Origin of the sequence: Aromatoleum diolicum, from assembly GCF_012910955.1 — a bacterium.
GTDB classification, from domain to species: Bacteria; Pseudomonadota; Gammaproteobacteria; order Burkholderiales; family Rhodocyclaceae; genus Aromatoleum; species Aromatoleum diolicum.
In genome coordinates, this window is the sequence record NZ_WTVQ01000008.1 from 54,630 (window position 1) to 112,300 (window position 57,671).

The 57,671-nt window shown below is 65.7% G+C and carries 49 protein-coding genes (2 of these 49 cut by a window edge); 27 read left to right on the forward strand and 22 right to left on the reverse strand.

Annotated features, from left to right (window positions below):
* Together GPA25_RS06720 and GPA25_RS06725 are read left to right on the forward strand one after the other, a co-directional pair.
* Positions 1–351, forward strand: partial view of a DUF3025 domain-containing protein gene (locus GPA25_RS06720; protein WP_169259598.1) — the final stretch only. It extends 462 nt beyond the left edge of the window; the window shows 351 of its 813 coding nt (coding positions 463–813); the start codon falls outside the window, past its left edge; its stop codon occupies positions 349–351.
* A 490-nt stretch (positions 352–841) separates the two neighbouring features.
* The gene (locus GPA25_RS06725) at positions 842–1,537 is read left to right on the forward strand and encodes a polyhydroxyalkanoate granule-associated phasin (protein ID WP_169259599.1); all 696 of its coding nucleotides are present in this window, start codon (positions 842–844) and stop codon (positions 1,535–1,537) included.
* A gap of 38 nt (positions 1,538–1,575) precedes the next feature.
* Here the strand turns inward: GPA25_RS06725 and GPA25_RS06730 are convergent, their stop codons facing one another.
* Positions 1,576–2,697, reverse strand: a complete 1,122-nt coding sequence (locus GPA25_RS06730; protein WP_169259600.1) for an AI-2E family transporter — start codon at positions 2,695–2,697, stop codon at positions 1,576–1,578.
* Between the two features lie 53 nt (positions 2,698–2,750).
* Positions 2,751–4,280, reverse strand: coding sequence for a sigma-54-dependent transcriptional regulator (locus GPA25_RS06735; RefSeq protein WP_169259601.1), 1,530 nt, complete (start codon positions 4,278–4,280; stop codon positions 2,751–2,753).
* A 282-nt stretch (positions 4,281–4,562) separates the two neighbouring features.
* Here GPA25_RS06735 and GPA25_RS06740 point away from each other — a divergent pair, with 282 nt between their 5' ends.
* Together GPA25_RS06740 and GPA25_RS06745 are read left to right on the forward strand one after the other, a co-directional pair.
* On the forward strand, positions 4,563–5,816 hold the full coding sequence (locus GPA25_RS06740; protein WP_169259602.1) for a D-amino acid dehydrogenase: 1,254 nt from the start codon (positions 4,563–4,565) through the stop codon (positions 5,814–5,816).
* A gap of 42 nt (positions 5,817–5,858) precedes the next feature.
* A complete protein-coding gene (locus GPA25_RS06745; protein WP_169259603.1) occupies positions 5,859–7,244 on the forward strand; it encodes an alanine/glycine:cation symporter family protein in 1,386 nt (461 codons plus the stop codon).
* A 55-nt stretch (positions 7,245–7,299) separates the two neighbouring features.
* On the opposite strand, the gene GPA25_RS06750 is transcribed toward GPA25_RS06745, so the two are convergent.
* From GPA25_RS06750 to gcvA, 7 genes are all read right to left on the reverse strand, one after another.
* Positions 7,300–10,053, reverse strand: coding sequence for a toll/interleukin-1 receptor domain-containing protein (locus GPA25_RS06750; protein ID WP_169259604.1), 2,754 nt, complete (start codon positions 10,051–10,053; stop codon positions 7,300–7,302).
* Between the two features lie 138 nt (positions 10,054–10,191).
* Positions 10,192–11,007, reverse strand: a complete 816-nt coding sequence (locus GPA25_RS06755; RefSeq protein ID WP_169259605.1) for a tetratricopeptide repeat protein — start codon at positions 11,005–11,007, stop codon at positions 10,192–10,194.
* A 126-nt stretch (positions 11,008–11,133) separates the two neighbouring features.
* Positions 11,134–11,847, reverse strand: a complete 714-nt coding sequence (gene hutC / locus GPA25_RS06760) for a histidine utilization transcriptional repressor HutC (protein ID WP_169259606.1) — start codon at positions 11,845–11,847, stop codon at positions 11,134–11,136.
* A 66-nt stretch (positions 11,848–11,913) separates the two neighbouring features.
* On the reverse strand, positions 11,914–13,476 hold the full coding sequence (gene hutH / locus GPA25_RS06765; protein WP_169259685.1) for a histidine ammonia-lyase: 1,563 nt from the start codon (positions 13,474–13,476) through the stop codon (positions 11,914–11,916).
* 10 nt (positions 13,477–13,486) lie between these two features.
* A complete protein-coding gene (gene hutU / locus GPA25_RS06770) occupies positions 13,487–15,190 on the reverse strand; it encodes a urocanate hydratase (RefSeq protein ID WP_169259607.1) in 1,704 nt (567 codons plus the stop codon).
* Between the two features lie 39 nt (positions 15,191–15,229).
* The gene (hutI, locus tag GPA25_RS23960) at positions 15,230–17,404 is read right to left on the reverse strand and encodes an imidazolonepropionase (RefSeq protein ID WP_246265434.1); all 2,175 of its coding nucleotides are present in this window, start codon (positions 17,402–17,404) and stop codon (positions 15,230–15,232) included.
* Between the two features lie 420 nt (positions 17,405–17,824).
* Positions 17,825–18,754 (reverse strand): transcriptional regulator GcvA, encoded by a 930-nt coding sequence (gene gcvA, locus GPA25_RS06785; protein ID WP_169259608.1) that lies wholly within the window; start codon positions 18,752–18,754, stop codon positions 17,825–17,827.
* Between the two features lie 196 nt (positions 18,755–18,950).
* Here gcvA and GPA25_RS06790 point away from each other — a divergent pair, with 196 nt between their 5' ends.
* A complete protein-coding gene (locus GPA25_RS06790; protein ID WP_169259609.1) occupies positions 18,951–19,139 on the forward strand; it encodes a hypothetical protein in 189 nt (62 codons plus the stop codon).
* A 40-nt stretch (positions 19,140–19,179) separates the two neighbouring features.
* Entirely contained in the window at positions 19,180–20,490 is a 1,311-nt protein-coding gene (locus tag GPA25_RS06795; protein ID WP_169259610.1) for a DUF3422 family protein, read from the forward strand.
* A 94-nt stretch (positions 20,491–20,584) separates the two neighbouring features.
* On the opposite strand, the gene GPA25_RS06800 is transcribed toward GPA25_RS06795, so the two are convergent.
* The gene (locus tag GPA25_RS06800; RefSeq protein WP_169259611.1) at positions 20,585–21,643 is read right to left on the reverse strand and encodes an AraC family transcriptional regulator; all 1,059 of its coding nucleotides are present in this window, start codon (positions 21,641–21,643) and stop codon (positions 20,585–20,587) included.
* Positions 21,644–21,806: 163 nt separating this feature from the next.
* Between GPA25_RS06800 and GPA25_RS06805 the strand changes: the two genes are divergently transcribed.
* The 6 genes from GPA25_RS06805 (at position 21,807) to GPA25_RS06830 (ending at position 31,135) form a co-directional block, all read left to right on the forward strand.
* Positions 21,807–22,979, forward strand: coding sequence for an isovaleryl-CoA dehydrogenase (locus tag GPA25_RS06805; RefSeq protein WP_169259612.1), 1,173 nt, complete (start codon positions 21,807–21,809; stop codon positions 22,977–22,979).
* Positions 22,979–24,586 carry a carboxyl transferase domain-containing protein gene (locus tag GPA25_RS06810; RefSeq protein WP_169259613.1) on the forward strand — a complete coding sequence of 536 codons (1,608 nt, stop codon included), beginning with the start codon at positions 22,979–22,981 and terminating at the stop codon, positions 24,584–24,586. The genes GPA25_RS06805 and GPA25_RS06810 overlap by 1 nt, the downstream gene beginning before the upstream one ends.
* Before the next feature lie 13 nt (positions 24,587–24,599).
* Positions 24,600–26,603 (forward strand): acetyl/propionyl/methylcrotonyl-CoA carboxylase subunit alpha, encoded by a 2,004-nt coding sequence (locus GPA25_RS06815; protein ID WP_169259614.1) that lies wholly within the window; start codon positions 24,600–24,602, stop codon positions 26,601–26,603.
* A gap of 141 nt (positions 26,604–26,744) precedes the next feature.
* Positions 26,745–28,433 (forward strand): AMP-binding protein, encoded by a 1,689-nt coding sequence (locus GPA25_RS06820; protein ID WP_169259615.1) that lies wholly within the window; start codon positions 26,745–26,747, stop codon positions 28,431–28,433.
* A 19-nt stretch (positions 28,434–28,452) separates the two neighbouring features.
* A complete protein-coding gene (locus tag GPA25_RS06825) occupies positions 28,453–29,127 on the forward strand; it encodes a glutathione S-transferase family protein (protein ID WP_169259616.1) in 675 nt (224 codons plus the stop codon).
* A 19-nt stretch (positions 29,128–29,146) separates the two neighbouring features.
* Positions 29,147–31,135, forward strand: a complete 1,989-nt coding sequence (locus GPA25_RS06830) for an acetoacetate--CoA ligase (protein WP_169259617.1) — start codon at positions 29,147–29,149, stop codon at positions 31,133–31,135.
* Between the two features lie 47 nt (positions 31,136–31,182).
* Here GPA25_RS06830 and guaD read toward each other — a convergent pair whose 3' ends face one another.
* Together guaD and GPA25_RS06840 are read right to left on the reverse strand one after the other, a co-directional pair.
* A complete protein-coding gene (gene guaD, locus GPA25_RS06835; protein ID WP_343034858.1) occupies positions 31,183–32,475 on the reverse strand; it encodes a guanine deaminase in 1,293 nt (430 codons plus the stop codon).
* Between the two features lie 11 nt (positions 32,476–32,486).
* Positions 32,487–33,038, reverse strand: a complete 552-nt coding sequence (locus GPA25_RS06840; protein ID WP_169259618.1) for an NUDIX hydrolase — start codon at positions 33,036–33,038, stop codon at positions 32,487–32,489.
* A gap of 204 nt (positions 33,039–33,242) precedes the next feature.
* On the opposite strand from GPA25_RS06840, the gene GPA25_RS06845 reads away from it, so the two are divergent.
* From GPA25_RS06845 to GPA25_RS06905, 13 genes are all read left to right on the forward strand, one after another.
* A complete protein-coding gene (locus tag GPA25_RS06845; RefSeq protein ID WP_169259619.1) occupies positions 33,243–35,255 on the forward strand; it encodes a GGDEF domain-containing response regulator in 2,013 nt (670 codons plus the stop codon).
* A gap of 192 nt (positions 35,256–35,447) precedes the next feature.
* Positions 35,448–35,768: a flagellar transcriptional regulator FlhD gene (gene flhD, locus GPA25_RS06850; protein WP_169259620.1), complete on the forward strand. Its 321-nt coding sequence runs from the start codon at positions 35,448–35,450 to the stop codon at positions 35,766–35,768.
* A gap of 59 nt (positions 35,769–35,827) precedes the next feature.
* Complete coding sequence (gene flhC / locus GPA25_RS06855; protein ID WP_169259621.1) at positions 35,828–36,373, forward strand: flagellar transcriptional regulator FlhC; 546 nt, start codon at positions 35,828–35,830, stop codon at positions 36,371–36,373.
* Positions 36,374–36,524: 151 nt separating this feature from the next.
* Positions 36,525–37,379, forward strand: coding sequence for a flagellar motor stator protein MotA (gene motA, locus GPA25_RS06860; RefSeq protein ID WP_169259622.1), 855 nt, complete (start codon positions 36,525–36,527; stop codon positions 37,377–37,379).
* Positions 37,380–37,449: 70 nt separating this feature from the next.
* Positions 37,450–38,484: a flagellar motor protein MotB gene (gene motB / locus GPA25_RS06865; protein WP_169259623.1), complete on the forward strand. Its 1,035-nt coding sequence runs from the start codon at positions 37,450–37,452 to the stop codon at positions 38,482–38,484.
* Positions 38,485–38,667: 183 nt separating this feature from the next.
* Positions 38,668–39,531 (forward strand): CheR family methyltransferase, encoded by an 864-nt coding sequence (locus tag GPA25_RS06870; RefSeq protein ID WP_246265436.1) that lies wholly within the window; start codon positions 38,668–38,670, stop codon positions 39,529–39,531.
* Positions 39,515–40,153 carry a chemotaxis protein CheB gene (locus GPA25_RS06875; protein WP_211162985.1) on the forward strand — a complete coding sequence of 213 codons (639 nt, stop codon included), beginning with the start codon at positions 39,515–39,517 and terminating at the stop codon, positions 40,151–40,153. The genes GPA25_RS06870 and GPA25_RS06875 overlap by 17 nt, the downstream gene beginning before the upstream one ends.
* A gap of 175 nt (positions 40,154–40,328) precedes the next feature.
* Positions 40,329–41,297 (forward strand): chemotaxis protein, encoded by a 969-nt coding sequence (locus GPA25_RS06880; protein ID WP_169259625.1) that lies wholly within the window; start codon positions 40,329–40,331, stop codon positions 41,295–41,297.
* Between the two features lie 12 nt (positions 41,298–41,309).
* Entirely contained in the window at positions 41,310–42,260 is a 951-nt protein-coding gene (locus GPA25_RS06885; protein ID WP_169259626.1) for a chemotaxis protein, read from the forward strand.
* A gap of 39 nt (positions 42,261–42,299) precedes the next feature.
* A complete protein-coding gene (cheY, locus tag GPA25_RS06890; RefSeq protein WP_169259627.1) occupies positions 42,300–42,701 on the forward strand; it encodes a chemotaxis response regulator CheY in 402 nt (133 codons plus the stop codon).
* 37 nt (positions 42,702–42,738) lie between these two features.
* On the forward strand, positions 42,739–43,596 hold the full coding sequence (cheZ, locus tag GPA25_RS06895; protein ID WP_169259689.1) for a protein phosphatase CheZ: 858 nt from the start codon (positions 42,739–42,741) through the stop codon (positions 43,594–43,596).
* A 98-nt stretch (positions 43,597–43,694) separates the two neighbouring features.
* Positions 43,695–45,611 (forward strand): chemotaxis protein CheA, encoded by a 1,917-nt coding sequence (locus tag GPA25_RS06900; RefSeq protein WP_211162986.1) that lies wholly within the window; start codon positions 43,695–43,697, stop codon positions 45,609–45,611.
* 128 nt (positions 45,612–45,739) lie between these two features.
* Positions 45,740–46,051 (forward strand): DUF3135 domain-containing protein, encoded by a 312-nt coding sequence (locus tag GPA25_RS06905; RefSeq protein ID WP_169259628.1) that lies wholly within the window; start codon positions 45,740–45,742, stop codon positions 46,049–46,051.
* A 14-nt stretch (positions 46,052–46,065) separates the two neighbouring features.
* On the opposite strand, the gene tal is transcribed toward GPA25_RS06905, so the two are convergent.
* The 8 genes from tal to cysT form a co-directional block, all read right to left on the reverse strand.
* On the reverse strand, positions 46,066–47,142 hold the full coding sequence (gene tal / locus GPA25_RS06910) for a transaldolase (protein WP_169259629.1): 1,077 nt from the start codon (positions 47,140–47,142) through the stop codon (positions 46,066–46,068).
* A 76-nt stretch (positions 47,143–47,218) separates the two neighbouring features.
* Positions 47,219–48,055, reverse strand: a complete 837-nt coding sequence (locus GPA25_RS06915) for a pseudouridine synthase (protein WP_169259630.1) — start codon at positions 48,053–48,055, stop codon at positions 47,219–47,221.
* A 20-nt stretch (positions 48,056–48,075) separates the two neighbouring features.
* Complete coding sequence (chrA, locus tag GPA25_RS06920) at positions 48,076–49,455, reverse strand: chromate efflux transporter (protein ID WP_169259631.1); 1,380 nt, start codon at positions 49,453–49,455, stop codon at positions 48,076–48,078.
* On the reverse strand, positions 49,452–50,429 hold the full coding sequence (cysK, locus tag GPA25_RS06925) for a cysteine synthase A (RefSeq protein WP_169259632.1): 978 nt from the start codon (positions 50,427–50,429) through the stop codon (positions 49,452–49,454). The genes chrA and cysK overlap by 4 nt, the downstream gene beginning before the upstream one ends.
* 91 nt (positions 50,430–50,520) lie before the next feature.
* A complete protein-coding gene (locus tag GPA25_RS06930; RefSeq protein WP_169259633.1) occupies positions 50,521–51,465 on the reverse strand; it encodes a CysB family HTH-type transcriptional regulator in 945 nt (314 codons plus the stop codon).
* Positions 51,462–52,550 carry a sulfate/molybdate ABC transporter ATP-binding protein gene (locus GPA25_RS06935; RefSeq protein ID WP_169259634.1) on the reverse strand — a complete coding sequence of 363 codons (1,089 nt, stop codon included), beginning with the start codon at positions 52,548–52,550 and terminating at the stop codon, positions 51,462–51,464. Before GPA25_RS06935 ends, GPA25_RS06930 begins: the two co-directional genes overlap by 4 nt.
* A complete protein-coding gene (gene cysW, locus GPA25_RS06940; RefSeq protein WP_169259635.1) occupies positions 52,547–53,476 on the reverse strand; it encodes a sulfate ABC transporter permease subunit CysW in 930 nt (309 codons plus the stop codon). Before cysW ends, GPA25_RS06935 begins: the two co-directional genes overlap by 4 nt.
* Positions 53,476–54,312, reverse strand: coding sequence for a sulfate ABC transporter permease subunit CysT (gene cysT / locus GPA25_RS06945; protein ID WP_169259636.1), 837 nt, complete (start codon positions 54,310–54,312; stop codon positions 53,476–53,478). Before cysT ends, cysW begins: the two co-directional genes overlap by 1 nt.
* Before the next feature lie 314 nt (positions 54,313–54,626).
* Here cysT and GPA25_RS06950 point away from each other — a divergent pair, with 314 nt between their 5' ends.
* Positions 54,627–55,460: an EAL domain-containing protein gene (locus GPA25_RS06950; RefSeq protein WP_169259637.1), complete on the forward strand. Its 834-nt coding sequence runs from the start codon at positions 54,627–54,629 to the stop codon at positions 55,458–55,460.
* Positions 55,461–55,749: 289 nt separating this feature from the next.
* On the forward strand, positions 55,750–56,463 hold the full coding sequence (locus GPA25_RS06955) for a pirin family protein (protein ID WP_169259638.1): 714 nt from the start codon (positions 55,750–55,752) through the stop codon (positions 56,461–56,463).
* Positions 56,464–56,572: 109 nt separating this feature from the next.
* On the opposite strand, the gene GPA25_RS06960 is transcribed toward GPA25_RS06955, so the two are convergent.
* Together GPA25_RS06960 and GPA25_RS06965 are read right to left on the reverse strand one after the other, a co-directional pair.
* Positions 56,573–57,217: an RluA family pseudouridine synthase gene (locus tag GPA25_RS06960; RefSeq protein WP_169259639.1), complete on the reverse strand. Its 645-nt coding sequence runs from the start codon at positions 57,215–57,217 to the stop codon at positions 56,573–56,575.
* 226 nt (positions 57,218–57,443) lie between these two features.
* Positions 57,444–57,671, reverse strand: partial view of an RBBP9/YdeN family alpha/beta hydrolase gene (locus tag GPA25_RS06965; protein WP_169259640.1) — the end only. 459 nt of this gene lie beyond the right edge of the window; 228 of the gene's 687 nt are visible here — the last part of the coding sequence; its start codon lies off the right edge, out of view; the stop codon is at positions 57,444–57,446.

Consider the following 57,671-nt stretch of genomic DNA (forward strand, 5'->3'; position numbering starts at 1 on the left):
CACGAATGGGAGGAAGCCTTCTGGCGGCACCGCAAGCGCCTCATCGACACCACGCGATTCCTCGTCTTCGGGCACGGCACCTGGGACCAGTTGCGCCAGCCTTTCGTCGGCCTGTGCGCCAAGGCGATCTACCGTGTCGTCGATCCCGCGTGGCTGGCGCTGCCGGACGCGAGCCGGCAGGTGGAAACCGACGCCTGGCTTGCAGCCTATTTGTCCGATCCCGCGCTGGCGCCGCGCAAGCTTTCGCCGCTGCCGCTGCTGGGGATTCCGGGGCTTGTGGCGGATAGCGAGGCGGCGAGCTATTACCGCGATACGCGGCAGTTTCGGCCGCGGCGGCTGAGCGTGGGGTAGCGGGGCCGGCTGCCGAAAAGCGCGACGTCGCACACGCGGTCGCGCAGGAACTTGCGACGCGATCGTCGGTGCCGCCACGCGTAACGGTGCAGAAAACCCGGGTCATGGGCGGTCGCAGCGGAGCGAAGACCGGGGCACACCCGCCATCTTGCGGCGCGAATGTGCATGTCGCGCGCGTCCCCGGCCTCCTTGCGTGCCGGTGGCGAGCTGCGCACGGATCCCGCCGCCGTGTGTGCGACGACGCACCGACCGCCGCGGTTTGATGCCCCATCCTCTAATCGCGTCTGCACAGCGACTCGAGGCGGATGCGACGAGCTGGTGGTGTCGGCAACCAGACCGGATTGTTTCGAGCCGCCGCCGGAATAAGAAGGAACCCATCATGACAACCCCGGTTCTGTACGCCATCCCAAGTACGGGCGAATTCGCCAATAGTGCAGTCCGCAGCACCCGGCCAGAGCTTGCGGCGGTCCACGGACGCGGTCTGAAGTCGGTGCCGGGCGAGCAACTCGGGGGCGCGGTGCCCCATGGCGGCTTCGTCAGCTCGCAGGCGGGCATCGCCCCGGCGACGGTGCGTAGCGGCAAGGTGCGGGGTTCGGCTTCAAACGATGCGACCGAGTCGGCGGATGCCGCACGACCCGCCGCACCTTACATGACGCAGGCCCGCACGCAGACGCGCGGCGCAATGCGTAATCCGTTCGCCAATCCGTTCCTGATCTGGACGGAACTGGCCATGAAAACCGGCGAGATGATGCTGGCTTCGGCGCAGGTCATCGGCCATCGCACCGAACGTATCGCTGCCGCCGGCACCATGCCGAACGCCCACGACCTGCACGAATTCAACCTGATGGGGCAGGAAAAGATCGACGCCGCTGTCGAATCGTCCCGGGCCATGACGATGCAGATGATGAAGTTGAATCAGCAGCTGTGGGCGCGAACGGTCAGGCAGATGCAGGCCGGCGTGGTGGCGATGATGTCGCTCGCGGCGAGTCGCAGCGTCGCCGAGTCGATTGCGCGGCAGGCGACGCTGGTCCGCACCATGACCCGGTCGGCCGACACGGCTTCGCAGCTTTCCAGGGCCGTCGCCCGGGTCGCCCGAAGCGGGCTCAACCCGATACACGCGCGGGCAACCGCGAATGCCGAACGGCTCGCCAGGCGCGAGGGCGTAGCGGGAACGAACTCAGACTGAGTGGGCTGCTCCTGAGACGTTGGCCGTATGCGTGCCCGTCACAGGTTCCGTTCATCGGTTGGAGCCGGCGCGGCCGCGGCGTTGACCGCTTCTGACTCCGCTGCCTCGAGACGCGCTTCTTCGATCCATTCGCGCCACACCGCCATCAGGACCGCCAGGATGACCGGCCCGATGAACAGGCCGACCAGTCCGAACGCGGCCAGCCCGCCCAGCACGCCGAACATCACCAGCAGGAAGGGGATGCGGGTCGCATTGCTGATGACGAGCGGGCGCACCAGGTTATCCACCCAGCTCACCACCAGCGAACCCCACAACAGCAGGCCGATGCCGCCGATCATGTCGCCGCTCGCCAGCAGCCAGACGCCGATCGATCCCCAGACGAAGGGTGCGCCGAACGGGATCATCGCGATCAGGGCCGTGACCGCGCCGAGCAGCACCGGTGCCTGCAGATCCGCCCACCAGTAACCCAGCCCGGCAACGAAGCCCTGCGCCAGCGCGGTGCCGATCAGCCCCCACACCACTGCCTTGGTCATGCCCCCCACCGCGGCGAGATAGTCGTCGACGCGCGCGCCGAGGAATCGATGCAGGACACGGTGGACCTGGTGCAACACCTGCTCGCCGTCACGGTAGAGGAAGAACACGGTGATCAGGGCAAAGCCAAGTTTCGCGGCGTTGCGCCCGACGTCTCCCACCAGTGCGACGAGTTGATCCGACCCTTGACGGACCCACTCGGTCACCTGCGCCCGGAAGGTCTCGGGGTCGCCGGCAATCAGATTGAGCTGATCCTGCAGCCAGCCACCGACCCACGGCAGCGTGCGAATGAACTCCGGCAGCGCCGGCGGCCCCTGGCCAATGCGCGCGGTGACGGCCGCGAAGGCGGTGGCGATCTCGCCGCGAAACAGGATTGCCAGCCACAGCGCCGGCAGGATGAACGCCGCGCTGAGGAGCAGCGTCATGACCAGCGCGCTCAGCGTGGATTGCCGCCTGAGGCGTTTTCGCAGGGGCCGGTACAAGGGCCAGGTGGCAAAGGCGATGATGATCGCCCACGCCACCGGCACGATGAAGAGATGCAGCACGGCATAGCTCAGCACCAGCAGCCCGCCCAGCAGGAAGCCGAGAATGACACGACGCACGACTTTCTCGGCGACTTGATCGATCATGGTCCGCTCCGCTGTGGCTCCGTATCGGGGATGGTGGGCTATTTTCCGGCGCCTTAACAGATCCCGTAGCGACGCAGGCGGGCGGCAATTGCCGAGTGCGAGGCGCCGAGCCGCTTGGCCAGTCGCCGGCTGGACGGAAAGTCGCCATACAGGCGCTGCAACAGGTTCTTCTCGAAGTCGGCGACCGCCTGTTCAAGCGTCGTGATTTCCCCCGTCATGCCTTGCCCGGCGGGGTTTGACGCTTGCGCAAGTTCCAGGTCGTCGGCGCCGATCACCAGCCGTTCCGACATCGTCACCGCGCGGAAAATCACGTTCTGAAGCTGTCTTACGTTGCCAGGCCAGGGACTCGCGAGCAACGCGGCGCACGCGGCCGACGACAGCCGCATCAGGGGACGCGCCGCCTGTGCGCAGGCCCGCGCGAGGAAGAACTGGGCCAGCGGCAGGATGTCGCCCGGTCGCTCGCGCAGCGGAGGCACATGCAGCGTCAGGACATTCAGACGAAACAGCAGGTCCTGGCGAAAATGTCCGCTGGCCACCATATCCTCGAGCGCGCGATGGGTGGCGCTGATGATGCGCACATTCACTTTGACTTCACGGTCGCCGCCCACCCGTCGGAAGCTGCCGTCGTTGAGGAAGCGCAGCAGCTTGGCCTGCAGGTAGGGCGACATCTCGCCGATCTCGTCGAGAAACACCGTGCCCCCGTCCGCCAGTTCGAGCAGGCCGGGTTTGCCGCCGCGCAGGGCGCCGGTGAAGGCGCCCGGCGAATAGCCGAACAGCTCGCTTTCGGCAAGGTTCTCGGGCAGTGCGGCGCAGTTCAGCGCAAAGAAGGGCTCGGCGCTGCGAGTGCTGCCGGCATGGCAGGCGTGGGCGAGCAGTTCCTTGCCCGTGCCGGTTTCGCCGGTAATCAGCAGCGGGGCATCGACGAGCGCCATGCGCGCCGCGCGCTGCTTGAGCAGATCGATTTCCGGTGAATTGCCGAGGATCGCTTCGAAACCGCCCGCGTCGTAATTCTGCAGCGCGCTCAGGCGTTCGCCCATGCGCGTCGGGGCGTGCAGGGTCATCACGGCACCCGCCACGCGCCCGCTCGTTTCGTGCAGGGGCAAGGTTTCCAGCATATAGGGTTCGCCGTTGATCTCGATTTCGCGCACCGGCAGGTGATAACCCCCATCGACCAGCGCGTCCAGCAGTCCCGGATCGCCGATCAGTTGCTGCATCGAACTTGCACGCAGATCGCCTTCCGACATTCCGCTTGCCGTGACGGCGGCGCCGTTGGCGATGATCACGCGACCACTGGCATCGACGGCAAATACCGGATCGGCCTGCGAGGCCAGCAGGGCGTCCAGATACAAGCGCCGTTGCGCGCCGGGGAGCATGGCGACGACGTCGACGGTGCGCACACCGGCGATCTGTAACAACTGGCTGCGCAACTTGATGAGTCCGGCTTGATCCAGCGCCGGTGCCTCGATGTGGATGTACGGCGGATCGACCTCGACGGCCGTGACGTTGAGCGAGCGCCGCGCGAGTTCCGCCAGGATTTCATGGGCAATGCCAACCCGGTCGTCAAAGTCGATGGCAATGCGCATGCCGCCTCCTGTATCGATATCTGAACAGTGTGTTTAAAATGATACACTAAATACAAGTTATTGATCGGATGGGAAATTTCATGAATAGCGGGGTGCTGGCCGGCGGTTTGCGTATTGATTTACGTACACACACGAACCCGCTGAAGATCCTTGCTTTCGCGTAAATATCTGTTTTAATGGAAGTTTATTTGTTGGCACAGGCGTTGCTACACACCCTTGAATCCAGTCGGGTCACGTCGCTTCCGCGGCGCAGGACCACGCACAAAATCAAGGAGAAATGGCATGCATGTTCTCGTACTCGGCAGTGGTGTCATCGGGACCACCATCGCCTATTACCTCGCCCGAGCCGGGCACCAGGTCAGCGTGGTCGATCGGCAGCCGGGGCCGGCACTGGAGACCAGCTACGCCAATGCCGGTGAAGTCTCCCCCGGCTACTCGGCGCCGTGGGCGGGCCCCGGCGTGCCGCTGAAGGCGATCAAGTGGATGCTGATGCATCACAGCCCGCTGGTCATCAAGCCGATGCTCGACCCCGCGATGTGGCGCTGGGGCATGTCGATGCTGCGCAACTGCACGGAGGCGCGCTACCGCGTCAACAAGAGCCGCATGGTGCGGCTCGCCGAGTACAGCCGCGACTGTCTCAAGGAACTGCGCGCCGATACCGGCATCCGCTACGACGAGCGCAGCCACGGTACGCTGCAGCTGTTCCGCACGCAGAAACAGCTCGACGGCGTCGGCAAGGACGTCGAGATCCTCAAGCAGTACGGCGTGCCGTTCCAGGTGCTGGAAGGAAACGCCTACCTCAAGTACGAGCCGGCGCTGGCGCTGGTCAAGGACAAGTTCGTCGGCGCGCTGCGCCTGCCGGGCGACGAAACCGGCGACTGCTTCAAGTTCACCCGGAACCTCGCCACGATGGCCGAATCCCTCGGCGCGACATTTCGCTTCGGCGTAAATATTCGCGGCATCGAGCGCACAGGGGATCGCATCACCGGCGTGCGCACCGACGCCGGCGTGCTCACCGCGGACAAGTACATCCTCGCGCTGGGCAGCTATTCGTCGCAGTTGCTCAAGCCGATCGGCATCGACATCCCGGTCTATCCGGTCAAGGGCTACTCGATCACGGTGCCAATCGGCGATGCCGCGATGGCGCCCGAATCGACGATCATGGACGAGACCCACAAGGTCGCCGTGACGCGCCTGGGTGACCGCATCCGGGTCGGCGGCACGGCGCAGCTGTCGGGCTTCGACCTGCATCTGGACGCGCCCCGTCGCCGCACTCTGGAGTTCGTGGTGGGCGACCTTTTCCCCAAAGGCGGCGACATCGCCCAGGCCGAATTCTGGACCGGCCTGCGGCCGATGACGCCCGACGGCACGCCGATCATCGGCAAGACGCGCTACCCCAACCTGTACCTCAGCACCGGTCATGGAACGCTCGGCTGGACCATGGCCGCCGGCACCGGCCGGGTCATGGCCGACCTGGTCAGCGGCCGCAGTCCCGACATCAGCATCGACGACCTCGGCGTCGCCCGCTACGCCTGACCCCCGCATAGTCCCTCGCAACGCACCTAACGGAGACAACCCATGGAAACACTTACGCAGCTTGTCACGGCGATCAACGACCTCGTGTGGGGGCCGCCGATGCTGATCGCGATTCTTGGTACCGGCCTGTTCCTGCAGTTGCGCCTCAAGTTCATGCCGGTGACCAAGATCATCGCCGGCTTCGTCATGGTCTGGCGCGGACGCAAGGCGGCACCCGGCGCGCCCGGCGAAATTACGCCCTACGCCGCGCTCATGACAGCCCTGGCGGCAACGGTCGGGACCGGCAATATCGCCGGTGTCGCCACCGCCATCGCTGTCGGCGGGCCCGGTGCGATGTTCTGGATGTGGATGACCGCGCTGGTCGGCATGGCCACCAAATATGCCGAAGTGCTGCTTGCGGTGCATTACCGCGAAACCGATGACCGCGGCGAGCACGTCGGCGGGCCGATGTACGCGATCAAGAACGGTCTCGGCCGCCACTGGCGCTGGCTTGGCGCGGCATTCGCGCTGTTCGGCGGCCTCGCCGGCTTCGGTATCGGCAACATGGTCCAGTCGAACAGCATCGCTGGCGCGCTGGAAGCCGGTTTCGGCATCGAACCGTGGGTGTCCGGTGTCGTGATGGCGGTATTCACCGGCGGCGTGCTGCTCGGCGGGGTCAAGCGCATCGGCGCGGTGGCGGAAAAACTGGTGCCGTTCATGTGCATCGGTTATGTCGTCGCGTCCCTGACGGTGCTTGGCATCTATGCCGATCAGATTCCCGCGGCCTTTTCGCTGATCCTTTCGAGCGCCTTCAGCCCTGCGGCGGCAACGGGCGGTTTCGCCGGTGCTGCGGTGATGATGGCGATGCGCTACGGCGTGGCGCGCGGCATCTTCTCGAACGAAGCCGGCCTCGGCACCGCAGGAATTGCCCAGGCCGCCGGCCAGACCAGGAATCCGGTCGAGTCCGGCCTGGTGGGCATGATGGGTACCTTCATCGACACCATCATCGTGTGCACCATGACCGGCCTGGTGCTGATCGTGACCGGCGTCTGGAGCAGCGGCCTCAAGGGCGCGGCACTGAGTTCGAGCGCCTTCGTCACCGCATTCCCGGGTTTTGGCGGCCAGTTCCTGGCCATCGCGCTGGCGATCTTCGCCTTCACCACCATCCTCGGCTGGGCGTACTACGGCGAGAAGTGCTGGGAGTACCTGTTCGGCACGTCGGTCGAAAAACCCTACCGCGTGCTGTGGACGCTGTTTGTGCTGGTCGGCGCCGTGACGCAACTCGACTTCGTGTGGCTGGTCGCCGACACGCTGAATGCCTTCATGGCGATCCCGAACCTGATCTCCTTGCTGCTTCTGTCACCGATCGTGGCAAAACTGACGCAGGACTACTTTGCCGAGCGTCGTATTCCAGTCGGCCGGGCGGTGGTCGGCGAGGTGTCGCGCTAAGGCCGCGGTTCAACTGCAGCGACCCCGGTTACTCGCGCCGCAGGGGCCGCTACAGTCACTGCGGAGCGTCGGCCGCGAGTGCGCGGTTGCAGGCATCGCGGGGGCTTGCTGCGCCGAGGTAGTGCGCCCATTCAGCGGCGGTCAGTGCGCGGGGATGGCGCCCGCAGGCCTGCGCGATCAGTTCGCCGGGATCGAGCGCGAACACCTGCACGCTGCCGCTTTCATCCACGCTGGCGACATGCTTGCCGGTGGCGCTGGCGGCGCTGAGCAGGATCTTTGCCGGATGGTCGAGCCGCGCAAGCGGGCGCCCGTCGCGCTTGTCCGTGACGACGAGATGCGAGTCCTCGGCAACGAGTTGCAGCGCGCGAGTGGCGTCTTCGCATTCGGTCCGGTCGTCCGGGTCGATGCGCAGCGGCCCCCCGCTCGCAGCGATGTCGTGACGCCGTCCGGCCGCGCGGAGGAAGCGGCCATCGTCGCTGACGAAGCAGGCAGAGGCCAGTGGCCTCAGGTATCGCCCGAGATCGATCGACAGAATTTCCGCGGGGTTCGCGAGGTGCCAGCGCACCAGCGTATGGCGCTCGCCACCCCGTGTCACGTCGGTGCCGACGAGGACTGCGAGGCCGAAGCGGCCGTCGCGCGATACCTTGATCGCCGCCGGCCTGCCGGCGAGCGGCGGGGACGTCCAGCGTTCGTCGTTGCCGAGCTTCCACACCTGCATCCGATCGGCGGCCGCGACGGCGAGATAGCTTGCATCGCTGCTGAGCGCGAGGGCCTCGGGCACCGTGTTCTGGGCGATCTCGATGGCTGGGTCGTTGGAGCCGATCGCCTGGACGATCACCTTGTTGTCGGTGGCGACGGCCAGGCGCCGGCCGTCGGCGCTGACGGCCCAGCGCCGGGACGGCGGCATCGTGGCGGCGACCCTTGGCATACCGGCGCGCAGGGCCCAGGTGTGGAGGCGTATCGCGTCGTCGGTCGACACCAGGAGATCGATCTGGTCCTCGCGCATGCCGAGCCACAGCGGCACGGCGCCCGCGGCGAGCTCGGTGCTCGCCAGCGCGGCTGCGGCCGCGGGCATGGAGAGCACGCGGTGGCGCGACAGGCCCAGGCGATCCGTCTCGGTCAGCAGTAGCACCGGGTCGGATGAGGCAAATGCCGCGGCCTCGGCTTCGAGCGGCATGCGGGCGCGACTCAGGTCGTTCGCGGTGTCCCACAGCAGCACGTCCTTGCCGCCCGAGACGACGATGAAGCCGGCACCGTCGCGCAGCGCGAGCAGGTCGCCGTCGGGAGCGTGCGACGTGCGCAGCTGACGGCCCGCGTTCACGTCCCACAGTTCGACGTCGCCGACGTAGGAACTGCGCGTCGCAGCGTGCGCGCCGTCGCGGCTGAAGACGAGATGCCAGGGTGGCTTGTTCCATGCCAGCACCTGGACCGGCGCATCGCGCGCCTCGGCCGGCATCCGCCACAGCGCCTGCGTCGTCGCGAAGTGCCGGCCATCGGGGCTGAAACCCCGGAATTCCTCGCCTTCGCGGCGCATCAGCTCGGACTGACGTACGCGGCTCCACAGCCGGAAGGTGGATTTTTCCGGCCCGCCCAACTGCGCACGGTCGGTCATCGCGATCAGGGCGCCGTCGTCGCTGATCGCCGGGGTGAGGTGGCCCGCCTTGGAGTCGACGGTCAGGCTGTCGATGCGCTGCAGGGGGCGCGCCGACCAGACTTCGAGCGTGGTGCGGTGCGTGTCATCGGATTCCTGCACGACGCACCAGTCGCCATCGGAGCTCGCCGCGGTTACGAGGCGGACGCGCGCCGGGGCATCCCCTGCAGGGGCCTTGACGTCATCGGTGCTGCAACTGCGCAGCGTGCCGTCGCGCAGTGACCACACCGCGATCTGCCCCGCCGTGGCTTCGGTGGTGACGTGCTCGCCGGTGGGCGACAGGCGCAGCGTCCGCGAGGCGCTGCGGTCGAACTCGCCGTGCGAGCGCGGCAGCAGGGCGAGTGCGCGGCGCAGCGACAGATCCACTTCGAGTGATCGCTCGCCGATCGACGACAGGATGCGCAGTGCCTGCGCGGCGAGCAACACGCTGGTGTCGACCGCGCCGCCGCGTTCGCGCAGCAGGTCGGCCTGCGCGGCGAGGCGCCCGGCCTGCGCGATCGCGTTCTGGCGGTTCGCCTCGTCGCGCTGGCGCGCGGCGTAGATCGCCGCAGCGATCGACACGCTGGTCAGCACCACGAGGCCGGTGATGACGCTGCGCACGATCCACCGCCAGCCGACATTCGAGCGCACGTGCGTCGGCGCCAGCGCGAGGCGCTCGACCAGTGCCTCGCTGGCGATTCCGTTCTCGACCGCTTCTTCCACTTCGTCGAGCCAGATCTTTTCCTCATGTCCGAGCCACGCCTGGGTCAGCGTGGCCAGCGACGGATCCCGCAGGGCGCCGCCGACGCTGATCGGAATCACCGGCCGGTCTGGATGCCTGGCGCGGAATTCGGCCACTTCTTCGCGCACCCAGCGGGGTGAGGCGAGGGTGCCGCGATTGGCGACCACCACCAGCACCTGCGACCGATGCAGCGCCGCACGCAAGGTGTTGGTAAGCGGTGCGCCCGGCGGCGCTTCGTCCTCGCTGAAAAACACCGTGAAGTCGCGTTCGCGCAGGCGCCGCGCCAGGTCCGACGCATAGCTCTGGGTGCCGCGGGGCAGGGGGCCGAGCGCGAAGGAGATGAACAGGTCGTAGCCGAAGAGCCGCGCGGCCTGGCTGCGCCGTGGCGCTTTCGCCGCTGGTGTTGGCGCTGCCGTGTCCGCTCGGTCCGGTTTCATGCGCTGGATTCCCCCCGTGCGCGATGTCCCCCACTGTGCTGAGTCGCTGCCTTGAAGGACAATCAGCTATCGCAGTCTAGGCAAACCTGCGAACTTTGCTGGCGGGATCCGGCTCCCCGTCGCTTGAGTCGGGGCCGCTCAGCGGGAACCGTCTTCCGCAGCGAGCGCAGCTTGTGCCGGGGGGTAGTTCTGCGCGGCGGCGCGTTTGAGCCAGCTTACGCTCTGGTCGATGTCCTGGGGCTGGCCCTTGCCCGTCCGGTACATGACGGCGATGGCGTACTGGGCTTCGGCATCGCCGTCCTCGGCAGAACGCATGAAGAGTCGCGCCGCTTCGTCCAGATTGCGCTCGACGCCGCGGCCGGCCTCGTACATCCACGCGAGCCGTGTCCGTGCGGTGACGTTGCCGGTGTCGGCGGCTCGCCGATAAAGGGTGGCCGCCTCCGCGTGCTTGCCGGTGCTGCTGAGATTCTCGGCCTGCTCGAACTCGGTCAGCGGACGATCCGGCTGAGCAAGCGATGCCAGGCGCGCGGCGGCTTCCTTGTCGCCGCTCTGGGCCGCGAGGCTCAGGTAATGGCGCGCCTTGTCGATGTCCTTCGGGACGGCGCCGTCCTGGCTGTAGAGCATGCCGAGCCGATACTGGGCCTTGAAGCCGCCGGCATTGGCGGCCGCAACATATAGGCCTTGGGCCTTCTTCATGTCCTTATCTTCGCCGAGACCATCTTCCGCGAGGATGCCCAGATTGAACAAGGCGTCGGCGTTGCCGAGGCCCGCGAGGATTTCCCAGATGTGGCGCGCCGCGGCGTAGTTGGCCATCTTGAACTCGGCATAGGCCTTGTAGTTGCCCATGCCGGGATTCTTGATCCAGTCGCCCGCGCTGCTGTCCTGCGCGTGGGTGCTGCCGAGCATTGCCCCCAAGGCGACGGTGGCAACGAGCTTCGGTCCGATCTTCAGCATTTATCCGTGCTCCTCCGTGATGGCGAACACTGTGACACATGAAAACCGTGTTTGATTCACAACGCAGGTGTCTTGGCACGAGGGCTCGCAAGCTGCCGACCCGGATGGAGCCGAAGCTGCCGTCGCCTAGCGCAGATTCCGCATCGACGAGCGCAGCTTGTAGCGGTCGCCAGGGTGGATCAGTCTGGCGTAGCTGATGAGGTGCTCGTCCGACCAGGTCCGGCGGATCATCAGCAGGCAGGGAGTTGTCGTGGCGGTGTCGAGCCAGGTGGCAGTCCGCGGGTCGACGAGGACCGCTTCGACGACGTGTTCGACGTCGGAAATCGGGCAGGCCGCGACGAGGACTTCGTTCGGCGTGTGGCGGGAGAAGTCGGTGTCGAGGTAGTCCGGCACCCACTTCGGATTGACGAAGCGCTCTTCGAGCTGGATCGGCACGTCGTTTTCACGGTGTACGAGGAGGGTGTGGAACACCCGTGTGCCGAGACGCACGCCGAGGTTCAGTGCGACTTCGTCGTCGGCCTCGATCGCTTCGCAGCGGATCACGTCGTTGCGGTAGGCGTTGCCGCGGCTGCGGACTTCGGCGGCGATGTTCAGCACTTCATGCAGCGAGGATTCGGCCTTGCGGTCGGTGACGAAGGTTCCGAGGCCCGGCTGGCGGATCAGGTAGCCGCTCTGGACCAGATCGCGGATCGCCTTGTTGGCGGTCATGCGGCTGACGCCGAAATCGCGCGCGAGCTGCTCTTCCGCCGGGATCTGGTGGTGGGCCGGGTAGGCACCGCTGCGAATGTGTTCGAGCAGGTGTTCCTCGATCTGCCGGTAGCGGGGTGGGGTGCTGGCCAAGGGTCTTCCTTTGCGGGTCGCTGCAATGCCGTGATGATACAGACCAGCGCCGGTGAAGCTTTGCCGTCAGGCCTGCGAAGGCAGCAGGCCGGGAGGCATCAGCGCCGACAGCGTGCGCTGTTGCAGCAGCGTGGTCGCGGCGGCGATGTCCGGGGCGAAGAAGCGATCGACGTCGTAGAACGGCACCTTCGCACGCAGGGCGCTACGGGCTTCCTCGAGCCTGGGCGAACTCTTGTGGCCGTCGCGGAAGTCGAGGCCCTGGCAGGCGGCGAGCCATTCGACCGCGAGGATGCCGCGCACGTTGTCGGCCATCGCCCACAGGCGGCGGCCGGCGTTGGGCGCCATCGACACGTGGTCTTCCTGGTTCGCCGAGGTCGGCAGGCTGTCGACGCTCGCAGGGTGCGCGAGCGCCTTGTTGTCGCTGGCGAGCGCCGCGGCGGCGACCTGCGCGATCATGAAGCCGGAATTGACGCCGCTGTTGGCGACCAGGAAGGCCGGCAGCTGCGACATGTTCTTGTCCATCATCAGCGAGATGCGCCGCTCGGCCAGCGCGCCGATTTCGGCGATCGCCAGCGCGAGGTTGTCGGCGGCCATTGCCACCGGTTCGGCGTGGAAGTTGCCGCCCGAGAGGATGTCGTCCTCGGCGGCGAACACCAGCGGATTGTCCGACACGGCGTTCGATTCGACGGCGAGCACCTCGGCGGCCTGCCGAATTTGCGTGAGGCAGGCGCCCATGACCTGCGGCTGGCAGCGCAGCGAGTACGGGTCCTGCACCTTGCCGCAGGCGACATGCGACTGGGCGATCTCGCTGGTGTCCTCCAACAGGTGGCGGTAGGCCGCGGCCGCGTCGATCTGCCCGCGCTGCCCGCGCGTGGCATGGATGCGGGCGTCGAAGGGCACGCGCGAGCCGAGCGCGGCCTCGATGGTGAGGCTGCCGCACACGGTCGCCGCGGCGAACAGGTCTTCGGCATCGAAGAGCCCGCGCAGCGCGTAGGCGGTGGAGACCTGGGTGCCGTTCAGGAGTGCCAAGCCTTCCTTGGCGGCGAGGGTCAGCGCTTCGAGGCCCGCGACCTTGAGCGCGTCGCGCGCCGGCAACCATTCGCCGCGGTAGCGTGCGCGCCCTTCGCCGAGCAGCGTGAGCGACATGTGGGCGAGCGGCGCGAGGTCGCCGGAGGCGCCCACCGAGCCCTTGGCCGGGATCTCCGGGTACACGCCGGCGTTCACCAGTGCGATCAGCGCGTCGATCACCTCGCGGCGGATGCCCGAGAAGCCGCGGGCGAGGCTGTTCACCTTCAGCAGCAGGATCAGGCGCACGGTCGCGTCGTCCAAAGCTTCGCCGACGCCGCAGGCGTGCGACAGCACCAGCGAGCGCTGCAGGCGTTCGAGGTCCGCATGGGCGATATGGGTCTGTGCGAGCAGCCCGAAGCCGGTGTTGATGCCGTAGGCGACGCGATCCTCGTCGATGACGCGGCGCACGCAGGCGACGCTGCGCGCGATCGCTTCCGATGCAGATTCGGGCAGCGTCACGCGCACCGGGTGCTGCCAGGCCAGACGGAGCTGGGCGAGGGTGAGTTCACCGGGGACGAGCCTCAGCTTGGTGCTTGGGTCGATGCTCGGCTCGAAGGTCATTTCGGTCACCTCAGGCTCCTTTCTTCGCGTTCGGCATCGGCAGGAGCATTGGCAGATCAAGGCCGTTTTCCTGCGCGCAGCGCTGCGCAATCTCGTAGCCGGCGTCGGCATGGCGCATGACGCCGGTGCCCGGGTCGTTGCGCAGCACGCGGCCGAGGCGGGCGCGTGCTTCGGGCGTGCCGTCGGCGACGATCACGACGCCCGCATGTTGAGAGTAGCCCATGCCGACGCCGCCACCGTGGTGCAGCGACACCCAGGTCGCGCCGCCCGCGGTGTTGAGCAGCGCGTTGAGCAGCGGCCAGTCCGACACTGCATCCGAGCCGTCCAGCATGCTTTCGGTCTCGCGGTTGGGGCTCGCGACCGAGCCGGAGTCGAGGTGATCACGGCCGATCACGATCGGCGCTTTCAGCTCGCCCTTCGCGACCATCTCGTTGAAGGCCTGGCCGAGGCGCGCGCGGTCTTTCAGGCCGACCCAGCAGATGCGGGCCGGCAGACCCTGGAAGCTGATGCGCTCGCGCGCCATGTCCAGCCAATGGTGGAGATGCGGATTGTCGGGGATGAGTTCCTTGACCTTGGCATCGGTCTTGTAGATGTCCTCCGGATCGCCGGACAGCGCGACCCAGCGGAACGGGCCGACGCCCTGGCAGAACAGCGGGCGGATGTAGGCGGGTACGAAACCGGGGAAATCGAACGCGTTGGCGACGCCTTCTTCGAGCGCCATCTGGCGGATGTTGTTGCCATAGTCGAAAGTCGGTACGCCCATCTGCTGGAACGCGAGCATCGCGCGCACATGCTCCGCCATCGAGCGCTTCGCGGCGGCGACGACGGCCTCGGGCTCGGTCTTGCCGCGGGCGACGTAGTCGTCCCAGGTCCAGCCGATCGGCAGGTAGCCGTGCAGCGGGTCGTGCGCACTGGTCTGGTCGGTGACCATGTCCGGGCGCACGCCGCGGCGCAAGAGCTCGGGCAGGATCTCGGCGGCATTGGCGCACAGGCCGATCGACACCGCCGCACCGTGCTTGGTGTGGCGTGCGATGCGCGCCAGCGCGTCATCGAGATCCGTCGCCTGTTCGTCGAGGTAGCGGGTGCGCAGGCGGAAGTCGAGGCGCGACTGCTGGCATTCGATGTTGAGCGAGCACGCGCCGGCCAGCGTCGCCGCTAGCGGCTGCGCGCCGCCCATGCCGCCGAGGCCCGCGGTGAGAATCCAGCGGCCCTTGAGGTCACCGCCGTAATGCTGGCGCCCGGCCTCGACAAAGGTTTCGTAGGTGCCCTGCACGATGCCCTGCGAGCCGATGTAGATCCACGAGCCGGCGGTCATCTGGCCGTACATCATCAGGCCCTTGCGGTCGAGTTCGTTGAAGTGCTCCCAGTTCGCCCACGCGGGTACGAGGTTGGAGTTCGCGAGCAGCACGCGCGGGGCGTCGCGGTGGGTCTCGAACACGCCGACCGGCTTGCCGGACTGGATCAGTAGGGTCTGGTTGTCCTCGAGGCGGCGCAGCACCTCGACGATCTTGTCGAAGCAGGCCCAGTCGCGTGCCGCGCGGCCGATGCCGCCATAAACCACGAGGTCCGCGGGGTTCTCGGCGACGTTCGCGTCGAGGTTGTTCATCAGCATGCGCAGCGGGGCTTCGGTGAGCCAGCTCTTGCAGCTGCGTTCGGTGCCGATCGGCGCCGCGATCTTACGGCTCGGGTCATGGCGGGGGTCGGGGGGGCTCATCGTGTTCTCCTCCAGTCCATATATGTGACGACCTTGGACTCAGCCGTTCAGGGTCAACTGATGGATCAGGCGCGCGGCGACGCGGGCGGTCCAGTTGTCGATGTCGAATTCCGGGTTCAGCTCGGCGAGGTCCGCGAGCCTGAGCTTGCCGCTGTCGCGCACGCGCTCGACGAGCGGTTCGAGCAGCGCCAGTGGTACGCCGCGGGCGGCGGGGGCGCTCACGCCGGGGCCTTCGCTGGCGGGCAGCACGTCGAGGTCGATGGTGAGATGGACGTGGTCGCAGGCGGCGACGAAGGCATTGAGCATTTCGCCGATGTGATCGAGGCGCGCGGGCGTGATCTCGCGGTCCTCGCACACCAGCACGTCGAGTTCGGCGGCGCGACGGAACAGCGCCCGCGTGTTCGACGCGCGGCTCACGCCCAGGCAGGCGTAGCGGAAAGGCCAGCCGCGCGTGGCGCAGTCCTCGGCGATCTGCGCGAAGGGCGTGCCGGACGAATGCACGTGCGCCGGGTCGCGCAGGTCGAAGTGGGCGTCGAAATTGACGATGCCGATGCGTGGTGCTTGCGCGCCGTGGTTCGCGAGATGGGCGGCGAGGCCCCGCCAGCTGCCATAGGCGACTTCGTGGCCGCCGCCGAGCACGACCGGCAAGTGGCCCGCGGCGAGGAGGCCGGCAACTTCGGTCGCGAGCCTTGCCTGCGCGCCTTCGAGGTCGCCGTCGTCGCAGACGACGTCGCCGGCGTCGTAAGCCGGGCGCTCACGGTGCCAGGCGAGGCTCGCGAGCGCCTTGCGGATCGCGGCTGGCGCGGCGGCGGCTCCGGGGCGGCCCTGGTTGCGCCGCACCCCTTCGTCACAGGCGAAGCCGATGAGGGCGACGCCGGGGCCTTCGGCCACGTCGAGGGGGCGAATGGCCTGGTGCCAGCGCAGGCTGTCGGGTTCCGGATCGATGCGCCCGGTCCACACTTCCATCGTGCTGCGGTCTGCGCCATCGATACGCTCCTGAGTGACGTGTCCGTCGAAGACGCGCTGGCGTAGCCGTCCGGCCTGCACGGCATAGGCGAGCTCGGTCGGGCGCGCGACGTCCCACACGCACAGGTCTGCGCGCAGCCCTTCGGCGATGCGGCCGGTGTCGGCCAGCCCCAGCGCACGTGCGCCATGTGCCGTCATGCCGGCGAGGGCCTCGCGCGGGGTCAGGCGGAACAGCGTGCACGCGAGGTTCAGCATCAGCGTCGGCATGAACATGGGTGAGCTGCCGGGGTTCGCATCGCTGGCGATCGCGATCGGCACGCCGTAGCGGCGCAGCGCCTCGACCGGCGGCAATTGCGTCTCGCGCAGCGTCAGGTACGCGCCGGGCAGCAGCGTCGCGACCGTGCCGGCAGCGGCCATCGCACGCACGCCGGCGTCATCCAGGTATTCGATGTGATCGGCCGACAGCGCGCCGTGGCGCGCCGCGAGCGCCGCGCCGCCGAGGTTCGAGAGCTGTTCGGCGTGCGCCTTGACGCGCAGACCGTGGCGCGCCGCCGCGTCGAACACGCGCTCGCACTGCGCGGGGCTGAAGGCGATGCCTTCGCAGAACACGTCCACCGCGTCAGCCAGGCCTTCGGCCGCGGCGGCCGGGATCATCTCGTCGCAGACGAGGCGAACGTAGCCGTCACTGTCGTCCCTGTATTCCGGTGGCAGTGCGTGCGCGCCGAGTAGCGTGGTGACGACGCGCACGGGCAGGCCGCCGTGTTGCGGTTGGCCGAGGCGGCGCGCGGCGCGCAGCATCCTCAGTTCATCGGCAACCGTGAGGCCGTAGCCGGACTTGATCTCGACCGTGGTCACACCGTCGGCGACCAGGGCGGCGAGCCGGGGCAGGGTGGCGGCGAGGAGTTCGTTCTCGGATGCGGCGCGGGTGGCGCGCACGGTGCTGAGGATGCCGCCGCCCGCCTGCGCGATTTCGGCGTAGCTCGCGCCTTCCAGACGCTGTGCGAATTCGTCGGCGCGGTTGCCTCCGAACACGAGGTGGGTGTGGCAGTCGACCAGCCCCGGCGTCATCACGCCGCCGCGCCCCATGTCGGTCGCGCCGGCCACATCGGCCGCCTGCAAGGTGCCCGTCGGGCACAGCCTCGCGATGCGGCCGTCCTCGACCAGCACCGCCATCGGGGCAGGCAAATCCTGCTGTCCGTCGAAGATCGTGACGTCCCGCCAGAGCAGGCGGGGGCGATTGCCGGGCATTGCCGAGTCTCCATCTCTTGTGATGTTGTATATACAATAGAAGCGAGGGCGATGGGCGTCAAGGGGTTTCGATGGCGGTGTGTGGAAAACCCAGGTGGGCGTCGTCGCGAATGGGCCCCGCTTGCCGGATTAATCCTCTGTTGTATCGTGTTGCGTGAGGATTTGCGCGTCCCTTGTGGCGCCTGGGGAATGGCCGTTGGGCGGCGGTGTCCCCTTGTTTTTGGAATTGCCATGCTCGCGGAAGCGGCGTGTCCGGCTTTACTGTATATACAATTAAACCCGGCCTGCATTCGCGCTCCGCTCGTCCGCTAAAGCGCCCGCGGCACCCCGACAAGGCAAGCGAGGCGGACGTCGTCACGTCGGGAAAACGGATGGTCTTGCCCGGAAGCGGGTTGTATCCCTGATCCGGCAGCCGGGATCCTATGCCGCGCGCGCGGCGTCGCCGAGGTCCTGCGAATCGCGGTAGGCAGCCGCCTCGGCCAGCAACCACCCGGTAAAGCGCTGCAGCGCGGGATTCGTGCTCGGCGGGTCGGGGTAAACAAGGTGGTAGCCCATCTCCGAGCGCAGCGCGATGTCGAAGGGGGCGACGAGTTCGCCCGAGGCGAGTTCGCTGAGCGCGAGAAAGCGCGGTACGAGGGCGACGCCCAGTCCCGCGCAGGCCGCTTCGACGAGCATCGAAAAGAGATCGAAGCGCGGACCGCCCATGACGTCCACGTCCTTGATGCCGGCAACCTCGAACCAGCGCTGCCACGCGGCGTGGCGGTTGGTCTGGTGCAGCAGCGGCAGTCGCGCAAGCTCGCGCGGTTCGCGGCAGGGGTGCTGGCGCAGCAACTGCGGACTGCACACCGGGACCATCTCCTCGCCAAACAGCGGATGCGAGATCGCACCGGGCCACACTGACGAACCGAAATGGATCGCCGCATCGAATGGCGTTTCGGTGAACACGAAAGGATCGGAGCGTGTCGTCAGGTTCACGGTGATCCCCGGATTCGCCGCGTGGAACTGCGCCAGGCGCGGAATCAGCCAGCGCGATCCGAAAGTCGGAATCACCGCGAGTTCCAGCACGTTGCGTTCGCCGCGATGCGACATCAGCGAAATCGTATTGCGTTCCAGGCGGTCCAGATCTTCGGACACGCGCTTCGCGTAGACGGCGCCGGCCTCGGTCAGCGAGATGCGTTTCTTGATCCGGTTGAAGAGCGGCACGCCCAGATAATCCTCGAGCGAGGCGATCTGCTTGCACACCGCGCTCTGCGTCAGCGACAGGGCGTCCGCCGCGCGCGTGAAATTCAGATGGCGGGCGGCAGCCTCGAATGCAACGAGTGCCTCGATGCTGGGAATGCGCCGGCGCATGGGTACTTCCTCCGAGTCATGATCTTCGTAGTTTATTTCGTTTGAGCCCGTGTTGCGCCTGCGGAACAATCCGCTCCAACGAATCGGCAATAAAACGATAAATGACGCGTTCGACGCGCAGGGAAGGCGGAGCACCGCTCCGGCAAAGCCGATTGTTTTCCTTCTTTTTCAAATCGGTCCAATCGGAGACAGCAGAATGATTCCCCAGCAGCAAACAGCGATCAAAGAATTCGAATTCCTTGGCGGCAAGATCGGCGGAAAAATCGTCGGCGAGGTGGCGAGCCGTCTGAAGCGTCGTGTCGACCCGCGTTGCGAGGATTACGACACGCAGGTCGAGGCGGAGCGGCGCGATCTCGCCGCAGTCGTCGTGCTCGGCTACAACTGAGCGTTGCGGGCGCAATCCGCGCCCGCAACGCCTTCCCACGATGAATCTCTCAGGCAGTCTGAATCACCCGCTGCGGCTCACGCTCGCCAGCGAAATCCACTCGCGCCCCTTCATGGTGATCGCCGCGCCGGCGCGCATCTCGCACCTCGCGATCCACTGCGACGAGGACAGCGATTGGCACGACCGCACGCTGCAGTCGCTGTGCGCGCGCTTCGGCGTCGCCGGCCCGAAAGCGGGTGCGCAGCATTTTTTCCACGATTTCGGGCACTTCCGCATCAAGTGGGAGCGTCACACCGAATTCTCGACCTTCACCTTCGTCGAGCCGGGACGGCCAGGAACAGACTTCACGCAGACCGCGATGCGTCACGTGCCCGCGGACTGGCTCGAATTGCTCGGCCCCTCGGTAATCGTCGCCTCGCACATCCACGCGGAACAGGGCGACTCGCTCGACATCGCCGACGAGCGCCTGCGCGCGATGTTCCCGGTGCCGCCGCTGGTCGGCAGCCGGGTGCTGTCGGGCGGCGAGATCTGGACCGACTTCCAGGTCGGGCCGGACGGCTTCTCGCGCTTCCTGATCCGCGACACCGGCCTGCGCGAAGCGCAGATGGGGCGGCTGGTGCAGCGCATCTGCGAAATCGAGACCTATTTGATGATGGCGCTGCTGGCGCTGCCGCTGGCGCGCGAAAGCACCGCGCGCCTCGACCGCATCGAAGAGGACCTGAGCGGACTCGGGGCGCAGATGAGTGCGCTGGAAATCGACGGCGACGCCGAGCAGCTCCTGCGTGAAATCTCGCGTCTCGACGCGCAGATGCGCGCAATGTCGCTCAACACCGGCTACCGCTTCGGCGCCGCGCAGGCCTACTACCGCATCGTCCAGGCGCGCATTGGCGAGCTGCGGGAGCAGCGCATCGAAGGCGTACCGACGATTGGCGAGTTCATGGAACGTCGTCTCGCGCCGGCGATGGACACCTGCGTCTCGGTCGCGACGCGCCAGGAATCCCTCGTGAACAAGGTCAGCCGCTCCAACGACATGCTGCGCACGCGCGTCAATCTCGCGCAGGAGCGGCAGAACCAGAGCGTGCTCGAAAGCCTCAGCCGCAGTGCACGCCTGCAATTGAAATTGCAGCAGGCGGTCGAGGGCCTGTCGGTGGTCGCGATCTCGTACTACGGTATCGGCCTCGCGGCCTACGCGCTGAAGGCGCTGAAGGGCGGGGGCGTCGATGTGCCGGTGGACCTGGCAATTGGCCTCGCGCTGCCGCTGGTGTGCGTCGCCACGTGGTACGGCACGCGGCGCCTGCATGGTCGCCTGCACAAGCTCGGCGAGCACCGCAGCATCGCGGTGCCGCAGTAAGGGAAAAAAGGCGCGGCTCCTGGCGCCAGGAATGGCGTCGCCACAGGTGCGCAGCGCTTGACATTCCGCACGTGTGCCGTCGACGGGGCAGGCCTCAGTCGCCGGCCGGCGCTCCGCCGACGATTCGCTCGCGGAAGCCGCTCGGCGACTCCCCGGTCCACTGCCGGAACGCGCGCGCAAAACTCTTCTCGTTGCGAAACCCGACCGCCAGCGCGATCTGCTTGACCGGCCGGTTGGTGCGGTTGAGCAGCTCGACCGCGCGCTCGCGCCGCGCTTCGTCCTTCAATTGCTGCAGCGACGCCCCTTCCTCGTCCAGTTGACGGTGCAGCGTGCGCGGCGACAGGTGCAGTCGCTCGGCGAGCGTGTCAGCGGTCGCGCCTTCGTCGATGCGCTCGCGCAGAAGGTGGCGCACGCGCTGCACCAGCAGGCGGTCGCGGCGGTACTGCAGCACCGTCAGCGGCAGCGCGCGCCGCAGCATCTGGCGCAGTGCGGCTTCGTCGCGCCGCAGCGGCAGGCGCAGGTACTGCGCGTCGAAAGTGATTCCCGCCTGTTCGGCATCGAAATGCACCGGCCCCTGGAACAGCAGCGGATAGACGCTGCGATGCGGCGGCGGCGGGAAGGGGAAGCGCGCTGCGAGCAGCGTGATGCGCGAATCGATCGCCCAGCAGGCGTAGCCGAGCAGATAGCGCAGGAGCGTGACGAGGCAGAACTCGTGCATCTCCCCGAGGTAGCGGCGCACCTCGATGCGGATGTTCGCGACCGCCTCGTCCGCGTCGAGGCGCAGCACGATGTCGTCGGTCAGCAGGCGGTGATGGCGGCACCAGCGCTTCAGCGCGACGCCGAGATCCGGTGAGCTCAGCGACGCGCGGCATAGCATGCCGTAGCTGCCCCACGGCAGGCGGCGCGAAAACCAGCCAAGCGCCTCGTCATCGAGCTCCTGCATGGCGATGCCGGACATGATTTCCATCTGCGCCGCGGTCACGCGCGCATCCGGGTTCTCCAGCGCTGCCTGCGGAATCTGCGCCTGGCGCAATGCGTTGGCAGGATTGATCCCGTAGCGACGGTAGGCCGCGACGATCGCACGAATGAAAGCGATTGGCGTCGCGGCGGGGCCGCGCGTGGGGTCGGCGACGGAAGGGAGCGGGGCAGCCATCGGCGCATGATAAAAGCCTTGGCAGGATTTGCAACCATCTTGGCGCCCGATGCGTCCCCCGCGGGCCTACCCTTATATGGTTACGACGTTCCGCGGCTACAGGTCTAAGCTTTAGCGGCGGACGTCCCGAATACCAATACGATCGAAGAACGAGGAGACCCAGATGAATATTCCGAGCTTGAACTTCAACCACGGCGAAACGCTCGATGCGCTGCGCGATGCGGTGCGCGACTTTGCGCAGAACGAGATCGCTCCGCGCGCGGCCGAGATCGACCGCGTCAACGAGTTCCCTGCCGACCTGTGGAAGAAGTTCGGCGACATGGGCCTGCTCGGCATGACCGTTGAAGAAGAGTACGGCGGCACCGGCATGGGTTACCTCGCACACATCATCGCGCTCGAGGAAATCTCGCGCGCGTCGGCCTCGGTCGGCCTGTCCTACGGCGCGCACTCGAACCTGTGCGTGAACCAGATCCGCCGCAACGGCAACGCCGCGCAAAAGCAGAAATACCTGCCCAAGCTGATCTCCGGCGAGCACGTCGGCGCGCTGGCGATGAGCGAGCCGAACGCCGGCTCCGACGTCGTGTCGATGAAGCTGCGCGCCGACAAGAAGGGCGACCGCTACGTGCTCAATGGCGCCAAGATGTGGATCACCAACGGTGGCGATGCCGATACGCTGGTCGTGTACGCCAAGACCGATGTCGACGCCGGGCCGAGAGGTGTCACCGCCTTCCTCATCGAGAAGGGCATGAAGGGCTTCTCGCACGGCACGCACCTCGACAAGCTGGGCATGCGCGGCTCGAACACCTACCCGCTGTTTTTCGACGACTGCGAAGTCCCGGAAGAGAACGTGCTCGGCGAGGTCGGCGGTGGCGTCAGGGTGCTGATGAGTGGCCTCGACTACGAGCGCACGGTGCTGTGCGGAGGCCCGCTGGGCATCATGGCGGCGTGCATGGACGTGGTGGTCCCTTACCTGCATGATCGCAAGCAGTTCGGCCAGAGCATCGGCGAATTCCAGCTGATGCAGGGCAAGGTCGCCGACATGTATTCGATCTGGAGCGCGAGCCGCGCCTATGTGTATGCGGTGGGCCAGGCCTGCGACCGTACGGACCACTCGCGCACGCTACGCAAGGACGCCGCCGGCGCGATCCTGTATTCGGCCGAGAAGGCGACGTGGATGGCGGGCGAGGCGATCCAGGCGCTGGGCGGTGTCGGCTACACCAACGAATACGCCACCGGCCGCCTGTGGCGCGACGCGAAGCTGTACGAGATCGGCGCCGGCACCAGCGAAATCCGCCGCATGCTGATCGGTCGCGAACTCTTCGCGGAGACGATGTGATGAGCGTCATCAAATCCTCGATCAACACGCGCAGTCCCGAGTTCCAGTCCAACGCGGCGGCGCTGCGCGGCCTGGTGGCGGATCTGCGTGAAAAGGCGGCGGAAGTCGCGCTGGGTGGCGGCACCTCGGCGTGCGAGAAGCACACCGCGCGCGGCAAGCTGCTGCCGCGCGACCGGGTCAATCATCTGCTCGACCCCGGCACGCCCTTCCTCGAAGTCGGCCAGCTCGCCGCCTATGGCATGTACGACGGCGACGCCCCCTCGGCCGGCGTCATCACCGGCATCGGCCGCGTCAAGGGCATCGAATGCATGATCGTCGCCAATGACGCGACGGTGAAGGGCGGCAGCTATTTCCCGATGACGGTGAAGAAGCACCTGCGCGCGCAGGAAATCGCGCAGATGAACAATCTGCCGTGTGTCTATCTCGTGGATTCCGGCGGCGCCAACCTGCCTACGCAGGACGAGGTCTTCCCCGATCGCGAACACTTCGGCCGCATCTTCTTCAACCAGGCCAACATGAGCGCGCAGGGCATCCCGCAGATCGCGGTCGTGATGGGCTCGTGCACCGCCGGCGGCGCCTATGTGCCGGCGATGAGCGACGAAGCGGTGATCGTCAAGAACCAGGGCACGATCTTCCTCGGCGGCCCCCCGCTGGTGAAAGCGGCGACCGGCGAGGTCGTCACCGCCGAAGACCTCGGCGGCGGCGACGTGCATACGCGCGTCTCGGGCGTGGCGGACCACCTTGCCGAGAACGACGCCCATGCCCTGTACATCGCGCGGCGCATCGTTTCCAATCTGAACCGCGTCAAGCCGGTCGGCATGCAGCTCGGCGTCGGCGAGGAACCGCTGTACGACCCCGAGGAACTCTACGGCATCATCCCCAACGACAGCCGCAAGCCCTACGACGTGCGCGAAGTCATCGCCCGCGTCGTCGATGGCTCGCGCTTCGACGAGTTCAAGCCGCGCTACGGCACCACGCTCGTCACCGGCTTCGCCCAGCTCTACGGCTACCCGGTCGGCATCGTCGCGAACAACGGCATCCTGTTCGGCGAATCCGCACAGAAGGGCGCGCATTTCGTCGAACTGTGCGCCCAGCGCGGCATCCCGCTGATTTTCCTGCAGAACATCACCGGCTTCATGGTCGGGCGCAAGTACGAAAACGGCGGCATCGCCAAGGACGGCGCGAAGATGGTCACCGCGGTCGCCACCGCGCAGGTGCCGAAGCTCACGATGATCATCGGCGGCAGTTTCGGCGCCGGCAACTACGGCATGTGCGGCCGTGCCTACAGCCCGCGCTTCCTGTGGATGTGGCCCAACAGCCGCATCTCGGTGATGGGCGGCGAGCAGGCCGCGAGCGTGCTCGCGACGGTGCGCCGCGACGGCATCGAAGCGAAGGGCGGCAACTGGAGCAAGGACGACGAAGAAGCCTTCCGTGCGCCGATCCGCGAACAATACGAAGTGCAGGGCCACCCCTACTACGCCACCGCGCGCCTGTGGGACGACGGTGTCATCGATCCGGCGCAGAGCCGCCGCGTGCTCGGCCTGTCGCTGTCGGCGACGCTCAACGCGCCGATTCCGCAGACGAAGTTCGGCCTGTTCCGGATGTAAGGGGGGAGACAGCATGTTTGAAAAAATACTGATCGCAAACCGCGGGGAAATCGCCTGCCGTGTCATCAAGACCGCCCGCCGCATGGGCATCCGCACCGTCGCCGTCTATTCCGAGGCCGATGCCAACGCCCGCCACGTGCGCCTCGCCGACGAGGCCGTGCTGATCGGCCCGGCGGCCGTCAAGGAAAGCTACCTCGTCATCGATCGCATCATCGCCGCGGCGAAGCAGACCGGCGCGCAGGCGATTCACCCCGGCTACGGCTTCCTGTCGGAGAACGAGGATTTCTGCCACGCCTGCGAACGTGAAGGCATCGTCTTCATCGGACCGCCGGTGTCGGCGATCCGCGCGATGGGCTCGAAGTCCGAAGCCAAGAAACTGATGGAGCTGGCCCGCGTGCCGCTGACGCCGGGCTACCACGGTGACAACCAGGAGCCCGACTACCTGCACCAGCAGGCCGACGCGATCGGCTACCCGGTGCTGATCAAGGCCGCGGCCGGTGGCGGTGGCAAGGGCATGCGCCTCGTGGAGAAGTCCGACGACTTCATCGCCGCGCTCGCCTCGTGCAAGCGCGAGGCGGCGTCCTCCTTCGGCGACGAGCACGTGCTGGTCGAGAAGTACATCATCCGCCCGCGCCACATCGAGATCCAGGTCTTTGGCGATACCCACGGCAACTGCGTCTACCTCTTCGAACGCGACTGCTCGGTGCAGCGCCGCCACCAGAAGGTGCTGGAAGAAGCGCCCGCGCCCGGCATGACGCCCGAGCGCCGCGCGGCGATGGGCAAGGCCGCGGTCGAGGCGGCCAAGGCGGTCGGTTATGTCGGTGCCGGCACCGTCGAGTTCATCGCCAACCAGGACGGCTCCTTCTACTTCATGGAGATGAACACGCGCCTGCAGGTCGAGCATCCGGTCACCGAGATGATCACCGGCCTCGACCTCGTCGAATGGCAGTTGCGCGTCGCCTCCGGCGAGCCGTTGCCGCTCGCGCAGGAACAGCTCGCGATCCGCGGCCATGCGCTCGAAGCGCGCATCTACGCCGAAGACCCGGCCAAGGGTTTCCTGCCCTCTACCGGCAAGCTGGTGCACCTCGCGCCGCCCGCCGAAGGCCTGCATGTGCGTGTCGACACCGGCGTCGAGGAGGGCGACGAGATCAGCCCGTTCTACGACCCGATGATCGCCAAGCTGATCGTCTGGGACGAGAGTCGCGAGCAGGCCCTCGCGCGCATGCTGCAGGCGCTCGCCGACTACCGCGTCGTCGGCGTCGCCAACAACATCGAGTTCCTGTCGCGCCTGACGAACTGCCCCGCCTTCTCCAGTGCCGATCTCGACACCGGCCTGATCGAGCGCGAAAAGGCTTACCTCTTCCCCGAAGGCGAACAGCCGCCGGCGGAGGTCTTCCTCGTCGCCGCGCTCGGCGAGCTGCTGCGAGAGGCGGCGCGTGCCGAGAGCGAAGCGCGCCGCGGCACCGACCCCGGCTCGCCGTGGCACGCGCGCGACGGCTGGCGCCTCAACGCGACTGCCTGTCGCGAGCTGATCTTCCGCCTCGGCGACACGCAAAAAAGCGTGCAGGTCGCCTACCGCGGCGACCGTTACACGCTTGACGTCGACGGTCGCTCGGCCGAGGCGCGCGGCGAACTCTACGAGCGCGGCCGGATGCGCGTCGAGTTCGATGGCACGCGCATGGACGCGACCGTGATTACCGCCGGTGAGAAGCGCCACGTGTTCCTGCACGGCCGCACCTGGCAACTCGCCAATGTCGACCCGCTGCACCACGCGGGTGAGGGCGGCGGCGCCGAAGGCGGTTTGCTCGCGCCAATGCCGGGCAAGGTCATCGCACTGATCGCCGAAGCCGGCGCAAAGGTCGCGAAGGGCGCGCCACTGCTGATCCTCGAAGCGATGAAGATGGAACACACCATCACCGCGCCCGCGGCCGGCACGGTCAAGGCCTTCCGCTTCGCGGTCGGCGACCAGGTCGGCGACGGCGCGGAACTGGTCGAGTTCGAGCCCGAGAAGGGCTGAGGGGGCTCATCGCAGCCCGCAGCGGTGACCAGCGCGACGTCTGCGCGGGCGCCGTTGCGCCTTGTCACGCCCGTCATCCGCAGTCGGGGCGGGCGTGCGAAAAACAAGATCCAGACAGATACGAGAATGGAGAGAGACATCATGACCCAGTCGAGCTACGTCCACGGCGCATCCGACAAGCCGCTGATCGGCCAGACCATCGGGCGCTTCTTCGACGAGGCCTGTGCGCGCCACGCGGCACGCGAAGCCCTCGTCGTGCGCCACCAGAACCTGCGTCTGAGCTATGCGGCGCTGAAGCAGCGCGTCGATGCCCTGGCGTGCAGCCTGATGCGCCTGGGCCTCAAGCGCGGCGAGCGCGTCGGCATCTGGTCGCAGAACAACGTCGAATGGGCGCTGACCCAGTTCGCCACTGCCAAGGCCGGCCTCGTGCTGGTGAACATCAACCCCGCCTACCGCCGCTCGGAGCTCGAATACGCGCTGAACAAGGTCGGCTGCCGCGCGCTGATCATGTCGCCGGCCTTCAAGACCAGCAATTACCTCGAAATGCTCGGCGATCTCGCGCCGGAACTGGCGCAGACCGAAGCCGGCAAGCTGCAGGCCGCAAAGCTCCCGTCGCTTGAGATCGTCGTCCGCATGGGCGCCGAGCGGACGCACGGGATGCTGAGCTTCGACGACCTGCTGCACGCGCCCTCCCGCGACGAACTCGATGCGCTCGAGGCGCTCGGTGATGAGCTGCAGTTCGACGACCCGATCAACATCCAGTTCACCTCCGGCACCACCGGCCAGCCCAAGGGCGCGACGCTGTCGCACCACAACATCCTCAACAACGGCTTCTTCGTCGGCGAGGCAATCCGCCTCGTCGAAGGCGACCGCGTGTGCGTCCCGGTGCCGCTGTACCACTGCTTCGGCATGGTCATGGGCAATCTTGGCTGTCTCACGCACGGCGCGACGATGGTCTATCCGGCCGAAGCCTTCGAACCGCTCGCGGTGCTCGAAACGCTGGCCGAGGAACGCTGCACGGCGACCTACGGCGTGCCGACGATGTTCATCGCGATGCTCGACCACCCGCGCTTCGCGGAATTCGACCTGTCGCGCCTGCGCACCGGCATCATGGCGGGCAGCCCGTGCCCGATCGAGGTCATGAAGCGCGTCATCGACAAGATGAACATGCGCGAAGTCACGATCGCCTACGGCATGACCGAAACCTCGCCGGTGAGCTTCCAGAGCGGCACCGACGACCCGATCGACCGCCGCGTATCAACCGTCGGCCGCGTCCAGCCGCACCTGGAAGTGAAGATCGTCGACACCGAAGGCCGCGTCGTGCCGCGTGGCACCCCCGGCGAGCTGTGTACGCGTGGCTACTCGGTGATGCTCGGCTACTGGGAAGACGAGGCCAAGACGCGCGAAGCGATCGACGTCGGCGGCTGGATGCACACCGGCGACCTTGCGACGATCGACGACGAGGGTTTCTGCAACATCGTCGGTCGCATCAAGGACATGGTCATCCGCGGCGGCGAGAACCTGTACCCGCGCGAGATCGAGGAATTCCTCTACCGCCATCCGAAGATCCTCGACGTGCAGGTCGTCGGCGTGCCGGACCAGAAATACGGCGAGGAGCTGTGCGCGTGGGTCATCGTGCGCGAAGGGCAGTCGCTCACCGAAGCCGAGGTCCGGGACTTCTGCCAGGGTCAGATCGCGCACTACAAGGTGCCGCGCTACATTCGCTTCGTCGACAGCTTCCCGATGACCGTCACCGGCAAGATCCAGAAATTCCAGATCCGCGAGCAGATGAAGCGCGAACTGGGGCTGGACGAAGCAAAGACCGCCTGAGCGGCGAGGAGAGGGGCACATGATCACGCTCTACCACTGCATCAGCGCGCGCTCGTTCCGGCCGCTGTGGATGCTCGAAGAACTTGGCCTGCCGTATGCGCTGAAGGTGCTGCCGTTTCCGCCGCGGCTCGAAGCGCAACAGTACCTCGAGGTCAATGCCCTCGGCACGATCCCGGCGTTCTGCGACGGCGCCACGCGCATGACGGAGTCGGCGGCGATCTGCCACTACCTCGCTGCCCGGCATTCGCCCGGCGGGCTCAACGTCGAAACCGACGAGCCCGATTTCGGCGCCTACCTGAACTACCTGCACTTCGGCGAGGCGACACTCACCTTCCCGCAGACGCTGGTCCTGCGCTACGCCCGCTTCGAGCCGCCGGAACGGCGCCAGCCCCAGGTCGCCGAAGACTACGCGAGATGGTTCCTGTCGCGCCTGCGCACGCTCGAGCCGCTGCTCGAAAAGCAGGAGTTCCTGTGCGCCGGGCGCTTCACCGCCGCCGACGTGTCGGTCGGCTACGCGCTGATGCTCGCCGACGACATCGGGCTCAAGGAGCGCTTCAAGCCCGCGGTGCTCGCCTATTGGCAGCGCCTGCAGGCGCGCGAAGCCTATCAGCGGGCGCTCGCCGCGCAACAGCGCGCTGCGGTCGAGCAGGGCGTGCCGCCACACTCGGTCGCGCAGGCGACCGGCCCGTTCTGAACGAGGAGACACAAGGAAAATGACGAACAAGGAATTCGACGATCGGCCGCTGTGGACCCCGCAGCCGCAACAGATCGCCGCCACCGGCATGGCCGCCTTCACCGAACGCGCCCGTCGCGTGTCGGGCCTGCAACTCGCCGACTACGATGCGCTGCACGCCTGGTCGGTCGGGCATTCGACCGCCTTCTGGCGCGAGATGTGGGACTTCGGCGGCGTGATCGGCGAGCGCGGCGCCCGCGACCTCGTCGACGGCGAGCGCATGCCCGGCGCGAGCTGGTTCCCGGACGCGCGGCTGAACTTCGCCGAGAACCTGCTGCGTGACGGCGGCAATCCCCAGGCACTGGTGTTTTGGGGCGAGGACAAGGTCAAGCGTGCACTGAGCCGCGCCGAACTGCGCATCGAGGTGGCCCGCTTCGCCGCTGCGCTGCGTGCCGCCGGTGTCCGCCAGCACGATCGCGTCGCGGCCTACATGCCCAACCTCCCCGAGACGCTCATCGCGATGCTTGCCGCGGCGAGTATCGGGGCGAGCTTCACCTCCGCGTCGCCCGACTTCGGCGTGCAGGGCGTACTCGACCGCTTCGGCCAGACCGAGCCCAAGGTCCTGATCGCCTGCGACGGCTACTGGTACAACGGCAAGGCCATCGACATCCGCGGCAAGCTCGCCGCGCTGATCCCGCAACTGCCCAGCGTCGAGCAACTGGTCGTGGTTCCCTACCTCGCGGCCGGTGCCACGCTCGACCTGTCCGGTGTTCCCGGTGCCGTGTCCTACAATGACTTCGTCGCACCATTCCGGCATGAGACCGAGCCGCAATATGTCCGCCTGCCGTTCAATCATCCCCTGTATGTGATGTATTCGTCCGGCACCACCGGCGTGCCGAAATGCATCGTGCATGGCGCCGGGGGCACGCTGCTGCAGCACCTCAAGGAACACACGCTGCACGCCGATGTGCGCGAAGGCGACCGCCTGTTCTACTTCACCACCTGCGGCTGGATGATGTGGAACTGGCTTGTGTCGGGTCTCGCGGCCGGTGCCACGCTGATGCTCTACGACGGCAATCCCTTCGTGGATGAGGGCCGAATCCTTTGGGATTACGCCCAGGCGGAGCGCATCAGCCATTTTGGCACCTCGGCGAAATACATCGAGACGCTCGCGAAGAGCGGCCTGCGCCCGGCCGAGTCCTACGACCTGTTAGCACTGCGTGCAGTGCTGTCGACCGGCAGCCCGCTCGCACCGCAGAGCTTCGATTTCGTCTACGACGCGATCAAGCGCGACGTGCAGCTTGCGTCGATTTCCGGCGGTACCGACATCGTTTCGTGCTTCGTCCTCGGCAACCCGGCCTTGCCGGTGTGGCGTGGCGAGATCCAGTGCATCGGCCTCGGCCTCGCCGTCCAGGTGTGGGATGACGACGGCCGTCCGGTTGCTGGCGAGAAAGGCGAACTGGTGTGCACCAAGCCCTTCCCGAGCATGCCGATCGGTTTCTGGAACGATCCGGACGGCGCCAAGTACAAGGCAGCGTATTTCGAGCGTTTCCCCGGCGTGTGGTGCCACGGCGACTTCTGCGAGATCACCGCGCACGGCGGCCTGATCATCCACGGCAGGTCGGATGCGACGCTCAACCCCGGTGGCGTGCGTATCGGCACCGCCGAGATCTACCGCCAGGTCGAGAAGCTGCCCGAGGTCGTCGAATCCATCGTCATCGGCCAGGACTGGCCGCCGGCCGACCCAACCGACGTGCGCGTCGTGCTCTTCGTGCGCCTGCACGACGGGCTCACCCTCGACGACGCGCTCGCCGCCCGCATCAGGCAGGCGATCCGCGACAACGCCACGCCGCGTCACGTGCCGGCGCGGATCGTGCAGGTCGCGGACATCCCGCGCACCAAGAGCGGCAAACTCGTCGAACTCGCGGTGCGCAACGTCGTGCATGGCCAGCCGGTGAAGAACATCGAGGCGCTGGGCAATCCGGAAGCGCTCGCGCTGTTCGAAAAGCGTCCCGAACTCGCCGCGTAAAGCAGGTGCGGCGCGGCGGGCGTCACGCTCCCCGCGCCGTGCTCGAGTCAGCCGCGCCGCCAGGCCGGCTCGCCGAGCACCCAGGTTTCCGCGACTGCGCGGTCGTCACCGAGCATCATCAGCACGAACAGCCGTTCCGCCAGTGTGGCGCAGGCCGCGCTGCGCCGCGCGAGCAGCGGCGTCGCCGCCGGATCGAGCACGACGAAATCCGCCTCCCGCCCGGGTGCGAAGCTGCCGATGCAGTCGTCCAGATACAGGCTGCGCGCCCCGCCGAGCGTCGCCAGGTAAAACGCCCGCTCGGCGGATAATCGCTGCCCGTTCAGCTGCAGCACCTTGTACGCCTCGCTGAGCGTCCGCAGCATCGAGAAACTCGTGCCAGCACCGACATCGGTACCGATCCCGACCCGCACGCCGAGTGCCTGTGCACGATCGAGATCGAACAGCCCGGAGCCGAGAAACAGGTTCGAGGTCGGGCAGAAACTCATCGCCGCACCGCTCGCCGCCATGCGCGCGCGGTCGGTGTCGTCGAGCCAGATGCAGTGCGCGAACACGCTGCGCGGCCCGAGCTGCCCGAAGCGCTCATACACGTCGAGATAGCTGCGCGCCTCGGGATACAGCTCGGCGATCCACGCGACTTCGCCGCGGTTCTCGGCGACGTGCGACTGCAGATACACCCCCGGATACTCCGCCAACAGGCGACCGGCCAGCCTCATCTGTTCCGGCGTCGACGTCGCCGCGAAGCGTGGCGTCACCGCGTACAGCAGGCGCTCGCGGCCATGCCATTTTTCGATCAGCGCCCGTGATTCCGCGTAGCCGCCCGCAGCGCTATCGCGCACGAAGTCCGGGCAGTTGCGGTCCATCAGCACCTTGCCAACAATCAGCCGCATGCGCCGCTTGAGTGCGGCGGCAAACAACGCATCGACCGATGCCGGATGCACGGTGGCAAAGGCCGATGCGCTCGTCGTGCCGTTTCTCAGCAACTCGTCGCAGAAGAACTCCGCCACCGCAGCTGCGTGGGCCGGGTTGGCGAAGTGGCGTTCGGCCGGATAGGTGTATTTCTCCAGCCATGTCAGCAACTGCTCACCGTAGCTCGCGATGATATCGCTCTGCGCATAATGAACATGCGTGTCGACGAAGCCGGGCAGGATCAACTTGCCGCGGAAGTCCTCGATCGGCGTTTCGGCGGACAGTTTCGCGAGCAGTGCGTCGGAGTCTCCCAGTTCCGCGACATAGCCATCGCGCACGACCAGCACGCCGTCGGCAAAATGCTCGAGTGCAGCGGCGCCATGCTCGACCGGATCGCCGAGAAAATGCAGGATTTCGCCCCGGATAGCGCGCACGGGCGGGGGACTCAGGGGCTGTCGGAAAACGGCGGCAAGGCGATGCTGCCGGTGTGAAAGCGGAAGTTGCCGTGACGCCGGTCTTCGAAGTAGTGGCGCAGCGTCATTGCGATCGTACGGAAGGCAATGTCCTGCCACGGAATGTCTTCCTCCGCGAACAGCGCCACCTCCAGTGATTCCTCGCCGGGCGCGAATTCGAGATCGAGCAGGCGCGCGCGGTGAACGATATGCACCTGGCTGATGTGCGGCACATTGATGAGCGTGAACAGCTCGCCCACCTCGATGCGCGCGCACGCCTCCTCCAGCGTTTCGCGCGCAGCCCCTTCGGCAGTGGTCTCGGCGTTTTCCATGAAGCCTGCGGGCAGGGTCCAGAATCCGTGGCGTGGCTCGATTGCCCGCCGGCACAGCAGGATACGGTCTTCCCACTCGGGAATCGCACCCACCACGATCTTCGGATTTTGATAATGAATGCTCCCGCAACTCGGACACACGTGGCGCGGCAACGTGTCTCCGGGCGGGATGCGCAGCGCAACCGTTGCGCCGCAGTTTGAGCAGAACTTCATCGTGATGGCCGAACATTTTGTTGAACCCGATTCTAGCCCGGAACCCCGGTGCCCGGCGTTCGTACGACATGGCGCCTGCGCAGGCACGGTGACAGTGCACGTGTCTGCAGGGTAGAGTGCAGCGGTTTCCAATTCTGTTTGCGGTACGGCGGCCGGTGGAGTGTTTCCGGGGGTGGTTCCGCACGGACCGTTCAAGGCAAGCCGATGTCCCCTCCGATTGACATGAACCGATTCGAGCAGATCCGTGCTTCGGGCGATTTGCCGTCGCCGAAAGGGGTTGCGCTCTCGGTCATCCAGCTCACGCGTCAGCAGGATGTGTCGATCGCCGAACTCGCGCGCGTCATCAGCGGCGACCCGGCGTTCGTCGGCCGGCTCATCAAGGCCGCCAATGGCTTGGTGGCGCTGAGCCGGCGCCCGGTCGTATCGGTGCAGGAGGCGTTGATGGTGCTGGGTCTGCCCGCGGTGCGCACCATGGTGCTGGGCTTTTCCCTGCTCTCCAATTATCGTCACGGTGCCTGCCGGAACTTCGATTACAACCGTTTCTGGAGCGCATCGCTGGCCACCGCCCTGGCGACGCAGGTATTTGCCGAACGTAGCCGCGCCGCCGCCGCCGACGAACTGTTCAGCGTCGGTCTGCTCAGTCGCGTGGGCGAACTCGCCCTCGCGACCCTTTACCCCGGCGACTACGAAGGTGTGCTCGACGCCGCGCGCCAACCCGGCGCGCCGGCGCTGCCTGAACTCGAGCAGGCCCAGTTTGCCCTGAGCCACCACGAACTGACGCACGCGATGCTGGCGGACTGGGGGTTGCCGCGGATCTTCGTTGACGTCGTCGGTCATGTCGAGGAACCGGAAGCGGCCGACTACGCCGAAGGTGCGCGTTCGCGCGCCCTGTTACAGACCCTCGTTGCCGGGCGTTGTGTCGCAGAGATCTGCGTGTCGGACGAGAGCGCGCGTCCCGCGCTGATGCCGCAACTCTTCGCCGAGGGAGGGCGACTCGGCTTCGAGCGCGACTGTCTCATCTCCGACTGCGAGCGCGTCGTTCGCCTGTGGGTGGAGTGGGGGGCTTTACTGCAACTCGATCAGAAGACCCCGCCGAGCTTCGCCGAGCTCGCTGCAATGGAATCCGCGGTGATCATCCCTCCGCCAGGACAGGCCGCCGGCGAGACGAGGAATCCGCCGGACGCCAATGGCGCGCCTGAGCACGTGCGCCTGCCGCTCTCGTCCGGCCACACGCCGCGTGTGCTTATCGTCGATGACGAGCCACGCACGCGCGCCAACCTGCGTGGCGTGCTCGAGCAGGGCGGCTACGAGGTTTACGAGGCAGGCAACGGCCGGCAGGGCATGGAGCAAGCCCTCGAGTTGCAGCCGCAGATGATGATTCTCGACTGGAACATGCCGGAGATGAGTGGCCCCGATCTCGTGCGCGCATTGCGTCAGACGCGCATCGGCCAGACCATCTACATGATCCTGCTGACGCATCGTGGCGACGAAGAGCATCTCGTCGAGGCCTTCGACGCCGGCGCGGACGACTTCATCGCCAAGCCGCTGCGTCCGCGCGTGCTGGCTGCGCGCCTGCGTGCCGGCCTGCGCGTGGTGCGGTTGCAGCAGGAACTCGAACGCGAGCACGAAGAAATCCGCCATTTCGCCGCGCAGCTGGCGGTGACCAACCGGCGCCTGCAGGAAGCCGCGCTGACCGACGCGCTCACCGGCTTCCCCAACCGCCGCTACGCCATCGACCGCATCCAGCAGGAGTGGACCGCCGCGATGCGCTGGGGGCGTCCGCTGGCGTGCATGATCATCGACCTCGACAACTTCAAGCAGATCAACGACACCTACGGCCACGACGTCGGTGATGACGTGCTGCGCAGCGCCGCCGATGCGTTGCGTGGCGCATTGCGCGGTCAGGACGTGATCTGCCGTACCGGTGGCGACGAGTTCCTCGCGATCTGCCCGGAAACCGATCTCCCGCGCGCGCTTACCTGCGCCGAACGCCTGCGCGCTGCACTCGACCGCCTGTCGCTGTCGGCCGGCGAGGTGAAACTGCAGATCAGTGCCAGCATCGGTGTCGCGATGCGCGAGAGCAGGATGGCCGACGTCGATGCCCTGATGAAACAGGCCGACCTCGGGGCCTATCTGGCCAAACAGAAAGGCCGCAACTGCGTTGCGACCGTGCAGCGTACCGAGCCGGGCGCGGACGGGGGCGCCGCCGCTTCCTGAGCCCGATTTGCGCGGCCGTCGCGGATATGTCGTAAGCAATACGGCGTACCTTTTTGTATTGCGATACAAAGCCTTAAGAATTGTATGGTTATGAGTTGTGGTGCCGCTACAACAGCCGCCCATGCACGCTTACTTGCATTTGCTAACAATTCACTTTAACTTTGTGTCGCTTGTCCCTGAAAGGGAGCAAAAATGAAACGCCCCGATTTTCAGCTTGAGATCCAGGAACTCAACCTCGCCTACCTCATGCTCGCCCAGCAGATGCTGCGCAGCGACCGTGAAACCGCGATGTTCCGGCTGGGCGTCGGCAAGGATGTTGCCGATCTGATTGAAGGTCTGACCAGCGCCAAGCTGGTGAAAATGGCGAATAGCCAGATGTTGTTGCCCAGTTTCCGGTTTGACGATGCCCTGCTTGCCGGTCTGCTTGCCGGCAAGGGCAGGGATGCGACCAGCTCGAGCCTGCACGCGGCGATCGTTGCCGCAGGCAAGCCCGTCAAGGGGCTGGCCGGATAGCTTGCGAGGAAAGCGCTGCACACCTAGCCGCTTTGATCGCGAGCCTTGAGGAGAAGAAGATGAAGAACAAGAGCATCATCGAAGAAGCTGAAGATATTCAGCGCGCGGCCGAAATGGTCCGTCTGGGCGCCCGCATGCAGATGCTGGAAGCCGAAACCAAGCTCAGCCGCGAGCGCTTGCTGAAGATCTACAAGGAAGTGCGCGGCATGTCGCCGCCGAAGGGCATGCTGCCCTTTTCGACCGACTGGTTCATGACCTGGCAGCCGAACGTCCACGCCTCGCTGTTCATGGCGTTTTTCGCGTTCTTCCGGGAGCGCGCAAGCCTCAACGGGCTCGATGCGATCCTCAAGGCCTACCACCTGTACCTCGACCACATCGAAGCCGAAAGCACCGAGCCGGTGCTCAGTCTGACCCGCGCCTGGACGCTGGTGCGGTTTTTCGATGCCGACCTGCTCCAACTCGCGCCGTGCACCACCTGTGGTGGCCGCTTCGTGGCCCACGCCTACGACCCGACGCATGAATTCGTCTGCGGGCTGTGCAACATGCCGTCGCGTGCCGGCAAGACCAAGCGTGCCGCCAAGGCCGCCCTCGCCGAAGCTGACTGACCGATCCCTGTCGCGTTTTTCGGGCCGCCGCAATTGCTGGCGGCCTTTTGGTTTTTTGGGGGTCAAGTTTCGTGCGCCGGTGACGTTACAATCACCACAATCTTGCATGGCGCACCGCAGCGTGCGCGGATGAACCGACAGGGGCTTCCCGGTGTTTCTCATCATTGGTTATTTGATCATTCTTTTGGCCTCGGTCGGGACGTATTCCTTCCATGGCAGCCTGATGGCGCTGTGGATGCCAATGGAGTATCTCGCGATCGTCGGCCTGATGGTCGGGGGCTTCATCGCGGGCAACGGTACCAAGGCACTCAAGGCAACGCTGGCGGCCATGCCGTCGGTGCTGAAGGGCTCCCCTTACACCAAGACGATGTACATGGATCTGCTGGGTCTGCTCTACGAGGTGCTCGCCAAGGTGCGCAAGGAAGGGCTGATGTCGATCGAGAACGACGTCGATAACCCCGATTCCAGCCCGATCTTCACCAAGTATCCGACGGTGATGGCCCATCATCATGCGATCGAGTTCCTGACCGACTACCTGCGCATGATGGTCGGTGGCAACCTCAATGCGTTCGAGATCGAGAACCTGATGGACAAGGAAATCGACACGCACCATCAGGAAGCACACATCGCCCCGCATGTCATGGCCAAGACGGGCGACGCCCTGCCCGCGTTCGGTATCGTCGTCGCGGTGATGGGCGTGGTGAACGTGATGGGCTCGGTGGGGCAGCCGCCGGCGGTGCTCGGCAAGATGATCGGCGGCGCGCTGGTCGGTACCTTTCTCGGCATCCTGATTTCCTACGGCTTCGTCCAGCCGATCGCAAGCCAGCTCGAACAGCGCGTCGAGGAAAGCGGCAAGGTCTTCGAATGTATCAAGCTGGTCCTGCTCGCCAGCATGAACGGCTATGCGCCGCAGGTGGCGGTGGAGTTCGGACGCAAGGTGCTGTATTCGAGCGAGCGGCCAACCTTCTCCGAACTCGAGCAGGACATCAAGAGTCGCAAGGGTTGAGTGCCATTGTCATGATGGACGACGTTTTTTGGCAAGCATTCTTCGGGTGTGAACGGGAGCTGCGTCTGCCATGAGCGACGATACCCAGCAGCCAATCGTCATCAAGCGCATCAACAAAGTCGCCGCGGCTGCGCATGGCGGTGCATGGAAGATCGCATATGCGGACTTCGTCACCGCGATGATGGCGTTCTTTCTGCTGATGTGGCTGCTCGGATCCACCGCCCAGGGTGACCTGGAGGGCATTGCCGATCATTTCCAGAACCCGATGAAGATCTCGATGCATGGCGGGTCGGGCTCCGGGGACAGCTCCAGTGTCATCAAGGGCGGGGGCGAGGATCTGACCCGATCGCTCGGTCAGCGCAAGCGCGGCGACGTCGAAGGGCGCCGCTCGATCAACCTCGACGCGGCCAAGGGGCGTGAAATCTACCGTATCGATGGTGACGACGAAGGGATCGAGGCAGTGCGCGAACGTGCCCGCCTTGAAGACCTCAAGGGGCGCATCGAAGCGCTGGTCGAGGCAGACCCGAAGCTGCGCGGTTTCCGGAACCAGATCCTTATCGACATCACCTCGGAAGGTTTGCGTATCCAGATCGTGGATGAGCAGAACCGGCCGATGTTCAACACCGCCAGCGATGAACTGCTGCCCTACACCCGCGACCTGTTGCGCGCCATCGGGCGGGCGCTCAACGATGTCCCCAATCGCCTGAGCTTGTCCGGACATACCGATGCCGCGCGTTACGCCGGCGGCGAGCGTGGCTTTTCGAACTGGGAACTGTCCAGCAACCGCGCCAACGCGTCGCGTCGCGAACTGGTTGCCGGCGGGCTGGAGGCGGGCAAGGTGATTCGGGTTGTCGGACTTGCGGATACGGTTCCGTTGAAGAGGGACGACCTGTTTCACGCGACCAACCGACGCATCAGCATCATCGTCATGAACAGGAAGACCGAGGAGGCTGTGCGCTCGCAGGCGGGTTTGCTGGACATCGGTGCGGATGCGCCGCTCGATGACGAGGCGCTGCGCCAGAACATCGAAAGCAAAACACCGCCGCCAGTCGCGCCGGCCACGCGTCCGCGCCCGCGGCCCACGCCCGGCGCACCGCCGTCCTGATGTGATGTGCCTTTTGTTGCGAGGGCCGGTGTTCGACCGCAGCCCCGAACAGGAATGGGAGGAGTTCTAAGCATGCCCGTGGGAGATCCCCCGCATTTCCGAAAACCCCTGAGCCCGGGCTTGTCTCCGCGCCCTGCGCCGGCGACTTCCGGGCGGGGGGCTGCGGAGCCCACATTCGCAGCCATGGCGGCCGCGTCGGCAGCGGCGGCGATGGCCGGCGACCGTGATCGCGAATTCGAGCTGACCAGCGCGGACTTCGAGCGGATCCGCAAGCTGATCCATGACCATGCCGGCATCGTCCTGTCGCCCGCCAAGCAGGACATGGTGTACAGCCGCCTCGCGCGGCGCCTGCGCGTGTGTGGCGACCGTACCTTTGCCGAATACATTGCCCGCCTCGAACGCGATCGCATCGAGTGGGAGACCTTCGTCAATTCGCTGACCACCAATCTCACCTCGTTTTTCCGCGAGGCACATCATTTCGACATCCTTGCCGAGCGCATGCGGCGTGTCGCCGAAAAGCGCGTCATCCGTATCTGGTGCAATGCGGCATCCACCGGCGAGGAACCCTATTCACTGGCGATCACCGCCTGCGAGGCCTTCGACACGCTGACCCCGCCGGTGCAGATCTTCGCCAGCGATATCGATACAAATGTGCTGGCGCATGCCGAACGTGGGCTGTATCGCGAGGACCGCATCCTTCGCCTGTCGCCCGAGCGCATCCGGCGTTACTTTCAGCGCGGTGCCGGCGTCCCTGAGGGCGAGCTGCGGGTGCGTCCGGAGTTGCAACGCTTGTTGAGCTTCCGGCGCATCAATCTGCTTGACCCGAATTGGTCCGTGCAGGGGCCGCTGGATGCGATCTTCTGTCGTAACGTAATGATTTATTTCGATAAGGCGACGCAGTACACGATCCTCAAGCGTTTTGCTCCCCTGTTGCGCAAGGACGGGGCCTTGTTTGCCGGACATTCGGAGAGTTTCATGCACGCAGCCGATCTTTTCCGCTCGATGGGCCGCACTGTCTACCAACGCATCGATGCCGGCGCCGCTTAACACGCCGTCCGCCACGGGCGCCGCGTTCCATGGGACGCGTATTATCTTCATCGGCGCGTCGACGGGCGGTACCGAGGCGATCAAGCAGGTCTTGCTCGGGTTGCCGCAATGCGTGCCACCGGTGATGATCGTGCAGCACATGCCGGAAATGTTTACCACTGCGTTTGCCCGCCGACTCGACGGCTTGTGCGAAATTCGCGTCAAGGAGGCGGAGGACGGCGAACCGCTCGTGTCCGGCACTGCATACATTGCGCCCGGGCATTCGCATCTCGCGGTGCGCCGTGCGTCAAGCGGGTTCCAGTGCTCCCTGTCGCGTGCCGAGCCGGTCAATCGACATCGGCCGTCGGTAGACGTGCTGTTTTCGTCGGCCGCGCAGCAGATTGGCACGGGGGCAATCGGCGTGCTGCTGACCGGCATGGGCAAGGACGGCGCGCGCGGCCTGCTCGAGATGCGTCGCGCGGGCGCCTGGACGATTGCCCAGGACCATGATTCGTGTGTTGTCTACGGCATGCCGCGCGAGGCCACAATGATCGGTGCGGCGTGCGAAGTGGTGCCGCTCCGGGACGTCGCGCAGCACGTTCTCAAACAGCTTGCGCAGCCGGGGAGTGGGGCGCATCGATAAGTTTTTTCGCGCCGGAGATCGGGGCCGGCTTGCATGTCTTGATGAGAAAATGTCGCCACGGCAAGTCAGATTGCGTTGCCCCCTCAAGAATTTCCGGATGCTGACGTTATCTTGATTGAAATCACGGCGCACCTGCGCCGCCCAGAACATATTGCCGCGTCTAGCGGAGAGTGAAATGTCCGAACTGTTCAAGAATATCGAAGCCCGCACGCGTCTGGCCGGCACCAACAAGCTGGAGATCCTGCTGTTCACGCTCGGCGTCGATCAGCGCACCGGGCGCCGGGAAACCTTCGGCATCAACGTGTTCAAGGTGCGCGAGGTGATGCGTACTCCGGCCATCACGGCTGCGCCCGAGATGCCGGCAGCGGTCGAGGGCATGGTCAGTCTGCGCGGCGTGCTGGTGCCGGTGGTCGACCTCGGGCGCTACGTCGGCGTGGGTGGTAACGCCCAGCGCGACATCATGATCGTCACCGAATACAACGGCCACACGCAGGGCTTCCTCGTCGAGGCAGTCGACACCATCCTGCGCCTCGACTGGTCGCAGATGCGGGTGCCGCCCGACATGCTCACCGCGAACCTGGGCGGGCTGGTGACGGCCGTTACCGAGCTGCAGGACAAGAAGCTGGTGATGATGCTCGACGTCGAGAAAGTGCTGGCCGAGACCACCAGCCAGGACGACCAGTTCATGTTCAAGGGCATCGAACCGATCGAGGGCGCCAAGTACACGGTGTTCTTTGCCGACGACTCGTCCGTCGCGCGCAAGCAGATCGAGCGCACGCTCGACGTGCTGGGCGTGCCTTACGTGGGGTCGGTCAACGGACGCATGGCCTGGGAGGAGCTGCAGAAGGCCGCCCGCCATGCCGAGGCCACCGGGCGCAAGGTGAGCGATGTCGTGAGTCTGGTGCTTACCGATGTCGAAATGCCGGAAATGGACGGCTATATCCTGACCAAGTCGATCAAGTCCGACCCGCGCTTTGCCGGGATCCCGGTGATCATGCATTCGTCGCTTTCCGGCATGTCGAACCAGCAGCTTGGCACGTCGGTCGGCGTCGACGAATACGTCCCGAAATTTGAGCCGCAGCGTCTGGCCGAGACGCTGCGCCGCCTGCTGGGCCGCGACGCCCCGCAGACTCGTGCATCGTGAGGAAGCATTGTCATGTCAGCTTATGATACGGACGACAACGGCCTGTTGAATGTGGTCGACGGGCGCACCAGCCTTGCCGGTTCCAACCGCATGGAGATCTTGTTGTTCTCCCTCGGTACTTCCGAAACCTTCGGCATCAATGTCTTCAAGGTCAAGGAGGTGTCGACGGCGCCGTTCATCACCAGGGCCCCGAACATGCCGATCGGGGTCGAAGGGCTGATCTCGTTGCGTGGCAATGTGATCCCGGTGCTGGCCCTGTCGAAGATCCTCGGGCTCGCGCAGCCGGGCGAACCATTGGGCGCGTCGATGATGGTCACCGAATACAGCAAGCGCACCCTCGGTTTTCTCGTCGAAGGCGTCGATCGCATCATCCGCGTGGACTGGGACAAGGTGCGCGCTCCGGACAACGTTTCCAGCAGCGTGCATAACTACATCACGGCAATTACCGAATTGCCCGACGGTAAACTGGTTTCCATCGTGGATGTGGAGACGGTGCTGGCATCGACGTTTGGCGACGCCGTGGTGGGCAATATCGCCCCGATTGCCGGTGGGCAGAATTACGATATCTTTTATGTCGATGACTCCGCCGTCGCGCGCCGCAAGATTGCCGAGGTGCTCGACAAGCTGGGCGTCAAGCACAAGCATGCGGTCAATGGGCTGGAGGCCTGGACCCGTCTGCAGGGCATGGCCAGTCATGCGCAGCAATGCGGTCGTTACCTCAGTGACGAACTGGACCTGATCCTCGTCGATGCGGAAATGCCCGAAATGGACGGGTACGTATTGACGCGCAATATCAAGGCAGATACCCGCTTCGACGGCATCCCGGTGGTGATGCACTCGTCCCTGTCCTCGGAAGCGAACCGGGCCATGGGAAAGCGGGTCGGGGTCGATGCATACGTGGCAAAATTCGACGCCGATGCGCTCGCAGATACCTTGCGTCCGCTGCTGACCCGGGGCCACTAGGCGAAGACCGGGCTGTCAGAAAGATTACGGAGATACACCATGTCCGACCCCAAGATGAAATTTCTCGTCGTCGATGATTTTTCGACCATGCGCAGGATCGTGCGCAATCTGCTCAAGGAACTCGGGTTCACCAACGTCGATGAAGCCGAGGATGGCGCCGTGGCCTTGCAGAAGCTCAACAGCGCACCATTCGATTTTGTCGTGACCGACTGGAACATGCCCAACATGGACGGGCTGACTTTGCTGCAGACGATCCGCCAGACGCCCCATCTGAAGCATCTGCCGGTGCTGATGGTGACCGCCGAGGCCAAGAAGGAAAATATCATCGCAGCGGCGCAGGCCGGGGCCAGCGGCTACATCGTCAAGCCTTTCACGGCGGCGACGATGTCGGAGAAGCTGGAAAAGATCTTCGAGAAGATGGGCAAGAAGGCCGCCGCGTGAGCGGACGGCCCATGAAAAGGGATAGGGGAGGCCGATGATGGCGAAGAAGCTGAAAATCGATGAGGCCGGAGATTCGGATGATCTCCAGGCCCTGTTCGACAGCATCGCGAACAGTCCGCAGCAGACAGCGCCGAAGGCCGAGCCGGCGCCCAAGGCGGTGAATGGCGACGACGACGAGTTGCAGTCGCTATTTGATTCCGTGGCAGCCGAATTCGAGGCCGGGTTTCAGGAGGCCGCGCAGGAAACGGCTCCGGTCACCAGGGCGGGCGCTGACGGGCAAACGGAGCACTCTTGCGACGCGGTGTTTACGCGGATCGGCCAGATGACAAGACAAGTCCACGATACCTTGCGCGAACTGGGTTCCGAAGACGGGTTGCAGGACGCGGTTCAGGCAATACCCGACGTCCGCCAGCGTCTCAGCTACATCGCGCAGATGACTGAGCAGGCCGCCAGCCGTGTGCTCAACGCCACCGACATCGCCCAGCCGATCCAGAACAAGCTCCACGCGGATGCCCGCGGTCTGCAGGTGAAATGGGACAAGTTGTTCGCCAATCAGCTCTCGGTCGACGAGTTCAAGGCCCTGTCGAACGACACGCGCGGTTTTCTCGGCGAGGTTGCCCAGGCGAGCCGTGCGACCAACGAGCAGCTGATGGAAATCATGATGGCGCAGGATTTCCAGGATCTCACCGGCCAAGTCATCAAGAAGGTGGTCGAACTTGCGCAAAAACTCGAAACCGAGCTGCTGCAGGTCTTACTGGAAGTCACTCCGCCTGAAAAGCGCGGTGAAAAGCACAGTGGCCTGATGAATGGCCCGGTGGTCAGCTCCGCGGGGCGCGACGATGTGGTGACGACGCAGGAGCAGGTCGACGATCTGCTTGGTAGCCTGGGCTTTTGATGATCATGCCGCCCGGCGACGCCTTGCGTAAGCCGGGCGGCAGGCGTGACGAGGGTGCCGGGAATGCGGCCCGTCGGGAACTATAGAGCGAGAACGTTATGAGTGACTTCGCGGGAATGGAAGACCTTCTTCAGGATTTCCTGATTGAAGCGGGAGACCTGCTCTCCGGGGTCGACAACAAACTGGTGGATCTCGAACGGGCACCCGATGATCGCAACCTGCTGAACGAGATTTTTCGCGGATTCCACACCATCAAGGGCGGGGCCGGGTTCCTCAATGCGACCGAGCTGGTCACCCTGTGCCACTTGACGGAAAATCTGTTCGACAACCTGCGTAACGGCCAGCTGGAGATCACGCCCGAAGTAATGGACGTGATTCTCGAAGCCACCGGTACGGTGCGCGACATGTTTGCGAGCCTTGAACAGGGCACCCAGCCTTCACCGGCAGAAGGGGAACTGATCGGTCGCCTCAGGCAGGCGATCGCCGGCGAACTGGCCGGCGGGCAATCGGTCGCAGACGCCGGCGCCGAAGCTCCCGCGGCGCATGCACCCGCTGCAGCTTCGGCTTCCCCTGCGGGGAAGGCCGGTCCCGACTGGGAACTGCTGCACGGTGCGCTCGTCGGCGTGCCGGCCCTGAAGGAGGTCCGCGAGGTGAAGCCGCCTGCCGCCGCCGTGATGCCTGCCGCGCCGGTCAAGGCACCGGAGGAAGTCATCAAGGCTGCCACCGGACGGCGCGCCAGCGACAAGCCGGGGGCGGCGGCGCCTGCGGGACGTCGCGAGGGCGAAAAACAACGGGACAATTCGATCCGTGTCGATACCACGCGGCTCGACCAGGTGCTCAACCTGTCGGGTGAAATCGGCTTGACCAAGAATCGCCTGAATGCCTTGCGCAGCGACATCCTGAGCGGCCGCAACGATACCGAAACGCTGCATTCGCTCGATCTTGCGGTGAGTCAGCTCGATCTGCTGGTGTCGGACCTGCAGAACGCGGTGATGAAGACGCGCATGCAGCCGATCGGACGGCTGTTCCAGAAGTACCCGCGCATTGCGCGCGATCTTGCGCGCAACATGGGCAAGGATGTGGAGTTGGTGCTGGCCGGCGAGGAAACCGAGATCGACAAGACGATGATCGAGGATCTGGCCGATCCGATCATCCACCTGATCCGCAATGCGGTTGATCACGGCGTCGAAGATAGCGCAGAGCGGACTGCGAACGGCAAACCGGAAAAATCGATTGTCCGTCTCGAGGCACGTCAGGAAGGCGATCACATCGTGATCCTGGTGGCCGATGACGGGCGCGGCATGAACGCCGAGCGTTTGCGTGCGAAGGCGGTCGAGAAGGGGCTCATCACCGACGAAGAGTCGAATGCGATGGACGAGCGCCAGAGTTTCAATCTGGTGTTCCTGCCGGGTTTCTCGATGGCCGTGCAGGTCTCGGATGTTTCGGGGCGCGGCGTGGGGATGGACGTTGTGCGGACGAACATCCAGAAGCTCAATGGCAACATTGAAATCCAGTCGGTGCTCGGCAAGGGTACGACCTTTGTTATCAGCCTGCCGCTGACGCTGGCGATTCTGCCCGTGCTGCTGGTGCGTCTCGGCGATCAGCCCTTTGCGGTGCCGCTGTCGATGGTGCGCGAGATTCTGCCGATCGAAGCGCGCGAAGTGCAGGAAGTCGGCGGGCGGGCCACGATGGTGGTGCGCGGCGAAGTCCTGCCCATCCTGCCGCTGGCGGGCCTGTTGGGCTGGCCGCTCGACCGCTCTCCGGGGTACGGCGTGTTGATGCAGACGGCCGAGATGTCGTTCATCCTCGCAATCGACAGTTTCGCGGGCCGCGAGGATGCGGTGATCAAGTCGCTCGACGATTTCCGACCGAAGGGGGTCGCCGGGGTGACCACACTGTCGAATGGCCAGATCGTGTTGATCCTCGACATGAAGGAACTGCTCGGCAGCGCCGGTGATCAGCGCTGGATGAGTCGTTTGTCGCTGATGGCGAAAAAGCCGGTCCTCGCCGCCTGATTGAATCCGCCGACCGCTCGCGCACGGTGGTCGGTACCCGGCGCAGGGAGACGCATCCTTGCTGCGCCGGATTTCCACTCCTACGATGAAGTACGGGGCAATCTTGCCGTGCCCCGGTAGGGGTGGTCATGTCCGAGTTCGATTTCGACCGCTGGCGCGAGTTGGCGGAGCGGGATCCTGAAGCGTTCTTCAGGGCGCGCCGTCGTGCCATCGAGCATCTTATCGACAGCTATCCGCCGGGCCGGCGCGAATACTTGCGCGACATGCAGCGGCACATCGATTGTGTGCGGGCGTGTGCCGGCACGCCTGTCAAAGCGTTGCACTGTCTTGCGGCGATGATGCAGGACCGACTCGTGGCGCTGCAGCACCAGAACGAGTTATTGCGAGGGCTGGCGGTGAAGTTGCGGCACTCCGTCGGTGTCGACGAAGTGCCCGGTTGAGCTGTTCTGCCGATTCAGGCTGTCAGTTGCAGCAGTTGTGCAAAGGCGTCCTCGAACTGCGCGAGCCCTTCGCGCTGCAGGCGTTCGCCGGCCGCGGTCAGATCGACCCCGAGGCTTGCGAGCGCGGCGAAGTGCGCGCGCGCGGCCCCCGCATCGGTGGTGAGCGTGGCGCCCACTTTGCCGTGGTCGCGCAGCGCAGCCAGCGTTGCGTCCGGCAGGGTATTCACCGTTTCGGCACCGATCAGCGGTTCGACGTACAGGAGGTCGCTGTAGGCGGGGTTCTTTGTCCCGGTGCTGGCCCACAGCATGAACTGTGGCCGTGCGCCAAGTGCGCGCAGGTCGGCAAATGCAGCACCATGGAAGCGTTCGAGATAGCGCTGATAGGCGAGCTTGGCGGTCGCGACGGCAGCCTTGCCGCGCAAGGCCGGCGCATTGCCGCCGAGTTCCTCCAGCTGCTTGTCGATCAGGGTGTCGACGCGGCTGAGGAACAGGCTGGCGACCGACATCACGCTGCGCACATCGCCGCCGGCCCGCTGCAGGTGCGCGAGGCCGCGCAGGTAGGCGTCGGCGACGGCATCGACGTGGGCCAGCGAAAACATCAGGGTCACGTTGACGCTGACGCCGTGGCCGATCAGTTGCTCGATGGCGTCGAGACCCGCCGGGGTGGCCGGTACTTTGATCAGCACGTTGTCGCGTGCGACGGCCTGCTTCAGGCGCAGGCCGGCTGCGACGGTGCCGGCCGCATCGTGTGCGAGGGCGGGGGAAACTTCCAGACTGACGTAGCCGGCATTGCGGCCCGTGCGCTCGAAAGTCGGCCGCAGCAGGTCGCAGGCGCGCTGCACATCGGGAATCACCAGCTGTTCATAACGCGCTTCGGCGTCGATCGGCTGCCGCTTCAGGGCCGCCAGGTCGTCCTCGTAATAGCGCCCGCCGGCAATTGCCTTGTGGAAGATCGCCGGGTTGGTGGTAACGCCGTCAACACCATCCTCGGTAATCATGCGGGCGAGGTGGCCGTCGTTGAGCAGCGTCCGGGAAAGATTGTCGAGCCAGACTTGCTGGCCTTGGGCGCGGACCTGGAGCAGGGGATTCATGATTGGGGAGCCGGTATCGTGGTTTTCTGCGGAAGTTTCATTGTGCAATGAATCGGTGACGGCAGAAAGACGCGCGTCACGCCGGGATGTTGCGATCGATGTCCACCAGTGAGGGATTGGCGCTCACGGCGTCGGACCATCCGAGCTGTGCGAGCACGCAGGCGAAATCCTCGGCCAGCGGTGCCGCCAGGTTCAGCACCTCGCCCGTGTGCGGATGCGCGAGCTGCATGCGCGTGCACGCGAGCAGCAGGCGCGAGACGCCGAACAGGCTTGCGAACAGGCGATTGTGACGGCCCTTGCCGAAGGTGGCGTCGCCGATGATCGGGTGCGAGAGATGCTTGAGGTGGCGGCGGATCTGGTGCCGCCGACCGGTTTCCGGCGTCAGTTCGACGAGGGCGTAGCGGCTGGTCGGGTAGCGGTCGACGCGGTAGGGCAGTTCGGTGGTGGCGAGACGGCGGAAGCGGGTGACGGCGTCCTGCGGCGGTGCTTCGGCGGCAGAAGCGGGGCGACGTTCGGCGTCGTCGAAACGGCGTGTCAATGCATGATCGATGACCCCCTGTTCCGGCGGATGACCGCGCACCACGGCGAGATAGGTCTTCAGTACCGCCTGGCGTTCGAACGCGCTGGAGGCGAGTGCCGCGGTAGTGCGGTCGAGGGCGAACAGCAGGACGCCGGAGGTGCCCTTGTCGAGGCGATGCACCGGGTGTACGTGCTGGCCGATCTGGTCGCGCAGCATCTGCACGGCGAAGCGTTCCTCGTGGACATCGAGCGCCGAACGATGCACCAGCAGGCCGGACGGTTTATTTACCGCGATCAATGACTCGTCGCGATAGAGGATCGGGAGTGTGTCCGGCAGCTGGGCTGGGTCGTTCGCAGTCGAAGCGTCGAACTCCCTCTCGTCGGTGGCCCCCATCGTGGCACTCGGGGGCGGGATCACGTCGCAACGCCGGCAAAGCGCGCCGCGAGCCCCAGTAAGGCACACAGGGCGATGACTTCGATGACGCCGCGGCGGAAGCGGAACAGTGCAAGGGCGGCGATCACCGCGATAAGTGCCGACACCGGGGCGAAGCCACCGTCGAAGCCCTGCGGCCACAGCACGTGATAGCCGAAGAACAGCGCGAGATTGAGGATCACGCCGACCACGGCGGCGGTGATGGCGGTGAGTGGCGCGGTGAAGCCGAGCGAGCCGTGGGTGGATTCGACCAGCGGGCCGCCGGCGAGGATGAACAGGAAGGACGGCAGGAAGGTGAACCAGGTGACCAGCACCGCCGCAACCGCTCCCGCAATGAACAGCATGTCGGGGCCGAACAGCGCCCGCAGTTCGGCACTGAGGTAGCCGCCGACGAAGCCGACGAAGGCAACCACCATGATCAGCGGGCCCGGCGTCGTTTCACCGAGCGCGAGGCCGTCGATCATCTGCACCGGCGTCAGCCAGCCGTAATGGCCGACGGCGCCCTGATAGACGTAGGGCAACACCGCATAGGCTCCCCCAAAGGTGAGCAGTGCGGCCTTGGTGAAGAACCAACCCATCTGCGTGAGCGTGCCGTGCCAGCCGAACAGCCCGCACAGCAGCCCTATCGGTGCCAGCCACAGAACCGCGCCTACGAGGACGATGCGCGCGAGGTGCGCAGGGTGGAAGCGCGCGTGCTCGGGCGTCGGCGTGTCGTCGTCGATCTGTGCCGGGCCGAAGGAGGTGGTGGCGGAAGCGTGCGCACCGCCCGTGCGGAAACGCTCCGGTGCGACTCGTCCGCCGATGTAGCCGGTCAGCGCCGCTGCGGCGACGATGGCCGGAAACGGGACATTCAGCGCGAAGATGGCGACGAAGGCTGCGGCGGCAATCCCCCACAGCGCACCATTCTTCAGCGCGCGCGAGCCGATGCGCCAGGCAGCGTGCACCACGATCGCGGCCACCGCCGGCTTGATGCCGAGGAACAGGCCGGCGACCAGCGGCTGTTCGCCGAAGGCCAGATAGATCCACGACAAGCCGATGAGGATGAATAGCGAGGGCAGGACGAACAGCACGCCGGCAGCGATGCCACCGGCGGTGCGATGCATCAGCCAGCCGATGTAGGTGGCGAGCTGCTGGGCTTCCGGCCCGGGCAGCAACATGCAGTAGTTGAGTGCGTGCAGGAAGCGGCGCTCGGAGATCCAGCGCCGGCGCTCGACCAGCTCCTGGTGCATGATCGCGATCTGCCCCGCCGGTCCGCCGAAGCTGATGAAGCCGAGCTTGAGCCAGAAACGCAGTGCGTCGGCGAAGGAGATGCTGCTGGCGGGGGCTTGCGCCCCCGCGTCTTGCGTTGATGCTTCAGTCAAAGTGCGGCGCCGGTGGCGTCGAAAAGGCCTTCGAACAGGATCGAGCTGAGGTAGCGCTCGCCCGAGTCGGGCAGGACCACGACGATCGTCTTGCCGGCGTTTTCCGGGCGCTGTGCGATCCGCACTGCGACGGCGGCCGCGGCACCGCAGGAGATGCCCGACAGGATGCCTTCTTCGCGCGCGAGGCGGCGGGCGTAGAGCACGGCATCCTCGTTGCTCACGGTTTCGACGGCGTCGACCAGCGACAGGTCGAGCACTTGCGGGACGAAACCAGCGCCGATGCCCTGAATCTTGTGCGGAGCCGGCTTCAATGCTTCGCCCGCAAGCGTCTGGGTCAGTACCGGACTGGCCGCAGGTTCGACGGCGATCGACACGATCGGCTTGCCCTGCTTCTGTTTGATGTAACGCGTCACCCCGGTGATGGTGCCGCCGGTGCCGACGCCGGAGATCAGGATGTCGATCTTGCCGTCGGTGTCGTTCCAGATCTCCGGACCGGTGGTTTCCTCGTGGACCGCCGGGTTTGCGGGGTTCTTGAATTGCTGCAGCAACACGAATCTGCCGGGGTCCGAGGCGGCAATCTCTTCGGCCTTGGCGATCGCGCCGTTCATGCCCTTGGCACCTTCGGTCAGCACCAGCTTCGCGCCGTAGGCGACGAGCAGCTTGCGCCGTTCGACGCTCATCGTGTCGGGCATCGTCAGCGTGATCGGAATGCCGCGGGCGGCGGCGACGAAGGCCAGTGCAATGCCGGTGTTGCCGCTGGTGGGTTCGACGATTTCCTTGCCCGGTCCGAGCAGTCCGCGTTTCTCGGCGTCCCAGATCATTGCGGCGCCGATGCGGCACTTCACCGAATAGGCGGGATTGCGACCCTCGATCTTGGCCAGCACCGTCGCGGCGGCGCCATCGGTGATGCGATTCAGTTTGACCAGCGGCGTTTTGCCGATGGATTCGGCGTTATCGGAATACCAGTTCGACATTTGAAGGCTCCTTGGGCAAGGAAGTAAAGGATATCAGGCCCGCAGGACAAATGGCTGCGCGGGCAGCTCGGGATGAGGTCCGGTCGGCGCCTTACTCTTCCGGGTGGCCGTTGCCGGCGGGCGCGATGCTGCTGCGAATCGTGGCTTCGGTCAGCGCGGGCGAGCACATTTCGATGAAGCGGTACGCGAAACCGCGCAAATAGTGCCCGCGGCGCACGGCGATGCGTGTGGTGTTTGCCGGAAACAGGTGGGCGCTATCGAGCAGGTGGAGGCTGCCTTCGCGCCCCGGCTGGAAGGCCATCGAGGCGATGATGCCCACGCCGAGTTCCAGTTCGACATAGGTTTTGATGACGTCTGCGTCCATTGCGGACATCGCGACGTCCGGGGTGAGGCCCGCGGCGGCGAAAGTCTTGTCGATGAGGGTGCGGCCGGTGAAGCCTTCGTGGTACGTGATGAGCGGAAACTCGGCGATTGCTTCGAGCGTGAGCGGCTGCGCGTGTTCAAGCGGATGCCCGGCAGGGACGATTACCGAGTGGCGCCACGAGTAATAGGGGAAGGAGGCAAGTTCGGTGACCTCGGCAATAGCCTCGGTGGCGACACCGATGTCGGCCTGGCCATCCATCAGCATCGACACGATTTCTTCCGGGCTGCCTTGGTGCAGCTTGAGATGGACTCTGGGGTAGGCCTTCTTGAATGCGGTGACGACCTTTGGCAGTGCGTAGCGCGCCTGCGTGTGGGTGGTCACGACGGTGAGGCGTCCTTCGTCACGGTTGCTGTACTGCTCGGCGAGGCGCTTGATGTTGCCCGCGTCGAGCAACATGCGTTCGACCATCACGACCAGTTCCTTGCCGGGATCGGTGAGGCCGAGCAGGCGCTTGCCCTTGCGCACGAAGAGTTCGACGCCGAGCTCGTCCTCGAGGTCCTTGATGTGCTTCGAGACGCCCGATTGCGAGGTGAACAGCGCGTTGGCGACCTCCGTGAGGTTGAAGTTGCGCCTGACCGTCTCGCGGATGATGCGCAGCTGCTGAAAGTTCATGCGGATGCTCCAGTGGTGCCGTTGCGTTCGAAGACCTTGAGCCGTGACGGCACCAGTCTGACGGATTGCCCCTCGACGAGGTTCAGGTGGGCGACGCGTTCACGCGTGAGTTCGACCTCAAAGTGCTGGCCGCCGGCACCGTTCAAGCCGTCGAGCTCCACTCGCGCGGTGACGCCGAAGGCGAGGATGCGCGTGATGCGCGCGGCGACGCCCGCGTCGGAATGCGCGTCGGGGACGACATCGAGTTCGTGTGGTCGCGCAAACGCGACGACTTCCGCGCCGTGTTCGAGCTCATTGGCTTCATGCGGCAGCACGTCTTCGCCGACGCGCACCGTTTCGCCGTCGATACGCCCGCGGAAGAGGTTAACCGAGCCAAGGAATCCATACACGAACGGCGTGGCGGGCTGGCGGTAGACCTCTTCGGGCGTGCCGATCTGCTCGACGTGGCCCTGGTTCATCAGGACCACGCGGTCGGCCACTTCGAGCGCTTCTTCCTGGTCGTGGGTGACGAAGATCGACGTGATATGCAGCTCGTCGTGCAGATTGCGCAGCCAGCGCCGCAGTTCCTTGCGCACCTTGGCATCGAGCGCGCCGAAGGGCTCGTCGAGCAGCAGCACGCGCGGTTCGACCGCCAACGCGCGGGCGAGCGCGATGCGCTGGCGCTGGCCGCCGGAGAGCTGGGCCGGGAAGCGGTCGGCGAGCCAGTCGAGCTGTACGAGCTTGAGCAGATCATGCACCTTGGCGCGGATCTGCTTCTCGGAGGGACGCTGCGGGCGTGGCTTCATGCGCATGCCGAAGGCGACGTTGTCGAACACCGTCATGTGGCGGAACAGCGCGTAGTGCTGGAATACGAAGCCGACCTGGCGCTCGCGCACATGCGTGCCGGAGGCGTCGTCGCCGTCGAGTAGCACCTGACCCGAGTCGGCCTGCTCGAGCCCGGCGATGATGCGCAGCAGCGTGGTCTTGCCGCAGCCGGAGGGGCCGAGCAGGGCGACCAGTTCGCCGGTGGGGAAGTCTAGCGAAACCTTGTCGAGCGCGACGAAGTCGCCGAACTGCTTGCAGATGTCCTTGACCTGGATACTCATGATGCGGCGTCCTGTAGTGCTTCCGGAGGTGTTTCGTCCCTGCTGGCGTGGGCCGCGCGGTGTTCGACCCAGGTCTTGATGCCGAGGGTGACGAGCGCCAGCATGGCGAGCAGCGAGGCCACCGCGAAGGCGGCGGCAAACTGGTATTCGTTGTAGAGAATCTCGACGTGCAGCGGCAGCGTGTTGGTCTGGCCGCGGATGTGGCCGGAGACCACCGACACCGCGCCGAATTCGCCCATCGCCCGCGCATTGCACAGGATCACGCCGTACAGCAGGCCCCACTTGATGTTGGGGAGCGTGACGTACCAGAAGGTCTGCCAGCCGTTGGCGCCGAGCACGATCGCGGCTTCTTCCTCTTCGCGCCCCTGGGCTTGCATCAGCGGGATGAGTTCGCGTGCGACGAAGGGGAAGGTGACGAACACGGTCGCGAGCACGATGCCCGGCACGGCGAAGAGGATCTTGATCTCGTGTGCGGCGAGCCACGGTCCGAGCCAGCCCTGGGCGCCGAAGATCAGCACGTAAACCAGGCCGGCGATCACCGGAGACACCGAGAACGGCAGGTCGATCAGGGTAATCAGGAAATGCTTGCCGCGGAATTCGAACTTGGCGATCGCCCACGCCGCACACACGCCGAATACGAGATTCAGCGGCACCGCGATGATTGCGGCGGTCAGTGTCAGCTTCACGGCGGACAAGGCGTCCTCATGCGCGAGGGCCGTCCAGTAGGTCTCCCAGCCCTTGCGCAACGCCTCGACGAACACGGCGACCAGCGGCAACAGCAGGAATACCGCGAAGAAGGTGAGCGAGAGGCCCAGCACCAGCCATTTCACCAGCGGCGTCTCGCGCGTGGCATCCCTGGTTTCGAAGCGGGCGGCGGTGTCGGCGTGCGCTGCCGCGGCCCAGTTGAGTGTAGTGGCGCCGGCCATCAGCGGTCCCTCCCGGTTCGTTTGGCCGTCCACGCCTGCAGGCCGTTGATGGCCAGCAGAAGGGTGAAGGATAGCAGCAGCATCACGACGGCAATGGCAGTGGCACCGCTGTAGTCGTATTGCTCGAGCTTGGTGATGATCATCAACGGCGTGATCTCGGACACCATGGGGATGTTGCCGGCAATGAAGATGACCGAGCCGTATTCGCCGACTGCGCGCGCGAAGGCGAGTGCGAAACCGGTTAACAAGGCCGGCAGCAGCACCGGCAGGATCACGTGACGAAATATCTGCCAGCGCTGCGCGCCAAGGCTCGCGGCCGCCTCTTCGAGTTCGGTGTCGAGGTCTTCGAGGATAGGTTGTACGGTGCGCACGACGAAGGGCAGTCCGATGAACACCAGCGCGACCAGTACCCCCTGCGGCTTGAACGCGACCTGGATGCCCAGCGGTTCGAGGTACTGCCCGAGCCAGCCGTTCTTTGCATACAGCGCGGTGAGCGCGATGCCGGCGACCGCAGTGGGCAGTGCGAAGGGCAGGTCGACCAGCGCGTCGATCAGGCGCTTGCCGGGAAAGGTGTAGCGCACCAGCGACCAGGCGAGCATCAGTCCGAACACCGCGTTGATCGCGGCGGCGGCGAGCGACATGCCGAAGGACAGCTTGTAGGTCGCGACGACGCGCGGTGCACTGACGACTGCCCAGAACTCCGCGAGGCTAAGGCTGGCGGTCTTGAGGAACACTGCGGCGAGCGGCAGCAGCACGATCAACGACAGGTAGGCGAGGGTGTAGCCGAGCGTCAGATGGAAGCCAGGCAGAACCCTGAATGTTCGGGTGGCTGCCATTAGCGCTTCTCCGCGCCCTGATTGAAAGCGACTGATGTTGTGGGTGAGGCGCTCATTTCGCGCTCCATATGCATAGATTCAACTGAAGTCTAAGTCCGCCACCTTGTGCGCATAAATAATAAAAAACGGGCTGGATATTCAAAATCCTGCTAAGGCGAGGCGGCGGCTATTCATTCTCCTGTGCATATGCTCAGCAGTATTTCCTGGTTCGGTTCGCGGGCGGTGCGTCGTAGAGTCGAGCAGTGACCGGGCCTGCGTCGATGGTAGTTGCGGCCGGTTGCTATTCAACGACGACGAACCAGCGGGAGTTAAACATGACATCTTCGGTATTCCAGACTACGGATCGCGTACGCGATTTCCTCGACCGTCTGCCGCTCGAAAGGCAGGCGTGCAGGCAGCTGCGCCGCTTGGCCCAGGGCGGCGTGGTGGGCGACTGGTTCGGCTGCGAGCTGTCGAGCGTGTTTCAGCCCATCGTCGATCCGGTCACGCGTGCGGTGGAGGGGCATGAAGCCTTTCTGCGCTGCCTCGGCAGCGGTCAGCGCGACCTGTCGCCGTGGGCATTGTTCTCGGCAATTGCCGGCGATGACAGCCTCGTCGCACTCGACCGGCTTGCCCGCACCGTGCACGCGCTCAATTACGTCGCATCGGGCCGTGCCGACGGGCTGCTGTTCCTGAACGTGCACGGGCGTCTGCTGGCCGCGGTCAGCAGTGATCACGGCGCCGCATTCCGCAAGGTCGTCGACGCGCTGGGACTTCCCCCCGAACGCATCGTCATCGAAGCGCCAGTGGTGGCAGCCCGCCAGGCGGATCTGCTGTCCTTCGTCCTGCGCAACTACCGCCATCACGGATTCCGCGTCGCGGTGAATGTCGAGTCGATGAGGCAATGGCAGAAGTTGTCGGCGACGGTGCCGGCGCAGTTCATCAAGATCGACGCGACGGTGCTGCTCGCGGACGGGGATGGCGATGGGGGCGGGGCGACGGCGTTGGATCGTCTGCGAGCGCACGCCGGGTCGGCCACCGTCGTGGTGAAGCGGCTGGAGGCCGCAGTGCCGTGGGGGTGGCCGCGAGGCGTCCTGGCCCAGGGCTTCTCCTGCGGTGTGCCCGCAGTCCGGCCAGCCATCGGATCGCCGGTGCGCTTTGTCCCGTAATGCGACTTCCGCGTTCGGGTAGCGGTGTTTCTGTTCATCCGGCAGCCGCCAGATCGTTGTGCAACGGTGTTCGTCGAGCATGCCTCACCCAGTCCGAACACCCCCGTGCAGGAGCCACTCACCAGCGCCACGTGACCATGCCGTACGGCTTATTGTTGCGGCTAACTCGTCGACGGTTTGGGTTTAGTGTTGCTGTTTTAGCAATAGTGAGTGGCGCAGCGGGTGATTTTTCCCGGGTTCGGTGATGGATACAGTGGTCCACGTCATAACGCACACGAGGAGTTGCAGGATGATCACCATCAGAAGAGCGAACGAACGCGGCGTGGCCGATTTCGACTGGCTGAATTCGAAGCACAGCTTTTCATTCGGTCATTACTACGACGCGGCGCACATGGGATTCGGTCCCTTGCGAGTCATCAACGAGGACCGCGTGGTTCCGGGCGAGGGCTTCCCGACCCACGGCCACCGCGACATGGAGATCATTTCCTACGTGCTGGACGGCGCACTCGAGCACAAGGACAGTATCGGCACCGGCTCGGTGATCCGCCCCGGCGACGTGCAGCGCATGTCGGCGGGCATCGGGATCAGCCACAGCGAGTACAACCACTCGGCGAGTGAACCGGTGCACTTCCTGCAGATCTGGATCGTTCCGGCCACGGGGGGCTTGCGGCCGGGATACGAGCAGCGGCATTTCCCGCGCGAAGAGCGCACGGGGTGCTTGCGGCTGATCGCGAGCGCGGATGGGCGCGAAGGGTCGGTGACGGTCCACCAGGACGTGCAGCTGTTTACGACGCTGCTCGATGGCGACCGGCGCGCGAGCCTCGAACTGACCGAAGGGCGCGTTGCATGGGTTCAGGTGGCGCGTGGCGAGGTGGTGGTGAATGGGCAGCGTCTTACCGAGGGCGATGGCGCGGCGATCGAGGGCGAGTCCGCCGTCGTTCTAGACCATGCAAGCGGCGCCGAGGTTCTGGTGTTCGACCTGCCCCGCGAAACCGGCCGCTAGCGTCTGCAGATGGGCCGCCGCGGCAGCAATATTGCTATCGGGCAATGAGGTGGAATCCGTGAAAGCCGGGCCGCCGGTGCTTTTTTGACCGGGTGCCGGCGTCCCACGGTCAGAACGGCACGGCGCTGTCGAAGGTCATCGCTACCCGCCGTTGCGGGTGGATGAAGGCAATTGCCGCTGCGTGCAGGTGCATGCGGGCGTGCTGCACCGTGCTCTCTGGCGGTGCATAGAGGACGTCGCCGAGAATGGGATGCCCCAGTGACATGAGATGCACGCGTAGCTGGTGCGTCCGACCGGTGACGGGTTCGAGTTCCACGCGGGATACGGCATTGCAGCCCTCGCCGTGGCGCGCGACGACGCGATAGCGGGTCAGGGCGCGGCGGCCGTTCAGGCGGTCGACGATCTGGCGCGGATTGTTGTCGGGGTCGGCCGCGAGGGGAAGATCGATATCGCCGGCGTCGCTCGCGACATGGCCATGCACCGACGCCACATAACGCTTGCCCACGATTCGTTGCGCGAATGCTGCATTCATCCTGCGCAGCATCTCCGCTCCGCGCGCGAGCAGGATCAGCCCCGAAGTCGCCATGTCGAGCCGGTGCGCGAGCAGGGCATCGCCATACAGCGCCTGCACGCGCGTTTCGAGGCAATCCTGCCGGTCTTCCCCGCGTGCAGGCTGGGAGAGGAGTCCGGCCGGCTTGTCGGCCACGATGATGGCGTCGTCGGCGTAGAGGATCGAGGGAGCGAGTTGCGGCATGGTTGCGGGTGGAGATGAGGCGTTAGTGCGCTGAGTCTTCGTCCGGCATCGGCGAAGGTATTGGTCTTGGCCCGCATGGCGAGCCGTGGCGGCCTGAAGCACGAGGCCGCGTTGTATCAAGAAATTCGCGCCACGGCAAACGGGACGTCGCCGTGGTCTCAACCTCCGAGCATTGCGCATCGGGTAGCGAAAAGGTGGGCAGGGCGCGCGCCGATTCGGGCTGTGCCTAGACGGGGTCCGTCGGCTGAAAGTCCAGCGAGCCGCGCGTGTGATGCCTGAGCTTCGCAAGCGCGCTGCGCCGCCCCTTGTGCGAGAGCCTGGCTCCGCCGATCGCCCCCAGTGGCAAATCCTCGTGGGCCTGCTGCATCCTTTGCAGCAACTCCAGACAATACGGCCAGGGGCCGAAGCCGGAATCGACGTTGATGTGCCCGGCTGCTCCGATATTGATGAAGCG

Coding starts and splice junctions, on each gene's coding strand:
- GPA25_RS06730 (WP_169259600.1), bottom strand. CDS start 2,697: ATGATCGATCAAGTCGCCGAGAAAGTCGTGCGTCGTGTCATTCTCGGC.
- GPA25_RS06735 (WP_169259601.1), bottom strand. CDS start 4,280: ATGCGCATTGCCATCGACTTTGACGACCGGGTTGGCATTGCCCATGAA.
- GPA25_RS06740 (WP_169259602.1), top strand. CDS start 4,563: ATGCATGTTCTCGTACTCGGCAGTGGTGTCATCGGGACCACCATCGCC.
- GPA25_RS06745 (WP_169259603.1), top strand. CDS start 5,859: ATGGAAACACTTACGCAGCTTGTCACGGCGATCAACGACCTCGTGTGG.
- GPA25_RS06750 (WP_169259604.1), bottom strand. CDS start 10,053: ATGAAACCGGACCGAGCGGACACGGCAGCGCCAACACCAGCGGCGAAA.
- GPA25_RS06755 (WP_169259605.1), bottom strand. CDS start 11,007: ATGCTGAAGATCGGACCGAAGCTCGTTGCCACCGTCGCCTTGGGGGCA.
- hutH (WP_169259685.1), bottom strand. CDS start 13,476: ATGACCTTCGAGCCGAGCATCGACCCAAGCACCAAGCTGAGGCTCGTC.
- hutU (WP_169259607.1), bottom strand. CDS start 15,190: ATGAGCCCCCCCGACCCCCGCCATGACCCGAGCCGTAAGATCGCGGCG.
- hutI (WP_246265434.1), bottom strand. CDS start 17,404: ATGCCCGGCAATCGCCCCCGCCTGCTCTGGCGGGACGTCACGATCTTC.
- gcvA (WP_169259608.1), bottom strand. CDS start 18,754: ATGCGCCGGCGCATTCCCAGCATCGAGGCACTCGTTGCATTCGAGGCT.
- GPA25_RS06790 (WP_169259609.1), top strand. CDS start 18,951: ATGATTCCCCAGCAGCAAACAGCGATCAAAGAATTCGAATTCCTTGGC.
- GPA25_RS06795 (WP_169259610.1), top strand. CDS start 19,180: ATGAATCTCTCAGGCAGTCTGAATCACCCGCTGCGGCTCACGCTCGCC.
- GPA25_RS06800 (WP_169259611.1), bottom strand. CDS start 21,643: ATGGCTGCCCCGCTCCCTTCCGTCGCCGACCCCACGCGCGGCCCCGCC.
- GPA25_RS06805 (WP_169259612.1), top strand. CDS start 21,807: ATGAATATTCCGAGCTTGAACTTCAACCACGGCGAAACGCTCGATGCG.
- GPA25_RS06810 (WP_169259613.1), top strand. CDS start 22,979: ATGAGCGTCATCAAATCCTCGATCAACACGCGCAGTCCCGAGTTCCAG.
- GPA25_RS06815 (WP_169259614.1), top strand. CDS start 24,600: ATGTTTGAAAAAATACTGATCGCAAACCGCGGGGAAATCGCCTGCCGT.
- GPA25_RS06820 (WP_169259615.1), top strand. CDS start 26,745: ATGACCCAGTCGAGCTACGTCCACGGCGCATCCGACAAGCCGCTGATC.
- GPA25_RS06825 (WP_169259616.1), top strand. CDS start 28,453: ATGATCACGCTCTACCACTGCATCAGCGCGCGCTCGTTCCGGCCGCTG.
- GPA25_RS06830 (WP_169259617.1), top strand. CDS start 29,147: ATGACGAACAAGGAATTCGACGATCGGCCGCTGTGGACCCCGCAGCCG.
- GPA25_RS06840 (WP_169259618.1), bottom strand. CDS start 33,038: ATGAAGTTCTGCTCAAACTGCGGCGCAACGGTTGCGCTGCGCATCCCG.
- GPA25_RS06845 (WP_169259619.1), top strand. CDS start 33,243: ATGTCCCCTCCGATTGACATGAACCGATTCGAGCAGATCCGTGCTTCG.
- flhD (WP_169259620.1), top strand. CDS start 35,448: ATGAAACGCCCCGATTTTCAGCTTGAGATCCAGGAACTCAACCTCGCC.
- flhC (WP_169259621.1), top strand. CDS start 35,828: ATGAAGAACAAGAGCATCATCGAAGAAGCTGAAGATATTCAGCGCGCG.
- motB (WP_169259623.1), top strand. CDS start 37,450: ATGAGCGACGATACCCAGCAGCCAATCGTCATCAAGCGCATCAACAAA.
- GPA25_RS06870 (WP_246265436.1), top strand. CDS start 38,668: ATGGCGGCCGCGTCGGCAGCGGCGGCGATGGCCGGCGACCGTGATCGC.
- GPA25_RS06875 (WP_211162985.1), top strand. CDS start 39,515: ATGCCGGCGCCGCTTAACACGCCGTCCGCCACGGGCGCCGCGTTCCAT.
- GPA25_RS06880 (WP_169259625.1), top strand. CDS start 40,329: ATGTCCGAACTGTTCAAGAATATCGAAGCCCGCACGCGTCTGGCCGGC.
- GPA25_RS06885 (WP_169259626.1), top strand. CDS start 41,310: ATGTCAGCTTATGATACGGACGACAACGGCCTGTTGAATGTGGTCGAC.
- cheY (WP_169259627.1), top strand. CDS start 42,300: ATGTCCGACCCCAAGATGAAATTTCTCGTCGTCGATGATTTTTCGACC.
- cheZ (WP_169259689.1), top strand. CDS start 42,739: ATGGCGAAGAAGCTGAAAATCGATGAGGCCGGAGATTCGGATGATCTC.
- GPA25_RS06900 (WP_211162986.1), top strand. CDS start 43,695: ATGAGTGACTTCGCGGGAATGGAAGACCTTCTTCAGGATTTCCTGATT.
- GPA25_RS06905 (WP_169259628.1), top strand. CDS start 45,740: ATGTCCGAGTTCGATTTCGACCGCTGGCGCGAGTTGGCGGAGCGGGAT.
- tal (WP_169259629.1), bottom strand. CDS start 47,142: ATGAATCCCCTGCTCCAGGTCCGCGCCCAAGGCCAGCAAGTCTGGCTC.
- GPA25_RS06915 (WP_169259630.1), bottom strand. CDS start 48,055: ATGGGGGCCACCGACGAGAGGGAGTTCGACGCTTCGACTGCGAACGAC.
- cysK (WP_169259632.1), bottom strand. CDS start 50,429: ATGTCGAACTGGTATTCCGATAACGCCGAATCCATCGGCAAAACGCCG.
- GPA25_RS06930 (WP_169259633.1), bottom strand. CDS start 51,465: ATGAACTTTCAGCAGCTGCGCATCATCCGCGAGACGGTCAGGCGCAAC.
- GPA25_RS06935 (WP_169259634.1), bottom strand. CDS start 52,550: ATGAGTATCCAGGTCAAGGACATCTGCAAGCAGTTCGGCGACTTCGTC.
- cysW (WP_169259635.1), bottom strand. CDS start 53,476: ATGGCCGGCGCCACTACACTCAACTGGGCCGCGGCAGCGCACGCCGAC.
- cysT (WP_169259636.1), bottom strand. CDS start 54,312: ATGGCAGCCACCCGAACATTCAGGGTTCTGCCTGGCTTCCATCTGACG.
- GPA25_RS06950 (WP_169259637.1), top strand. CDS start 54,627: ATGACATCTTCGGTATTCCAGACTACGGATCGCGTACGCGATTTCCTC.
- GPA25_RS06955 (WP_169259638.1), top strand. CDS start 55,750: ATGATCACCATCAGAAGAGCGAACGAACGCGGCGTGGCCGATTTCGAC.
- GPA25_RS06960 (WP_169259639.1), bottom strand. CDS start 57,217: ATGCCGCAACTCGCTCCCTCGATCCTCTACGCCGACGACGCCATCATC.